Source organism: Kitasatospora sp. NPDC053308 (assembly GCF_055585785.1).
On record NZ_JBVJJY010000002.1, the window covers coordinates 573,149 to 628,487 of the forward strand.

A 55,339-nucleotide genomic window follows, 5' to 3' on the forward strand; every position below is an offset into this window, starting at 1 on the left:
ACGAGAGCACGGGCTGGATGCTTCTGGAGGTCGCACACCGCCCTCCGGGCAACGTGAGCGGAATCGTGCGCGGAAGGTCCCCCCCCCCCCCCTCCCCCCCCCCCCGCGCCTTGTAATGGGGCGCGCTGGAGTGGCGCGCACCTCGTCAGGGCGCCGCGCCCCGGACACCGGGGGCCGTCCGGTCGTGGGGCTCGCTGCCGACCGCCGTCGAGAGGGACCGATGCACGAGATGTCGATCGCCGCAGCCGTCGTCGAGCAGGTGGACGCGGCCGCGCGCGACCACGGGGCCCCCGGGGTGGTGCGGGTCCGGCTGCAGGTGGGCGAGTTGGCGGGCGTGGTGCCGCAGGCCCTCGACTTCTGCTTCGAACTCGCCTGCGCCGGAACGCTGGTGGAGGGCGCGGTGCTGCACACCGAGCCCGTCCCGGCACGGGCCCGCTGCGCGCCCTGTGCCACCGAGTGGGCCGTCGGGATGCCGCCGGACCTCGGCTGCCCGAGCTGCGCCGGCGGCAGCGGAGTCGAGCTGCTGTCCGGGCGCGAGCTCCGGATCCTCGACGTCGAGTGGGCCGAGCGCCCCGGCGTCCCGGTCGAACAGAAAGGCTGATGCCGATGTGCCGCACGGTCGACCTCCGGCAGGCGGTCCTCGCCCGCAACGACGACAGCGCCCGTGAGCTGCGGGCCGCGCTGGCCGCCCGCGGGACGGTCGCGGTGAACCTGCTCTCCAGCCCGGGCAGCGGCAAGACCGCCCTGCTGGAGGCCGAGCTGGGGCTGGCCCGGCGGCGCGGGGTACCGGTCGCCGCGCTCACCGCCGACCTCGCCACCGAGAACGACGCGCTGCGGCTGGCCCGTTCGGGCGCGCCGGTCAAGCAGGTGCTCACCGACGGGCTCTGCCACCTGGAGGCGCGGATGCTCGCCGGTCACCTGGACGGCTGGCTGCCGCAGGACTGCCGGCTGCTGTTCGTGGAGAACGTCGGCAACCTGGTCTGCCCGGCCTCGTACGACCTGGGGGAGTCGCTGCGTGTGGTGCTGGCCTCGGTGACCGAGGGCGAGGACAAGCCGCTCAAGTACCCGACCGCGTTCGGGCTGGCCAACCTGGTGCTGGTGACCAAGACGGACCTCGCCGGGGCCGCCGATTTCGACGAGGCGGCGTTCACGGCGAACGTCCGGCGGGTCAACCCCGGGGTGGAGGTGGTGCACACCTCGGCCCGTACCGGGGTCGGCATGGGCGCGCTGCTGGACCGGGCCACGGCCGTGCTGGACGGCGCGGAGCCGCACCGGCCGGTGATGACCGCGGTGCCGCACGGGCACGGGCACGCGGGTGGGCACGGGCACGGGCATCCGGACGGGCACGGGCACGCGGGTGGGCACGGGCACGGGCACGTGGCGGTCGGGGAGGCCCCGTGACGGCCGGTCATCCGGCGCTCGACCGCGCGCGGCGGCGGGTCGCCGTACGCGGGCTCGTCCAGGGGGTCGGCTTCCGGCCCTTCGTCTTCACCCTGGCCGGCGAACTGGGCCTGGCCGGCAGCGTCACCAACACCGGCGAGGGCGTCCTGGCCGAAGTGGAGGGCAGCCGCGCGGCGGTGGAGGCGTTCTGCCGCCGCGTCGCCAGCGACGCGCCGCCGCTGGCGCACGTCGCCTCCGTGGAACACGCGCCGCTCGCCGCCACCGGGGCCACCGGCTTCGCCATCACCCCCTCCCGGACCGACGGGCCCCGGGCCACCCTGATCCCGCCCGACGTCGCCGTCTGCGCCGACTGCCTCGCCGAACTCACCGACCCGGCCGACCGGCGTCACCGGCACCCCTTCATCAGCTGCACCAACTGCGGCCCCCGGCACACCATCGTCACCGGCCTGCCGTACGACCGTGCCAACACCACCATGGCCGGCTTCGCGATGTGCCCGGACTGCGCCCGGGAGTACGCCGACCCGGCCGACCGCCGCTTCCACGCGCAGCCCGTCGCCTGCCACGCCTGCGGGCCCCGGCTCGCGCTGACCGTGCCCGGCCGCGCCGACCGCGCCGGGGACGCGGCGCTCACCGGCGCGCGCCGACTGCTCGCCGCCGGTGCCGTCCTCGCCGTCAAGGGCATCGGCGGCTACCACCTGGCCTGCGACGCGCGGAACGCCGGGGCCGTCGCCCTGCTGCGCCGGCGCAAGCGGCGCGGGGACAAGCCCTTCGCGCTGATGGCCCGCGACCTCGCCACGGTGGAGGGCCTGCTGCCGCTCGGCCCGGTGGAACGGGAACTGCTCACCGGGCCGGTACGGCCGATCGTCCTGCTGCGCCGCACCGGCGCGCCGGCCGCCGGGCTCGACGCGGTGGCGCCGCGCAGCCCCGACCTCGGCGTGATGCTTCCGTACACCCCGCTGCACCACCTGCTGCTCGCCGCGCCGGGGCCGGACCTGCTGGTGATGACCAGCGCCAACCTCTCCGGCGAACCGATCGTCACCGACGACCGGGAGGCGCGGGAACGGCTCGCCCCGCTGGTCGACGGCTGGCTCACCCACGACCGGCCGATCCACGTGCCGTGCGAGGACTCGGTCGTGCGGGTGGTGGACGGCGAACAGCTGCCGCTGCGCCGCTCGCGCGGGTACGCGCCGCTGCCGCTTCCGCTGCCCGTGCCGGTGCGCCCGGTGCTGGCCGTCGGGGGCGACCTGAAGAACGCCTTCGCGCTGGCCCGGGACGGCTACGCCTGGCTGTCCGGCCACATCGGGGACATGGACGACCTGGCCACGCTGCGCGCCTTCGACCGCGCGGTCGACCAGCTCGGGATGGTCAGCGGGGTGCGTCCTGAGCTGCTGGTGGCCGACCGGCACCCGGGCTACCGCTCGGTCCGGCACGCCGAGCGGACCGCCGCCGGCCGGCCGGTGCGCCGGGTGCAGCACCACCACGCGCACCTCGCCGCCGTGATGGCCGAGCACGGCCTGGACGGCAGTCGGCCGGTGCTCGGCCTGGCCTTCGACGGGACCGGCTACGGCGAGGACGGCGCGGTCTGGGGCGGTGAGGTGCTGCTGGCCGACTACGACGGGTTCCGGCGCCTCGCCCACCTCGGGTACGTGCCGTTGCCCGGCGGGGACGCGGCCGTCGAGCGGCCGTACCGGACGGCGCTGGCGCACCTGCGCGCCGCCGGACTGCCCTGGACCGCCGGACTGCCTCCGGTCGAGGCCTGCCCGGACGAGGAACTCCGGCTACTCGAAAAGCAGTTGGAGCTCGGGCTGAACTGCGTGCCGACCTCCAGCATGGGCCGGCTCTTCGACGCGGTGTCCTCGCTCGCCGGGATCTGCCAGCGGGCCGGGTACGAGGCCCAGGCGGCGATCGAACTGGAGGCGGCGGCCGCCGAGTTCGGCCCGGCGGACGGGTACCGGTTCGGGCTGTCGGCGGCGGCGGACGGCTGGATCGCCGCACCCGGGCCGGTGCTGGCCGCGGCGATGGCCGACGTGGCGGCGGGTGCGCCCGCCGGGCTGGTCGCCGCGCGCTTCCACGCCGCGGTGGCCGAGCTGGTCCGGCGGGTGTGCGCGGTCGTCCGGGAGCGCCACGGCACGACCACGGTGGCGCTCAGCGGCGGCGTCTTCGCCAACGCGCTGCTCTCCTCGGCCTGCGCGCGCGGCCTCGGGGAGGACGGCTTCACCGTGCTGCGGCACCGCCGGGTGCCGCCCAACGACGGAGGGCTGGCGCTCGGCCAGCTGATGGTGGCCGCCCGCTCGGCGGCCGCCCGGGAGGAGTGACATCGGATGTGCCTGGCGGTGCCCGGCAGGGTGACGGAGATCGAGGAGCGGGACGGGACCCGGATGGCGGTGATGGACTTCGGCGGAGTGGTCAAGGACGTCTGCCTGGAGTACCTGCCCGATCTGGCGGTGGGCGACTACGCGATCGTGCACGTCGGCTTCGCGCTGCAGCGGCTGGACGAGGAGTCGGCCCGGCGCACCCTCGCGCTGTTCGAGGAACTCGGGCTGCTGCAGGAGGAGTTCGGCGACCCGTGGGAGGCCGCCCGGGCGGCCGGAGCGCTCGGCGCGGACGCGGTGGTGGAGCACGGGGCTGAGGAGGCCGGACGGTGAAGTACCTGGAGGAGTTCCGGAACCCGGAGCTGGCGGAGGGCCTGCTGGCCGACATCAGGGCGACGGTCACCCGGCCGTGGGCGCTGATGGAGGTCTGCGGCGGCCAGACGCACAGCATCATCCGGCACGCCATCGACCAACTCCTGCCGGATGAGGTCGAGTTGATCCACGGACCGGGGTGCCCGGTGTGCGTCACCCCGCTGGAGGTGATCGACCGCGCGCTGGCCATCGCCGCCCGGCCCGGAGTGATCTTCTGCTCCTTCGGGGACATGCTGCGGGTGCCCGGCACCGACCGCGACCTGTTCCGCGTGCGCGGCGAGGGCGGCGACGTCCGGGTGGTCTACTCGCCGCTCGACGCGGTGAGGACCGCCCGGGAGAACCCCGACCGGGAGGTGGTGTTCTTCGGCATCGGCTTCGAGACCACCGCGCCGCCCAACGCGATGGCCGTCCACCTGGCCCGGAAGGAGGGCCTGCGGAACTTCAGCATGCTGGTCTCGCACGTCCGCGTCCCTCCGGCGATCGACGCGATCATGGCCTCGCCGGACTGCCGGGTCCAGGGCTTCCTCGCCGCCGGACACGTCTGCAGCGTGATGGGGACCGACGAGTACCCGGAACTCGCCGAGCGCCACCGGGTGCCGATCGTGGTCACCGGCTTCGAGCCGCTGGACATCCTGGAGGGGATCCGGCGCACCGTACGGCAGTTGGAGCGCGGCGAGCACACCGTGGACAACGCCTACCCGCGGGCCGTGCGGCCGGAGGGCAACCCGGCGGCGCGGGCCATGCTGGAGGACGTCTTCGAGGTCGCCGACCGCGCCTGGCGGGGCATCGGCGTCATCCCACAGAGCGGCTGGCGACTCTCGCCGCGCTACCGGGACCACGACGCCGAGCACCGCTTCGACGTCGCCGGGATCACCACCCGCGAACCCGCCGCCTGCCGCAGCGGAGAGGTGCTGCAGGGACTGCTGAAGCCCCACCAGTGCGAGGCCTTCGGCACCGTCTGCACCCCGCGCACCCCGCTCGGCGCGACCATGGTCTCCAGCGAGGGCGCCTGCGCGGCGTACTACCTCTACCGGCGACTGAGCGTGCCGGTCACCGCCGCGGAGGTGAGCCCCGTTGGCTGACACCGGGATCCTCACGACCGGGGCGCCCGACGCCCCGCCCGCGCCGGACTTCTCCGGCTGGAGCTGCCCCCTGCCGCTGCGCGACCACCCCCGGGTGGTGATGGGGCACGGCGGCGGCGGAGCGATGTCCGCCGAACTCGTGGAGAACCTCTTCGCGCCGGCCTTCGGCGGACCGGCGCTCGCCGGGCTCGGCGACTCCGCCGTCCTGGAACTCGGCGGCGCCCGGCTCGCCTTCTCCACCGACTCCTACGTGGTGCGGCCGCTGTTCTTCCCCGGCGGCAGCATCGGCGACCTCGCTGTCAACGGGACCGTCAACGACCTCGCGATGAGCGGGGCCCGGCCGGCCTACCTGTCCTGCGGGTTCATCCTGGAGGAGGGCGTGGAGATGGCCGTGGTCGACCGGGTGGCCAAGGCGCTCGGCGCCGCCGCCCGGACCGCCGGGGTCGAGGTGGTCACCGGGGATACCAAGGTGGTGGAGGCCGGGCGCGGCGACGGCGTCTACCTGAACACCGCCGGCATCGGGCTGGTGCCCGCCGGGGTGGACATCCGGCCGCAGCGGGCCCGCCCCGGCGACGTGGTGATCGTCAGCGGCCCGATCGGGCTGCACGGCGTCGCCATCATGAGCGTCCGGGAGGGCCTGGAGTTCGGGGTCGAGGTGCGCAGCGACTGCGCCGCGCTCGGCGGCCTGGTCGAGGCCATGCTGGCCGTCACCCCCGAGCTGCACGTGCTGCGCGACCCCACCCGGGGCGGGCTGGCGGCGGCGCTCAACGAGATCGCGGCGGCGGCCGGGGTCGGCGTGACGCTGAGCGAGCGGGACGTGCCCGTCCCGGACGCGGTGGCCAACGCCTGCGCCCTGCTGGGGCTCGACCCGATGTACGTCGCCAACGAGGGCAAGCTGGTGGCCTTCGTGCCGCGCCGGGAGGCGGACGCGGTGCTCGCCGCGATGCGGGCCCACCCGCTCGGGGCGGAGGCCGTGGTGATCGGCGAGTGCGTCGAGGACCACCCCGGCATGGTCGTGGCCCGGACCGGCTTCGGCGGCACCCGGGTGGTGGACCTGCCGATGGGGGAGCAGCTGCCCCGGATCTGCTGAGCCCGGCTCGGCCGGTGCTCCACCCGGCAGGCCCGGTCCCGCGGGCCGGGAGATCGCGAAGGGGCCCGCGGCCGTGCGGGCCCCTTCTCCTGGGGCCGGATACGCTGGGCGGAGGGGCCGGTACGGAGGTGCGTGGTGCCGAACAGCAGCAGGCCGCGGTCCGGACGGCGCGGCGCGTGCGCGCCGCGCGACCACTGACGGGGCGCCGCGACCGTGCGCTCCGCCGCCGAGGACGTCGAGGTCGTCGTCACCCTGCCCAACCACGGCATCGGCCTGTGGATGGTCGGCGCGTTCGTCCTCACCTTCGTCGGCACCCGGACGATCACCCGGCTGATCCGGGCCGGGCGCGGGCCCTTCCGCAACGTCGAGGTCGGCGGCACCCACGTCCACCACCAGGTGTACGGCATCCTCGCGATGCTGGTGGCGGGCGCGATGGAGTTCTCCTACCGCCCGGACACCCCCGGGGTGCAGATCCTCGCCGCGCTGTTCGGCGCCGGGGCCGCGCTCACCCTCGACGAGTACGCGCTGTGGCTGCACCTGGAGGACGTCTACTGGACGCGCGAGGGCCGCAAGTCCGTGGACGCGACCTTCCTGGCCGTGGCCGTCGGCCTGCTGCTGGTCGCCGGGTTCAACCCGTTCTCCGACGCCGGCCACGGCCCCACCGCCCACCTGACCTTCGCCGTGCTGCTGCTGGTCAACCTGGTGTTCGCGGTGGGGGCCATCCTCAAGGGCAAGACGGCGACCGGCGTGATCGGGCTGCTGGTGCCCCTGGTCGCGCTGATCGCCTGCCTGCGGCTGGCCAGGCCCGACTCCCCGTGGGCCCGCTGGCGCTACCGGCCCGGCTCGCGCCGCGCCGAGCGGGCGCTGCACCGCTACCCGCCTGGGCGGCGGACCCGGATGGACGCCCTCAAGGACTTCGTCGGGGGCGTCCCGCGGCAGTGAGTCCGGCGGGAGCCCGACTCAGTCCTGGAAGGTCCGTTCGTCCAGCACGTCCAGGTTGCGGAAGGTCGGCTGGCCGTCGCACAGTCCGGCCACCTGGGAGGCGAACTCCGCGGTCTCCGGGCGTTCGGAGTTCTGCATCGCCTCCTCGTAGGAGGGGAACTCGACGATGTTCAGATAGACGTTCTCGCTGTCCCGGTCGCGGGTCTGCAGGGCCCGCGACACCAGACTGTGCCCCGCGTTCTTCTCGACCCAGCGTTCGAGCAGGGCGTTGAACTCGTCGATGCGACTCGTCCGGTACTCGATGATCTGGATGAACCTCACGGGTCCGACCTCCTCGCTCCCCGGCGGCGTCCGCCGGCGGCCGACTGCTCCCTCCAGGGTCCCGCCGACGCCCAGGGGGTGCCACCTCGGCCGCCGGGGTGCGGCGCGGATGCGGGCCGGGCCGCGGGAGTGCAGGGTGGACGGGTACGCTCCGGCCGCCGGCGGACGCCGCCGGGGAGCCGAGAACGATCGAAGGAGGCCGCCATGCCGACCTGGAAGCTCCTCGGCCGGGCCCTCGCCCTCGCCGCCCTCGCCGCTCTGCCGGCCACCGCGCTCACCGTGCCGGCGCCGGCGGTCGCCGCCGTGGCCTCCGCCCCGGAGGCGGCGGCCGCCACCGCGCCGACCTCCTTCGTCGAGCTGCCCGGCCGCCCGCTGCCCGCCGACCACGCGGCGCACCGGATCGTCGTCACCTACCGCAACGGGACGGGGGCGGACCAGACCATCGCCCCGCAGATCCTGATCGAGTCGCCGGACGCCGGGCCGTTCCTCGCGCCGGGGGACGTCAAGCTGGAGGCGCTCACCGGCGGCCACTGGAGGACCGTGCCGCTGGCGAGCCAGACCGGGACGCTGTACAGCAGCCTGACGTCGGCGAAGCTCGTGCTGCACAGCCACCACACGCTCACGCAGTACTACCGGCTGACGGTGGTCAAGGCGTCGCCGGGGACGGTGGTGCCGCGGGTCGCGGTGTTCGGGTGAGGGTGGAGGGCGGCCCCCGGTGGGTCACCAGGGGCGGCGGTCGGCGGGGGTGCCGTGGCCGGTGCGGAGGTGGCGGACGAGGGTGCGGCGCAGGTCGCGGTCGTGGTCGGTCTCGACGGGGAGGTCGAGCTGGACGATGTCCACGCCCGCGGAGCGGAGGAGTCCGATGCGGGCGGCGACGGTGGCGGGGGAGCCGGTGTAGGCGGCGGTCAGGGAGCGGCGGATGTAGGCGGCGACCTGCTCGTCACCGTGGGCCGGGTCGGACTGGCCGCGCTCGCGGTCGCGGTCGAGCTGGACCGCCTCGCGCCAGCGGCCGGTCGCGCCCGCGGAGGTGAGGCGCAGGGCGTCGCGGCGCAGCCGGCGGACCCGGTCGCGGGCCTCCTCGTCGGTGTCGGCGAGGACGACGGTGAGGTGGCGCCAGATCCGCAGGGTCCGGCCGTGGGCGGCGGCCGCGGCGCGGGCCTGGGCGATCCGCCGCCGGGTGTCGGGCAGCGGCAGCGGGCTGACGGCGTACACCTCGGCGTAGCGGGCCGCGAGGTCGAGGCCCTGGGGCGAGGAGCCGCCGAAGGAGATCAGTTCGCCGCCCGGTCTCGGGTGCAGGCCCGGGCGGGCGTCGGTGACGGTGTAGAACTCCCCCTTGTGGTCGATGTCCTGATCGGCCGTCAGGTAGTGGGTGAACAGGTCGAGGTACTCCTCGGCCCGGCGGTAGCGCTCGGCCTTGTCGAGGAGGTCGCCGTCGCGGGCGGTGTCGCGGTCGCTGGAGCCGATGATCATGTGCGCCGCGGCCCGTCCGCCGGAGAGGCGGTCCAGGGTGGCCAGGGTGCGGGCGGCCACGGTCGGGGCGGTGGTGCCGATCCGGTGGGCCACGGCGACGCGCAGCCGGTTGGTGGCGGCCAGCGCCCAGGAGGCGATCAGCCAGGGGTCGGGCCAGGAGCTGGACTGCACCACCAGGGCGCTGTCCAGCCCGTCCTCCTCGTTCTCGCGGGCGGTGCGCGCGACGTGCGCGGGGTCGGCGGTGCGGTCGCGGCCGTCGGGGGCCCAGCGCAGGGCCTGCCGCTCCTGCGGGGTGTCGCCGGGGACGGGGGCGGCGCGGACCCCGCCGCGGATCTCCAGGGGCACGGGAACTCCTCGGGGTGTCGGTCGGGCGGCTGGCGGTCGGGTCGGACGCGCTGGTCAGGTGGGTCCTGGCGGGTCCTGGCGGGTCAGCGGGCGGCCGGGCCGAGGCGGGCCAGGGTGTCGAGCAGCCTGGCCCGGCTGACGAACACCTCGGGCGGCAGCGACACGTACAGCTGGATGGTGGTGACGCCGGGGCGGTGGTAGGCGAGGATGCGCTCGCGGCACTCCTCGGGGGAGCCGCTGACGAACAGTCCGTCCACCACCTCGTCCGGCAGGGCCTTCTGGGCGCCCTCGGGATCGCCCTCGGCCCAGCGGCGGTGCGTCTCGGCGAGCAACTCGCCGTGGCCCAGCCACTCGTGGAACTTCCGGTACGGCTCGCGGTTGAGGATCCAGGCCAGGAAGGGCCGGGTGGCGCGGTGGGCGTAGTCGGTGTCCTCGGTCGGGCAGACGAAGACCTTGACCACCAGCTCCTTACCGGGCGGCTGCGGGCCCACGGTCTCCAGGATCTTGGGCACGTCGTGCGGGAACAGCAGGTTGGTGATGGCGCCGTCCCCCTCGGTGAAGCCGAGCCGGAGCATGTTGGGCCGCAGCGCGCCCAGGATCACCTTGACCGGGTCGGCCGGCGGGTGCGGCAGCCGGTAGCCGGTGATGTCGAAGGTGTCGAAGCCGCCGGTGACGTACTCGCCGCGCAGGGCGCGGGTGACGAAGCGCAGGACGTCCCTGGTCCGCTTGAACGGCTCGTCGAAGGGGATGCCGTTGATGTCGGTGACGTGCGCGGGGACGGAGGCGCCGATGCCCAGCAGCACGCGCCCGGGAGCGAGTTGGGCGAGGGTCGCGGCGGTCTGGGCGAGCACCGCGGGGCCGCGGGTGTGCACCGGCACGATCCCGGTGGCGATCCGCAGCGACGGGGACCAGGCCGCGGTGGCGGCCAGCGGGGTGAAGGCGTCGGTGCCGCCGCCCTCGGCGCTCCAGACGTCGGTGTAGCCGAGGTCGGGCAGCCGCTCGACCAGGAAGCGGTGCCGGTCGATGGTCAGGCCGGGCAGCGGCAGGGTGATGCCCCACTTGGGCGGCTCGGTCTCGGGGCGGTGGTGCGGCGGGTGCGGGGTGGTCATCGGGCGGGTGTCCGTTCTGTCGTGTCGGTCGTGCCGGGGGCCGGTCAGCCGACCCAGACGGTGGTCAGGTCGAGGAACCAGGACTGCGGCTGGACGAGCCCGTGGACCTTGGGCGAAAGGGCCCGCGGATTGCGGTCGTTGACGACGAACAGCCAGGGCGCGTCCTGGGTGACGAGGGCGAGGGCCTTGCGGTACCCGGCCTGGCGGGCGCCCTGGTCGGGCTCGGCGGCCGAGGCCGTGATCAGCTCGTCGACCTGCGGGTTCGCGTAGTGGCCGGTCCAGAACGGACTCTTGGAGCCGATGAACAGCGGCAGCAGCGCCTCGGACTGGAACAGCGTGGTGGACTGGGCGACGGCGTCGGAGCCGAGCGCGACCTGACCCTTGGCCTCGGCGCCGATCAGGGTGGTCCAGTCGGTGGTGCGCAGCTCGACCTTGATGCCGACGGCGGCGAGGTCGCGCTGGAGGGCCTCGGCGATCGGCACCGGCAGCAGGTTGCCGCTGCCGCCGGTGGGCACCGTGACGGAGGTCGAGAAGCCGTTCGGGAGGCCGGCCTCGGCGAGCAACTGCCGGGCCTTGGCCGGGTCGTGGGAATAGGCGTCACCCGCCGGGTCGTAGGCGGCGGTGGCGCGCGGCGCGGCCTGGTAGGCGGGGTCGGCGGTGCCGTGCAGCAGGGTGTCGGCGATGGCCTTGCGGTCGATCGCGTAGTTGGCGGCCCGGCGCACCAGAGGGTTGTCCCAAGGGGCCTTGGAGGTGTCCAGGATCCAGTACCAGAGGTGGTCGTAGCTGTTGGTGGCGACGGTGACGCCGTCGGCCTTGAGGCTGTCGATGTCGTCCGGGTTGGGATACTCGATCCAGTTGGCGCCGCCGGAGCGCAGGGCCGCGGTACGGGCGGCGGCGTCCGGCAGGGCCTTGATCACGAGCCGGTCGAGCTTGGGGGCGCCGCGCCAGTAGTCCTTGTTGGCCGCGAGCTCGATCTGCTGGCCCTCGGTCTGCGAGACGAAGGCGAACGGGCCGGTGCCGACCGGGTGTTGGGCGAAGTTCGCGGTACCGGACTTTCGGACGGCGGTGGGGCTGGCGATCAGGACGTGGGCGAGGTCCTCCGGGAAGTGGCCGTTGGGCTCCTTGGTGACCAGTTCGACGTGGTCCGCGTCGGTCTTGCGGTAGGAGGCGATGTCGCCCGCGTACTCCGCGGCGGCGGCGCCGAGGGCGTCGGTGTACTCGGGGCTGCCCTTGTCGAGGTAGCGCGCCAGGTTGAAGACCACGGCGTCGGCGTCGAAGGGGGTGCCGTCCTGGAACTTCACGCCCTTGCGCAGGGTGAAGGTCCAGGTCTTGCGGTCGGCCGCGACCTGCCAGTCGGTGGCGAGGGCGCCGGTGACGGCCGGCGGCTTGTCGGTGCCCTGAAGCAACTCGTAACGGGTGAGGCCCTCGTAGAGCTGGAAGGAGACCAGCCGCTTGCCCTCGAAGCCCGCACCGCCGATCACGGTGTCGGTGTTGGGCAGCTTGCCGGTGGCGCCGATGACCAAGGTCCCGCCGCGGCCCGCGCCGCCGCCCGCCGCGCTGGTGCCGCCGTCGGATCCGGCGCAGCCGGTGGCCGCGGTGAGCAGGGCGACGGCGGCCGGCAGGGCGACGGCTCTGGAGCGGGTACGGACGGTGCGGGTCATGGTGATTCCTCGTCGGTTCGGTGGTGCGGGAGTTCGGTGGGGCGTCGGCCCGGGGCCGGGAGGGTGCCGGTGGCGGCCTCCAGCAGGGCGCGGGTGTACGGGTGCTCGGGGGAGTCCCAGAGGCGGTCGGCCGGGCCCTCCTCGACCACCCGGCCGTGCCGCAGCACCAGCACCCGCTGGGCGAGCCGGCGGACCACGGCGAGGTCGTGGGAGATGAACAGGTAGGCCAGGCCGGTGCGTTCGCGCAGCTCGGTGAGCAGGTCGAGCAGCCGGGCCTGCACGCCGCGGTCCAGGGCGGAGGTCGGTTCGTCGCAGACCAGCAGCTCGGGCCCGGGGGCCAGGGCCCGGGCGACGGCCACCCGTTGCAGCTGCCCGCCGGACAGCTCGCGCGGGTAGCGGGCGGCCAGCGCGGGCTCCAGGCCGACCTGCGCGAACAGCCGGGCCACGGCCTCGGGGCGCTCGGCGCGCGGGGTGCCGTGCAGGCGGAGGGCGAAGGCGACCGCCTCGCCGGCCCGCAGGCTCGGGTTGAGCGAGCCGCGCGGGTGCTGCGGGACGAACTGCAGCCGGCCCCGCAGGGCGCGGTCGGCCCGCCCGCGCAGCCGGTACGGGTCCCGGCCGGCGAAGCGGACGCTGCCGGCGTCGGGGGCGAGCAGGCCGAGGGCGAGGCGGGCCAGGGTGGACTTGCCGGAGCCGGACTCGCCGACCAGGCCGACGGTCTCGCCGGGGGCGAGGGTGAGGCTGACGCCGTCCAGGGCGGTGCGGTCGCCGTAGCGCTTGCCGACGGCGTCCAGGGTGAGCAGCGGCGTCGGGGTGTCCTGCCGGGGGCTCGTCGGCCGGTCCAGAGGCGGGTCCAGTGGCGGGTTCGGCGGCGCGGTCATCGGCGGGCTCCCGGTTCGGCGGCCACCAGGGCGGCGGTGAAGGCGTGGTCGGGATCGCCCAGCACCCGGTCGGCCGGTCCCCGTTCGACGACCCGGCCGGCCCGCATCACGGCCACCGTGCCGCCGATCCTGCGGGCCACCGCGAGGTCGTGGGTGACCAGCAGCAGCGCGATGCCGCAGTCGGCGCGCAGGGCGGTGAACAGGTCCAGGATCCGGCCGCGGACCAGGGCGTCCAGCGCGGTGGTCGGCTCGTCGGCGATCAGCAGTTCCGGGCCGCAGCAGATCGCGAGGGCGATCGCGGCGCGCTGGCGCAGGCCGCCGGAGAGTTCGTGCGGGTACGCCCGGGCGACCCGCTCCGGATCCGGGACGCCGGCGGTGGCGAGCAGACCCGGCACGGCGGCGCGGGCCGCCCGGCGGCCGCCGGCGACCCGGTGCCGGCGCAGCACCTCCGCGAGCTGCGGGCCGATCCGGCGCAGGGGGTCCAGCGAGGCGCTCGGGTCCTGCGGCACGTAGCCGATGCGCCGTCCGCGGACGTCCGAGAGCGCCCGCTCGTCCAGCGCCAGCAGGTCCGTCCCGGCCAACCGGATGCCTCCGGTGACGGCGGCTCCGCGGCCGGGCAGGCCGAGCACCGTCCGGGCGACGGTGGTCTTGCCGCTGCCGGACTCGCCGAGCAGCACCAGGGCGCCGCCGGGCCGCAAGGTGAGGGAGACGCCGTCGACGGCCCGGACGCCTCCGGGGTACTCGACGGACAGGCCGTCGATCTCCAGCAGCGCGCTCATCGGCCCACCTGCTCCGCGGCTGTGCGCGGCGCGGCCGCCGTGGGCGTCGGCGCGGCCGGCAACGACCGTCGTGCGGCCGCGGTGGACCGCGGCAGGTGGGCTGCGGTGTCCCCGATGCGGGTGCGCAGCGCCTCGCCGAGGGTGTTGAACACGACCGAGACGGCCAGGATGACCAGCCCCGGCAGCACCGCCACCCAGGGGTGGGTGAGCAGCGCGGGCCGGAGCTCGTCCAGCATCGCGCCCCACTCGGCGGTGGGCGGGGCGACGCCGAGCCCGAGGAAGGACAGCCCGGCGGCGTACACGACGGCGAGCCCGACCAGCGAGGAGGCGTACACCAGTACCACCGGCGCCACCACGGGGGCGACCTGGCGGAGCACCAGGGCGCCCCAGCCGGCGCCGCTGACCCGCGCGGCCTCCAGGTACTCGGCGGAGCGGATCCGCCGGGTCTCGGTGGACGCGACCCGGGCGACCGCGGGCGTGAGCACGACGGACAGCGCGAGCACGGTCGCGCCCAGGCCGGGGGTGAGCAGGGAGGCGATCGCGATCGCCAGCAGCACGCCGGGGAAGGCGTAGAGGACGTCCAGGGTGCGCAGCAGGGCCTGTTCGGTGAACCGGCCGCCGAGTCCGGCCGCGACGCCGAGCAGCGCCCCGGCGACGGTGGCGACGCCGACCGGGACGAGGCCTCCGGTGAGCGAGGCGCGCCCGGCCCAGATCAGCCGGCTCAGCAGGTCGCGGCCCTGCCCGTCGGTGCCGAGCGGGTGGCCGGGGCTGCCGGGGTCGAGCAGCCGGTCGGTGAGCGTGCCGGCGGCCGGGTCGTACGGGGCGACCAGCGGCGCGGCGAGGGCGAGCAGGACGAGCAGCACGGCGAGGGCGGCGGGGACGAGCAGGCCGAGGGTCCGTCGGACGGGGCGGCCGAGGGGCAGGCCGGGGGTCCGTCGGGCGGGGCGGCCGGGGCGCGGTTCGGCGGGCGGAGCGGGGAGCGGGGCGGTGCGCGGGACGGCGGGGAGGCCGGGGCGCGGTCCGGCGGGTCCGGCGGGCGGGTGGGCGGCCATGTCAGAGCCTCACCCTCGGGTCGATCGCCGCGTGCGCCGCGTCGACCAGGAGGTTGACGCCGACGAACGCGACCGCCACCACCAGCACCCCGCCCTGCACCAGCGGCAGGTCGCGGGCGGTGAGCGCGTCGTACAGCAGCCGGCCGATGCCGGGCCAGGCGAACAGGGTCTCCACGAAGACCACCCCCTCCAGCAGGTAGGCGAGTTGCAGGCCGCCGATGGTCAGCAGCGCGGGCGAGGCGTTGTGCGCGCAGTGCCGCAGCACGGCGGCCGGGCGCAGGCCGCGGGCGCGCAGCGAGTCGGCCAGCTCACCGGCCAGCACGGTGCCCAGCGCCGCCCGGAACACCCGCGCGGTGAGCCCGAGCGGTACCAGCGCGGCGGCGACCGCCGGGAGGACCAGGTGGCGGAGCAGGTCGACCGGGCCGCCGGAGCCGAACGGGTCGTGCGTGCCGCCGGCCGGGAGCCAGCGCAGGCCGACCGCGAAGACGGCGATCAGCAGCAGGGCCACCGAGTACTGCGGGGCGGACACCGCGAGCGTGGACAGCGCGCCGGAGATCCGGCCGCCGGGGCCGCGCGGGCGCAGCGCCCCCAGGGCGCCCAGCGCCACCCCGCCGGCCAGCACCAGGGCGAAGGCGGCCGCGGTGAGGGCGAGGGTCTGGCCGAGCGCGGGGAGCAGCAGGTCGGCGACCGGACGCTGTCCGGAGACGGAGGTGCCGAGGTCGCCGGTGAGCGCGTGGCCGAGCCAGTCGGCGTAGCGGACGGGCAGGGGCTGGTCCAGGCCGAGCCGTTCGGCGAGCTCCCGACGGGCCTCGGGCGGTGCGCCCGGACCGAGGAAGGCGGTGACCGGGTCCCCGGGGACGAGCGCGACGGTCGCGAAGACGACGACGGTGACGCCCAGCAGCGTGGGGACGGCCAGCAGGAGCCGGCGCAGCAGGAACCCGGTCACCCGTCGGTCCTCCGGGGCGGGGCACCGGACGGGCCGGCGTCGGGCCGGTGGGGCGGGGCGGGCATGGCGCTGCTGCTCCTTCAGGAGGGTGCGTGAGAGGACGGACCGTCAGACCGGCAGGCATCGACGGCAGGTGGGGCACGGCTGAAGGGGCCGCCCCCGCAGGAGTCAGGGCGGCGGCGGGACGGCCGGCGTCGTTGGGAGGAGCGTTGCGGACGTCCGTCCCGGACAGCCAGTCAGCTCCTGATGCTGTTACTCCCACTCACAGCATCCCTGGCCGCCGGAGTGCCGCTGCCCGGGCCGCCGAAGCCCGGTCCCGTCCTTGACCTGCACAAGGAACCGGACCTAGGGTTTCCGGCATGGCTATTCGGCGGACCGACTTCACCCTGGTCGGGATCGGCGGCTCGTGGCACCGCAGGTGCTTCGACGAGCTGTGTCGACCGCGCGCAGCGCGCTGACCGCCCCGGTCCACACCCGCCGCGGTCGGCGCCCCCACCCCACCACCCGGATCCGCACCCGTACGCGGCCGACTCCCGCCTGCGACCCACCCGTTCGCGAGCTGCCCGTTCGCACCCGACGCCGCTGCGCGTCGGCGGGGGGCCCGGTGGCCGGCGCGGGCCGCGACCACCGGGACGACCAGCCACCAGCTAGGGGGACCGAAAGCCATGCCCAACGACAGACGCCCCGCCTCCGCCGCCGGAGGTGCGCGATGGCAGCGGTGAGCGCCTTCGCCGCCCCGGCGGGCCCGCGCGGCCGCCGCCACACCGCGCGCCGCTCCGGCTGCGGTGGCCCCGGCCCGGGGGACACCCCGGCCGCCGGCCCGGCCCGGCTGCAGGCCGAGATCGACAACCCGCTCGACCTGATCGCCGGTCACCAGCTGCTGGCCGAACCGGCCGCGCCCGACGCGAGCCCCACCGTCGCGGCATGCGGGTGCGGCCACCCGATGTGCGTGGACCGGGAGCGCGAGCGCAGCGCGCTCGCCCGGGTGTTCCTGGTCGAGCGGAACTCGGTGACCAGCGCCGGACTGCGCAGCGTCCTGGCCACCGCGCCCGGACTGACCGTGGTCGGCTCCACCGGCGACCCGCTGCGCGCCGTCGCGGCCGTGCACCGGACCGTCCCCGACGTCGTGCTGCTCGGGCGCGGCGCGAGCCTGGAGGAGGACCTCGCCACGGTGGTGGCGCTGCGCGGGTCGGACGGGGCACCCGACGCCCGGGTCCTGCTGCTGCGCCGGGCCGAGTCGACCGCCGAGGCGAGCCGGATGCTGCTGGCCGGGGCCAGCGGGTGCTTCCCGCTCGACCTGGCCGGGGACCGGATCATCGGCGCGGTCCAACTCGCGGCGGCCGGAGGGTCGGTGTTCCTGCCGGCCCCGCCGCCGGCCCGGATCCACGCGGCGGCGCCCGCCCGCCACCTCGGCGAACCGCAGCCCCAGCAGGCCGGGCTGACCGAGCGCGAGCGGGAGGTGCTGGTCAAGCTCGGGCAAGGGCTGAGCAACGCCGAGATCGGGCGCGAACTCGCCCTGGCCGAGGCGACGGTGAAGAAGCACCTGACCCAGGCGATGCGCAAGATCGGGCAGCCGGACCGACTGCGCGCCGCGCTCTACGCGCACCGGCACGGGCTCGCCGGGTAGGCCCGTCGCCGTCTTCCTCTCGCACCACCGACCGCCGGAGGGCGGGTCCCGCTCGTTCGCGGGGCCTGCCCTCCGGCGTGTCCGGACTCGGTGGTGCCCGGACTCGGTGGTGCCCGGGCTTGGTGGTGTCCGCCCCCGGTCGTGGGCCGCCCCGGTCGTGTCCGGCCGTCGGGGTGTCCGGCTGTCGGGTGTCCGGGGGGCCCCGGGAGGGGGGGCGACCTTCGGAGCATCCGCCCGGCGACGAACGGCGCCCTGACCGGCGCCGTTCGGGGCTACCGGCGCCGGTGGACCGCTTCGTAGCGTGGCGGGAACGACGACGACACGACGACGCGACGGCCCGAAAGGCCGTTCAGCCGAAGGGAGATGGCCCGATGGGGGGTGTGTCCGAAGGGGGCGGCGCTCCGACCGGCCCCGGCCCCGCCGCTGCGGTGGGTCGGGACGTCGGCCCGCGTACTGCGGTGCTGGCCGCCGCCACGAGCCCGCGCCCCGGCGCGGAGCAGCCGCGGTCCCCGTACCGCGCGATGGGGGACGCCGAGCGGTCCGCGCTCTGGCGCCAGCGGCTGCACGAGGCCGAGGCCGGGCTGACCCGGTACCTGGTGTCCCGCGGGGACGAACTGCACCTCACCGACTGGTTCGTCCTGCAGTCGGAGCTGTTCGCCGACCTGCCGGCACCGGACGCCCCGGCCGTCGAGTGGCAGCGGGTGTTCTTCCGCGACCAGGCGCTGATGGAGCGCTTCCTCGTCCTGCGCTACGGCGAGGAGGTCCTCGGCCACTGGGCCCGGTCCAACGCCGAGGTGCACCGCGAGGTCGAGCCCGACCACGGCCGGGGCGCCGCCGATCCCATCCACCGGATCGCCCGGCAGGCCGAACTGTACGGCTCCGACTACGAGTTCGACGACGACGCGCCGCCCGGCCCGGAGCACGCGGCGCTCACCATCACGCACTGCGCGATCTGGGACTACCGCGAGAAGGCCCGGCGCTCGGGCGTCCGGCTGACCCTCGCCTCGCCCTGCACCTACTGCACCGAGGCGCTGTCCGCCAACATCCGCGCCAAGGGCTACCGGCCCGCGCACCGGCTGACCCACGGCCCGACCGGCCACGGCTGCCGCTGGGAGTGCACGGCGGGGAGCGGGACCACCGCGCCCGCCTCGCCGGCCGGTGGAGCTTCGCCCGCACCGGCCGGTGCCGATTCGCCGACCGGTGTCGCTTCGCCGGCCGGCACCGCCTCGCCCGTCCTGCCCGCCGCCACCGACGAACCCGGGGAGTCCTGAGATGTGCGGAATCACCGGCTGGATCGACTGGGACGCCGACCTGCTCCAGCAGGCCCGGGCCGTCCGGGAGATGACCGCCACCCTGGCGTGCCGCGGCCCGGACGCCGACGGCCTCTGGCTGTCCCGGCACGCCGCCCTCGGCCACCGCCGGCTGTCCGTGATCGACCCGGACGGCGGCGCCCAGCCGCTCGCCGACCGGCCCGGCCCGGACCCGGCGGCCGTGCTCAGCTACAACGGCGAGCTGTACAACCACCGCGAGCTGCGCACCGAACTGGAGGCGCTCGGGCACGCCTTCCGGACCCGCTCGGACACCGAGGTCGTCCTGCGCGCCCACCTCCAGTGGGGCCGGGAGGCGCCGACCAGGTTCAACGGCATCTTCGCCTACGCCCTGTGGGACGCCCGGCGGGAGGAGCTGCTGCTGGTCCGCGACCACCTCGGCATCAAGCCGCTCCACTGGCACGCCCACCGCAGCGGCGTGCTGTTCGGCTCCGAGCCGAAGGCCGTCCTCGCCAACCCGCTGTTCCGCGCCGAACTGGACGCCGAGGGCATCGCCGAGCTGTTCGCGCTGCCCGCCGCGCCGAGCGCCGGCCACGGGATCTTCCGCGGTCTGCACGAGGTCCGGCCGGGCCACCTGGTGGTGGTGAGGCGCTCCGTCACGCGTGAAGTCCGGTACTGGCGGCTGGAGTCCGCCGAGCACCGGGACGACGCCGCGACCACCCGGCGCACCGTGCGCGAGCTGCTCGCCGACGCCGTCGAGCGGCAGCTGATCAGCGACGTGCCGCTGTGCACCCTGCTCTCGGGCGGCGTCGACTCCAGCGCCGTCACCGCGCTGGCGGCCGCCGCCCGCGAACGGGCCGGGCACGGCAAGATCACCAGCTTCTCGGTCGACTTCCCCGGCAGCGCCGACCGCACCCCCGACGCCTGGCGGACCACGCGCGACGCCCCCTACGTGGAGGCCGCCGCCGAGCACATCGGCACCCTGCACACCACCGTGCTGGTCCCCGACGACGACCTGCTGGACGCCCGCGACGCCGTCCTGCGAGCCCGCGACCGCCCCGGCTGGGGCGAGATGGACGCCTCGCTGCACCTGCTCTTCCGCGAGGTGCGACGGCGCTCCACCGTCGCCCTCTCCGGCGAGGCCGCGGACGAGATCTTCGGCGGCTACCCGTACTTCCACGACGCCGACGCGCTCGCCGCCCCGACCTTCCCCTGGCTGCACGGCAGGGCCACCCCGGCGGACCTGCTGCGCCCGGACGTCCGGGCCCAGGTGCGCCCCGAGGAGTACACCGCGGCCGCCTATCGGCGCTCGCTCGGCGAAGTGCCGCGCCTGCGCGGCGAGTCGGCCGGCGACGCGCGCGTCCGCGAGGTCTTCCACCTCGCGCTCACCCGCTGGCTGCCCCCGCTGCTGGACCGGGTGGACCGGGTGTCGATGTCGGTCGGCCTGGAGGTCCGGGTGCCGTTCTGCGACCACCGCCTGGTGGAGTACCTGTGGAACGTCCCCTGGGCGCTCAAGGCGCCGGACGGCCGGTCCAAGGGCCTGCTCCGCGACGCCGTACGGGACCTGCTGCCACCGCAGGTCACCGACCGGCCCAAGAGCGGCTACCCCTCCACCCCCGCCGTCCGCTACACCGAGGTGCTCACCGCCCGCGCGCGGGAGCTGCTGGCCGACCCGAACGCGCCGGTGTTCGAGCTGGTCGACCGCGGGACGGTCCGCCGGCTGCTCGCCGAGGGCCGTCCGCTGCCCAGTCCGCGCACCGCGCCGAACCCGGTCGGCGGCCTCGACCACCTGGTCCAGGTCGACGAGTGGCTGCGCGCCTACCGGGTGGGGCTGCGATGAGCGGGGCCGCACCGGCCGCACGGGACGTGCGGGTGGCGGAAGGTCTCGCCGGGCAGGCCACCGAAGAGGACTTCCGGGCCGCCTCCCGGGGCTGGACCAGCGGGGTCGCCGTGGTCACCACCCGGGCGGGCGAGGAGGTCTTCGCCAAGACGGTCTCCTCCTTCAGCACCCTCTCCCTCGACCCGCTGCTGGTCACCGTCGCGGTCGGCCGGCACAGCCCCCTGGTGACCGCCGTCAGGGCCGCCGGACGGTTCGGCCTGTCGGTCCTGACGGACCGTCAGGAAAGCGTCGCGCGGCGGTTCGCCGCCCCCGGCGCCGGGCGGGCGCTCGGCGCCTTCACGGCCGTACCGATGGGGACGGCCGCCACCGGGGCGCCGCTCGTCGAGTCCGCCCTGGCCTGGTTCGACTGCCGGCTGCACGCCGCCCTGCCGGGCGGCGACCACACCCTGCTGGTCGGCCGGGTCGCCGCCGCGGCCCGCGGCGACGGCGCACCCCTCCTCTACCACGACGGCCGGTACCGCGTACTGGCCCCGAACCCCCTCACCACCACCGGAGTTGGCGCATGACACTGCTGGACACCGCCACCGGTCGCGGCGCGCCCGCCACCGCCCGAGGCCTGCTCACCGGCGACCGCTACCGGGCCGAACTCGACGACGGCCGCGAGCTCTACCTCGACGGCCGACGGATCACCGACCCCGCCGAGCACCCCGCCTTCCGGCCGGCCGTCGACGAACTGGCCCGGCTGCTCGACCTCCAGCACCACCCCGAGCACCGCGACCTGCTCACCTGGAAGGACCCGGACAGCGGACTGCGACTGGCCCGCGCCTACCAGCCCCCGCGCACCCTGGACGACCTCCGGCTCCAGCGCCGCAGCGCGGAGTTCTGGCACGCCGAGGCCCTCGGGCAGCAGGGCCGCTCGCCCGCCTTCATGGCCTCCATCGCCGTCGGCGTGTACGACTTCCGGCACCGCCTGGCCGAGGCCGACCCGCGCTTCGGCGCCAACGCCGAAGCCTGGTACCGCCACTGCGCGACCAACGACCTGGTCCTCTCGCACGCCCTCGGCGACCCGCAGATCGACCGCTCCGCGAACCCGCTCGACGACCCGGACCTCGCCCTGCGGGTCGTCGAGGAGAACGACCGGGGCATCGTGGTGCGCGGCGCCAAACAGCTCACCACCCTCGCGCCGCTCGCCCACGAGGTGCTGGTCTACCTCTCGGCCTCCTTCACCGAGGGCCGCGGCGAGCAGTTCGTGACCTGGTTCGCCCTGCCGCTCAACACCCCCGGCCTGGTCACGCTCGCCCGCGAACCGCTCGGCAGCGCTCCCTGGGGCCACGCCCACCCGCTCGGCGCGCGGTACGACGAGCAGGACGCGATGCTCTTCTTCGACGACGTCCTGGTGCCCTGGGAGCGCGTCTTCCTGCTGCGCGACGCCGGCCTCGCCCGGCTCGGCCTCGGCCGGATCAACGCCTGGAGCGCCTACGTCGGCCACATCCGCTACCGCGAGCGGCTGCGCACCCTGCTCGCCACCGCCACCCTCGTGGCGGAGTCGATCGGGGTGGACGGCTTCCGCAACATCCAGGAGGACCTCGGCCGCCTGGCCGGCTTCGCCGAGCTCACCGAGTACTTCCTGGACGCCGCCGAGGCCCGCGGCGGGCTCACCGACGGCGGCCTGTTCGCGCCCGGCGACACCGCCGCCTCCCGGGTCTGGTCGGCCGAGGTGGCCGGCAGCGCCGTGGAGATCGTCCGCCGGATCGGAGCCTCGGGACTGCTGATCCAGCCCACCGCCGCCGACCTCGACAACCCCCGGCTGCGCCCGCACCTGGACCGCTACATGCGCGGACGCGGCATCGACGCCGAACGCAAGTCCCGGCTGTTCCGCATCGCCTGGGAGCTCACCGGCGACGGCTTCGGCCAGCGCCAGGACCTCTACGAGTACGTCCACCGCGGCGACCTGACCCGCAACCGGATCAACATCTTCAAGCGGTACGACCAGAGCGAGGCCCGCGCACGCCTGCTGCACCTGGTCGACGACCGGCCCGCCGCCGTCGAGGAGGAGCAGGAATGAGCACGTCCGCCGTCGAGGAGGAGCAGCAGTGAGCACGTCCGCCGTCGAGATCCAGGCCCGCACCCTCGCCGGGTACGCCGACGCCAGCCGGCTGCGCCAGGTCCAGGACCGGGACTGGGTGCTCGACCAGGTCACCGGCGCCCCCGAGACCCTGATCGACCTGGGCAGCGGCATCGGCCAACTGCTGCAGGAGGCACTGGAACGCTTCCCCGGCCTGCGCCGAGCGGTCGGCCTGGAGCGCTCCGAGCACCGGATCGCCGAGGCCGCCGCCCGGCTGCGGCCGTACGGGGAGCGGGTCGCCCTGCACCCGGCGGACCTCACCGCGCCCGAGCCGCTGCCGTACCGCGCCGAGGTGATCACCCAGACCTCGGTGCTGCACTGGCTGTACCCGGACGAGGAGCGGATCTTCGCCTGGGCCGCCGCCCACCTCGCCCCCGGCGGCCGCTTCCTGCTCACCACCTACCACCCCGCCCGGGACGCGCACGGCCTCGGCGGAGAGGACGAGCTGGTCCGCGACGCCCTGGTGGCCCTCGGCACCCCGCAGGAGGAGGTGCCGGCCCTGTTCGCGCGCGGCGGGGTGCTGCCGATCGCGACCCGCACCAGGACCGTCGAGGACCTCACGGCGCTCCTCGGGCCGCACCTGGCGGTGGCCGGTCACCGGGAGCGCGACGCCGTCGTCACCGTGGACAGCGCCGCGCAGTACGAGCACTTCCACGCCGCCACCTTCGGCGACTACTACAGCCGCCTGGTGCCGGAGGAGCAGCGGGCCGCGTTCTTCCACGCCGTCGGCGAGAGCGCCTGGCAGCGGCAGCGGGAGCGCGGGCACGTCAGCCACATGCCGGTCCGGCTCTGGACGCTGGTCGCCCGATAGGGTTCTTCTCCCCTCAGGGGCGGCCTCCCGTTAACAGTGTGTGTAGCCCGCCGCTCATCCCTGGGACGAGCGGCGGGCCACGCCTACGCTGGGGCCTGTCCCAGAAACCGCAGCACCGACCACGGCCGAGGAGCCACCGTGTCAACTCCCCCCGCCGGACGGGAACTCGGCGCCTTCCTGCGCGCCCACCGCGAACTCCTCAAGCCCGCCGACGTGGGCCTCACCGCCACCACCCGCCGCCGTACCCCCGGCCTGCGCCGGGAGGAGGTCGCCTCGCTCTCCGGCGTCGGACTGGCCTGGTACACCTGGGTCGAGCAGGGGAGGGTCGCCGCCTCCCGGCAGGTGCTGGAGGCGATCGCCCGGGTGCTCAAGCTGGACGACGCCGGCCTGCGGCACGCCCTGCGCCTGGCCGGCTTCCACGAGCCGGCACCGGTCGGCGGCTCGGACGGCGAGGACCGCGTCGTCCGAGCCATCCAGCCCGTCCTCGACTCCTGGCCCGTCAGCCCGGCCGTCCTGCTGGACCGCCACTTCGACCTGCGCGGCTGGAACGCGGCGTGGGCGGCGCTCTGGGGCTCGCCCGAGTTCGTGCCCGCGGACCGCCGCAACCTGATGTGGGTGATGGCCGCCGACCGGCGGGTGCGCGCGGTGCTGCGGGACTGGGAGCCGCTCGCGATGAACGTCTTCCAGCACTTCCGCGCCCAGGCCGGCCCCGCCCTGGCCGAGCCGCGCACCGGCGAGGTCTACCGCCGCCTGGACGAGGACGCGCCGGAGCTCCGCCACTGGTGGGGCTGCCACTCGGTGGCGGAGCTGACCGTCCGTACCGTCACCGTGGAGCCGGCCGGCCTCGGCCCCGTCCGGCTGACCCTGTCCTCCTTCCACCCGGTGGACGATCCCTCGGCGACCGTCCTGCTGTTCACGCCGACCGACGCCGCCGACCGGGCGCGGATGTCCGAACTGGTCGAGAACCCGCTGCGCGCGGTCGGCGGCGTGGAGGGGGAGCGGAGGGTCGGTTGAGCGGGGCGTCGGCCGGGCCAGGTGTCGGCCGGGCGGGTCGTCGGTTGGGCCAGGTGTCGGCCGAGCGGCCCTCAGGCGTCGGTCGCGGGCGTCGTCGCGCCGGCCCTGCGCAGTCCCACGCTCACCGCCAGGCCGCCCAGCGCCGCCACCAGCGCCAGCCCGGCGCCGATCAGCAGCGTGCCGTCCGCGACGTCGCCGAAGGCGCCCACCGCCCAGGCGCCGACCCCGGTGCCCGCGTACATGGTCGAGGTCAGCCACGCGCTGGAGGTCGCCCGCAGCTCCGGCGCGATGGTGCCCGCCAGGGTCTGCTGGTCCGTCACGAAGCCGCCCGAGGCGACGAACCAGAGCGTCACCCCGGCCAGCGCGAGCACCAGGCCCGGCCCGGTGGCCGCCACCGCGACGCCCACCGCCAGCAGCAGGCCCCACAGCGGCAGCAGCGGAAGGTCCGAGCGCCCCGCCGTCCTGGCCCGGTCACCGAGCCGCCCGCCCAGCAGCGAGCCGGTCATGCTGCCCGCACCGACCAGCACGCCGACCAGTCCGAGTGCCTGCACGGACAGGTCGAAGCGCTGCACCAGCAGTGCGCCGAGGAAGGTGTAGGCGCCCAGATTGGCCGTGTGGAAGACGGTGTTGACCAGCAGCGCCCGGCGCAGCGTCGGATCGGCCCAGCCCGCCAGGATCGCCCGGACGGCCCCCACCCGCGCCGCCGGAGCCGGCGCCGTACTCCGCCCGACCTGACGCAGCAGCAGCGGCACGGCCGCGGCCGTCCCGATCGCCAGCGCCCAGAACGCCGAACGCCACCCCGCCAGCCCGGCCAGGAAGCCGCCCAGCGGCACCCCGATCACCTGGCCGAGCGAGAACAGCGCCATGCCGAGTCCGAGCGCCCGCCCGCGCACCGCCTCCGGAGCGGTCTCCGCGATGTGCGCCCAGATCGCCGGCCCGGCGGCGGCCGCCGCCAGCCCGGCCACCGCCCGGGAGACCACCAGCAGCGTCAGCCCGGTGGACAGCGCCGCCGCCGCGTTCGACACCACGAACAGCAACGTGCCCGCCAGCAGGGTGCGGCGGCGGCCCAGCCGATCGCTCAGCAACCCGAGGAACGGCGCCGCGACGGCGTACACCAGCACGTAGGCCGTGACGCTGGACGCGGCGGCCGCCTCACTGGTGTGGACCGAGTCCGCGATGGTCGGCAGCAGCGGCGAGACCAGGAAGGTCTCGGTGCCGAACAGGAACAGCAGGAGGAACACCCCGGCGTACCGCCACCGGTCGAAACCCCCGGCCGGCGCGGGCAGTTCGGGAACGTCCTCGGCCCGGTCGGAGGGCCGGGGCGGATCGGAGATGCTGCTCACGGCGAAGTACCACCTTCACGTACGGGGACGCGGCCGGGCCCTCGGACGGCAGGCGCAGGCGGCCGCGACGGCTGACGGGACGTCCGATGCGGCCATCCTGCGGACCGGCGCGGCGGGCAACCAGACAGGCGGTGATCCTGTGAGTCCGGGTCACAGGCTGAGCGGGCCGGCCCCTCCCCGGGGTGGCTGCCTCCCGGGTGGCCTCCTCCCGGGAGGGGCGGCGGCGACGCGGACCGGCTGCGCCTACCCGGCCACCGGCTGCGTGTCTACCGTCCCGCTTCGCCGCCGTCCGTCCGGCGGGCCAGCAGCGCGCGGAGGGCGTCGGCGACGAGGCCCGGCTCCTCCTCGGCCATGAAGTGGCCGCACCGCACGGTGCGGTGGACCAGGTCCGGGGCCCAGGCGCGCCAGCGGGCGGCGGCGTCGAAGCCGAGGGCGGCGCCCCAGTCCTGCTGGAGGACGGTGACGGGCATCCGCAGCCGGTTGCCGCGGGTGAGGTCGGCGGTGTCGTGGGTGACGTCGATGCCGGCCGTGGCGCGGAAGTCGGCCACGATGGACGGAACGGCCGCGCGGCAGGCGGCCAGGTAGTGGGCTCGCACGTCGGCGGGGATCGCGGCGGGGTCGGCGGACCAGAGGTCGAGGAAGTACCCGAAGAAGTCGTCGGCGACCGCCCCGATCATCCGCTCCGGGAGCCCCGGCGGCTGGGCCATCAGGTAGAGGTGGAAGCCGACGGCGGCCGAGGCGCCCCGCATCACCTCCCAGGTGTCGAGGGTCGGCAGCACGTCCAGCGAGGCCAGGTGGGTGACCCGCCCGGGGTGGTCCAGGGCCGCGCGGAAGGCGACCAGCGCGCCCCGGTCGTGCCCGGCCAGCGCGAAGCGGTCGTGGCCGAGCGCGGCGGCCAGGGCGACGATGTCGGCGGCCATGGTGCGCTTGGCGTAGGCGAGGCCGTCGGCGGTCTCGGCGGGCTTGTCGCTGGCGCCGTAGCCGCGCAGGTCGGGGCAGATCACGGTGTGGTCGGCGGCGAGGTCGGCGGCGACGTGCCGCCACATCAGGTGGGTCTGCGGGAAGCCGTGCAGCAGGACGACCGGGCTGCCCTGGCCGCCGACCGCCGTGTGCAGGACGACCCCGTCGGCGACGGGCACGCGTCGCTGCTCGAAGCCCGGAATGGTGACGGAGGCGCCGGGCACGGCGACGGCAGGGTCGGGCGCTGCGCCGGCAGGGCCGGGAGCTGCCGTGGTAGGGCCGGGAACGGCGGCGGCAGGGCCGGGAACGGTGGGGTGCATGGCGGAGCCTCTCGCTCGGGGAACGACACCACGAGCCTGCCCGGCGCGGATCAGCAATCGATCAGCGCGATAGCCTGACCAGCGCGAACGCTGAACACGTCGCGGAACACGTCGCGGAACACGTCGACCGGAGGCAGGGGCACGATGGCGCAGGTCACCTTCGGCGTGCTCGGCCCGCTGACCGCCGAGCGGGACGGCACCGCCCTCGCCCTGAAGGGCCCCCGGCACCGCTCCGTGCTGGCCCGGCTGATCGTCGCCCGCCGCCGCGTCGTCCCCGTCGCCCGTTTCGTCGACGACCTGTGGAGCGATCCGCCGCCCGCCGCCGTCGGCGCGCTGCGCACCTTCGTGGCCGACCTGCGCCGCGTGCTCGAACCCGAGCGGCCGCCCCGCGCCCCCGCCCGCCTGCTGGCCACCGAGGGGCCCGGCTACGTCCTGCGCCCGGAGCCGCGGGCCGTGGACGCCTGGCGGTTCGAGACGGCCGTCACGGAGGCGGTGGGCCTGCCCGCCGAACGGGTGCTGCCCCTCCTCGACCGGGCCCTCGCACTGTGGCGCGGCCCCGCCTACGCCGACCACACCGAGGCGGACTGGGCCCGCGCCGAACGGACCCGGCTCACCGAACTGCGCCTGCGGGCGGTCGAGCAGCGGGCCGCGGCACTGCTCGCGCTCGGCCGCGCCGAGCAGGCCGTCCCGGACCTGCGCGCCCACCTCGCCGACCACCCCTGGCGCGAGGAGGCCTGGCGGCTGCTGGCCCTCGCCCAGTACCGGACGGGCCGCCAGGGCGAGGCCCTGGCCGCACTGCGCGAGGCCCGGGCGGCCCTCGCGGACGGCCTCGGCCTCGACCCCGGCCGGGCGCTGCGCCGACTGGAGGCGGACATCCTCGCCCAGGCCCCGGAACTCGACCCGCCCGCCGACGCACCCGCGGCCCGGCTGTGGCACCAGGCGGCGACGGCGTACGACCGGACGGTGGCGCTCGGCGCGCGGGCGCGCCTGGAGACCACGGTGGGCCTGATCCGCAGCCTCGCCGTGACCGGCGGCGACGGCCTGCACGCGGCCCGCGACCAGCGGCTGGCGGTCATCGCCGGTGCCGAGGAGTACGGGGATCCGGAGCTCACCGCCCGGGTGATCGGCGCGTTCGACGTCCCCGCGATCTGGACCCGCAGCGACGATCCCGACCAGGCGGCCCGGGTGGTCGCCGCCGCCGAGCGCACCCTGGCCGCACTGCCCGCCGGCGACGAAGCCGCCCGCTGCCGCCTGCTCGCGGTGATCGCTCTGGAGTCGCGCGGCACCCGCGCACCGCGGGCCCCGCGCGCGGCGCGCGAGGCGGAGGGGATCGCCCGCCGGCTGGGCGATCCGGCGCTGCTCGCCTTCGCGCTGAACGGGCGCTTCATGCAGTCCTGCACCCGGGCCGGAATGGCGGCCGAACGCGCCGCGATCGGAACCGAGTTGGTGGATCTGGCGGCCCGGCACGGCCTGACCGTCCACGAGGTGCTCGGACACCTGATCCGGCTCCAGTCCAGCTGCGCGCCGGCCGACTTCGCGGCCGCCGACCGGCACGCTGCCGCCGCCGACGAACTGTCGGACCGTCACGAACTGCCCCTGGTCGGGGTGTTCACCGACTGGTACCGGGCCCTGCGCTCGGCGGTCCAGGGGCGCACCGCCGAAGCCGAGGCGGCCTACCGTGCGGCGGCCGCGGGCCTCGTCGGAGCGGGCATGCCGGGCCTGGAGACCGGCCTGCTGCCGCTCGCCCTGCTCGCGCTGCGCATCGCCGGGGGAAGCCGACGGCCTCCGGTGGACCTGGAGCAGGACTGGGGTCCGTACCGGCCCTGGGCCGCCCCCTTCGCCCTCCTGGCGGCCGGGGACCGCGCCGGGGCACGGGACGCCCTGCGGGCGCTTCCGGAACCGCCCGCCGACCTGCTGTACGAGGCGTGCTGCTGCCTGGAGGCCGTGCTCGCCGTCGAGCTCTCCGACCGCGCATCGATGGTCCGCGCGCGCGAACGGCTGCTGCCCGCGGCCGGTGAACTGGCGGGCGCGGGGAGTGGGCTGCTGACCCTGGGCCCGGTCGACCACCACCTCGCGGCCCTCACCACGGCCCTGCGGGAACACTCGCTCCCGGACCTCGGTCGTTTCTGACGATCCCGTCGCGGTGGGGCTCGTCGTCCGGGGTCAGGCCGGGACGCGGGAGTGCCAGTAGGTGAACTGCTGCAGCGGGTCGCCGAGGAGGTTCCACGGCCAGGCGGTGACGGTGCCGTCGATCCGGCGGAACACCTCGGCGGTCTCGCCCGGGCGGCCGGCCTGGATCAGGGCGAAGGCCAGCAGGTTGAGGTCGGCCGGGGCCGCCGCGTGTTCCAGTCCGCCGGGCCGGGACCACTCGCGCAGGGCGGTGTCGAGCGCGGTGACCGCGCGGGCGTGCGTCCACTGGCGGCGGACCAGCAGCGCCTCGACGCCGCCGCCCGCGGTGGTACGGGCGTGCTCGTCCACCAGGGCGGTGAGCTCCACCACGGCCGCCGGAGCGGTCGGGGGAGTCGAGGAGCGGACGGTGTCCACGAAGTTGAGCTGGGCGCTGCGGGAGCCGCACTCCTCGGGCGAGAGGTAGCGCAGCATCTGCAGGTGGGCCTCGCGGTTCCACGGGTCGCGTGCGGTGATCTCGTTCCAGACGGCGAGGGCGTCGCGCGATTCGGCGCGGATCAGGCGCAGGATTCCGAGCAGCACGACCCAGGGCGTCGGATCCTCGGGCGCGAGCTCGGCCGCGCGGTAGCAGTGGTCGGCCGCCGAACGGGGGTCTTCCATCCGCCCCGCGTGCCGGCCGCGGAACAGTTCGACCCACGCCTCGAATATCTGCGCGTCCGGATTCTGCGGGCGCCGCAGACGCCAGCTGCGCGCGAGCGACGAAGGCGCGGCCGCCTCGGCGAGGACGGCGAAACGGTGCCCGCGTCGGTCCCAGTCCGCGCCGGTCTCCCGCAGCAGCCGTTCGACCTGGTCGACCTGGATGGAATTCTGACCAGGCAGGCCCGGCGACTTGAGCTGTCGCCGGACGCGGCCGAGGTCGACGTCGTCGAGCTCGGGGCGCAGGCTGGGGCCGGAGGAGCGGATTCTTCGGAAGAGCGACACGGGCGCAGCTTAGGGCCCGGGGTGAATTTCGGACAGACCCCGGAATGGAATATTCAGGTTGCCGGGAATGCGGTGAACCTACCGCTCCGTACGGCGATCGAGCGCGGGGGCCCGGTCGGGGTGGTGCCCGCCCTCTGACCTCCGGAGGGAGGGGGGTGAATCCCGGAGTCCGCCATTCCCGCCCTCGGTTCCCGAGGGCGGGGGCGCGGCGGAGATTCCGGGTGGGGGTGGCCGGATGCGGGTGGTAGAGCGGTGGCTGGAATCAGGCTGCGGCGAGGCGATCCGCCCGCCCAGGTAGCGCTGGGTAGAGATGACATGTACTCTGCGTGTCGCTGGTTGAACAAAGGATACGGGCCCGGCCGCTGCTCCGTGGGGGGAGTCGCGGTCAGGCCCGGTGGCCGGCTGGGGCCCGGTGGGACTCGTGGGGGAGTCGCCGCCGGGCCCGTCGCCGAATACCGTTGGTATGCCCGCCCGGCCGGCGGCCCAGACCTGACAATCGTCCAGTGGGAGGACCGTTTCGGGGACATCCGTCCAGCGTCGGACGAACAGCCGTGTGGCGAGGAGGGTGTGATGCTACGTCAGCGCATCGGGCGGCAGAGCAGGGCGTCCGGGACGCCGTAGTGCAGCCACTTCCAGGTGTAGGCGACGCCCGCCAGGTACTCGTCGTCGGCGCACTGGCCCTTGTAGGAGCCGGGCGCCCAGTCGCTGCCCGTCGAGCCGCCGCCGGCGGGCCGGTTGTCGCCGTGGTCGAACCACACGCCGCGACCGCCGGTCGGCAGCGCCGCGGCCGCCGGTGCGCAGAGCAGGGCGGACATCGCGTTGCCGTGCACGCTGTAGCCGACCGCGAACTGGCCGTCCGGGCACTGGAGTTTGTTGTAGCCGGAGGCCCAGTCGCCGCCGGTGACGTAGCGCTCGTCGGTGACGGTCGTCCAGCCGGCGCCGCCGGTCGCGGGCTCGCCGGAGTCCGTGCACAGGCCCCGGCTGCTGCCGCGGCCGAGGCCGGTCAGGCGCTGGCCGTCCGGGCAGTTGCCCTTCCGGTTGCCGCTGCTCCAGTCCGGCAGGGCGAGCATGCGCCGGGAGGCGTTCTGGTCGGCGTGGTCGAGGTCGAGCAGGTTCCAGTGGTCCACCGGGGCGACGGCCCCGGTGCGGGAGGGGGCGGTGACCAACCGGTTCCAGTACGGAGCGCGCCAGTCACCCGGATCCTCCAGGCTCAGTGACCGGCCGGCCGAGTCGTACGAGAGCAGCGCCCAACTGTCTTTCGGGACACCGGCGTTCTGCCAGCCGACCAGGGGCCACACGGCGAAGTCGGTGTCGTTCGCGGCCAGGATCGCGGTGAAGGCGTCGAACCACGCGTGTGCCTTGGCGTCGGTGTCGCCGCGGCCGCCGGCGCCGAACTCGCTGATCCACACCGGGGCGGTGAAGTGCTGCCCGGACCGGGTGACGAACAGGGCCTCGTCGTCGACCACCTGCGCCAACTGGTCGGGGGTGAAGTCCTGGTAGCGCGGGTCGCTGGTGGCACCGGGCCCGCCGGCCGCACCGGTGTTGGCCGGGCCGGTGTAGGCGTAGAAGTGCGCCGAGTAGACCAGCTTGCCGGAGTCGAGCAGGGTGTGCGAGAGGGTGCGGACCGGCGTGAGCATGGGGCGGCCGTGGCTGAACGGCGCGGCCGGGATGCCGTACCAGTTGATGCCCTCCATGATGATCAGCAGGTCGGGGTCGGCCTGGAGGATGCGGTTGCCGGCCTCCTCGAAGGCGGCGTACTCGTCGTGGCCGTCGCCCATGCCCCAGTTGGGGTCGTCCCAGGTGTCGCGGCGGACCTCGTTGCGCAGGTCGGCGCCGACCACCCGCTTGTTCGCCTTGTAGCGGCTCACCAGGAAGACCCAGTCGTCCTCCCACTGCTGGGTGGACTGACCGCTGTTCCAGCGCTCGTTGCCGTCCAGGCCGCAGCAGAACCGGTAGCTGGTGGTGTGGTTGTTCAGGATGACCGCGAAGCCGTCGTCGGTCAGCGCGGACACCACGGCGTCGTACACCTGCAGCGGGGTCCGGCCCCGCAACTGCGGGTTGGCGGCGACGGCGACGTCCGGGACGGGGGCGGTGTCGTGGATCATCGCGTTGGCGAAGGGCAACCGGATGCTGTTGACGCCGAGGCGGTGGAAACCGGCCAGGATGTCGGGGATCGGGGCGCGGTCCAGACCGAGCGGCAGGTTGTACGAGACCTGGCCGGCCTGGTTGTTCGCCGGGTCGGTGGTGGAGCCGCTGCCCTCCCACGTGCCCTGCGCCCCGGCCCAGTTGCCGGACCGCAGTTTGAACCGGTCGCCGGTGGCGTCGACGACGTACCGCCCCCGGGTGCTGAGCGGACCGGTCCAGGAGGCCGCCAGCTGGGGCCCGGTGAGCGCGACGGGGGCGGGCGCGGACGGAGCGGCGCCGGAGGGAGCGGCGGCGCCGGTCCCCGTCGTCATGGCGACGCACGCCAGCAGGGCTGCCCCCGCTGCCAGTGCGCGACGCACGAGCGTGTTCATGGTCGTCCCGAGTGAGTGAGGGAATGGATGACCATCATTCATTCCCCACGCGGCCGAGGGGAACTCCGCGTCGACGGCCCGGAGACGGGAGGAGTGCTTCCGGGAGGGGGAGGCCATCGAGGTGGTCGCGGGCCCCTCAGCGCCTCGCGGGCCGAGGAGGAGGACCCAGCGGCGGCGCGCCGACCGGACGCGCGACGGCCGGGCGACGACGGGGGGACCGACTGTGCCGCCCGTCGGCGGCCGGAGCGGCGCCGGTGCGTTCGGGCTCCCCGGTCGGGTGCGTCGCGGTACCGCCTGCCGGGGACGTCGACCGGGGCCTGGCGGGCGCCTCTGGACCGCGGCCGCGGTCTGCCGGGAATTCGCCCCGGACGACCGGTTTGTGATCACGGTTCGGTGACCTTCCGGTCCTCGGGGGGCCGTTGGTCCGTTCCCGGTGTTCGAAGGGCGGTAGATTTCCCCGGCACACTTTCTTGATCACCACGGGGGATTCACCATTTCCACTCACTCTGCCGAGCTGCCCGGCACCACCGCGCCCGCGGAGACCGCGTCCACCGCCCCGCTCCAGGGGGCGCCCGGGTACGGGGAGGGGCAGCTCACCTGCGCCGTCTGCGGCTCCGTCCCGGCGGTGAACGCCACCATTCGCGGGCACCAGGGCTTCGTCGTCGTGTTGCGCTACCTCAAGCGCCGGGGCCCGTTCTGCCGCAGCTGCGGCATCGCCACCCACCGGGAGATGACCTCCGACAGCCTCTGGCAGGGCTGGTGGGGCATCCCGTCGATGATCATCAACCCGATCGTCATGCTGGTCAACGTCCCGCAGCGGTTGAAGATCAACAAGCTGTCCGAGCCGGTCCCCGGTGCCCCCGGCACGCCGATGGACACCGGCAAGCCGGTCTACCTGCGGCCCACGATCGTCGGCCTGGTGATCCCGGCGGTCCTCGTCACACTGCTCTTCGTCATGCTGAAGGACGACCCCGAGTTCGCCAAGGCGGGCGACTGCATCCACAACAGCAGCCCGCTCGCCCTGTCCGGCTTCGACGACGACCACCCGAGCGTCACGGTGGTCCGCTGCTCCGACCCGCAGGCGGACGCCCGTGTCGTCGGCCGGGCCGACGACACGACCGACGGTGAGGCGGAGTGCCGCAAGTACCCCGACGCCGACAGCTACTTCACGTACAAGCGGGGGAGCGACAAGTACCTGCTGTGCCTGACGAGCCTCAAGCCGCGTCCGAAACTGACCCTCACTCCGGCGGGCTGAGCGGGCCGACCGGGCCGGCGGCGCTGACCGGGCGGCGCGGGTGTTCGGGCGTCCGGGACGCCCGGACACCCGAACGCGGACTCAGGAGAGCAGCCCGATCCGGTACTGCATGATCCGGTAGTTCGTCGGGTCGTACCACTGGCTGACGACGATGTGGAAGTCACCGAAGGTCGAGCCGGGCACGACGAAGCCGCCGTACGGGCTGGCCACCAGGTTGCCGACCTCCTGGCCGGGGGCGCCGGGGAGGATCATGGCCTGCTCCAACGTCCTGGTCAGATCGGAGGTCGGGAGCGGGAAGACCATCGCCCGGATCGACAGCGGGTCCATGTTCAGCCACGTGAGGACGTACTTGCCGTCCATGGCGCGGAAGCAGAGCTCGCCCCACTTGCGGGTGCCGAAGACGGTGGTCGGGGCGGGGGCGTTCCAGCGCCAGCCGCCGTCGGCGTAGCCCCACGGCTCGTAGGCGGCCGGGTCGCCGAGGCTCTCCTTCCGGACCCGGTGGAGCAGCATGCCCGATTCCACCTCGCGGTTGAAGACGGTGGACAGGACGTAGCAGTACCCGTCGTCGGCGACGGCGTAGGTCTTCTGCTGGAACTGCCCGCCGTGCAGGTCGCCGGGCCACTGGCACAGGTATTCCCAGGACTGCCCGTTGTCCGTGGAGCGCCAGAAGTCGGTGTGGTGGGTGTCGTAGATGACGCCGCGCATCAGGTGCAGGTACATCACGCCGTCGACGACGAAGGCGTCGGACGGGATCGCCGTCGTGAAGCCCTCGCCGACCGGGGTGTGCGGCTCCTCGACGAGGCTGATGCCGTGGTCACCGCGGACGATGCCGTCGATGCGCAGGTTGTGGAGGTCCGCGCTGCCGGAGCGCAGGCCGACCGGGGCGTTCCACTGGCCGGTGCCGACCCGGTCGCCGTCGAAGGTGTCGCCGCAGACGAAGAGCATGCTGCCGTCGGGGCACCGGACGGGGATGCCGAGGTCGGTCCACGGCGCACCGAGCGGACCGGTCTCGACCGGCCCGCTGAGGTTCTTCAGCTTGACCGCGATCGTCGGACTGGTCGGGTCGTACGGCCCGTTGGCGACCGCGGCCGGAGTGCGGGCGCCGATGGCTCCCGCCCCGAGGGCGACCCCGAGGCCGAGCTTGAGGAGCCCGCGGCGGGACGGCCCGCCGGTCGTCGCGTCGTTCCCGCCCGTTGCGTGGGTCATGTCGTCGACGGCCTTTCCGGATCGGGGAGTTCCGGCAGCTTCCTGCGGCTGCGGACGGATCGCCACCGAGGGTACGGCGGCCCGCCGCCGTTCCCGCGCTCGGTGGACGAACTTTCACTCAAACGGCGCATGTACGGGCGGAGTTGACGGGAAGTCGGGCCCGCGGTCGGCCCGGTCGGCCCGGTCGGCCCGGTCGGCCCGGTCAGGCCTCCGGGCAGCCGTGCAGCAGCTCGGCGAAGGCCTCGGCGACGGAGTCGAAGGCGAAGATCCGCTGCGCCGAGGCGCGCTCCGGCGTGCTGATCACGTAGTGCTCGGCGCGGAAGGAGAGGTCGTCCCAGGGCTCCCAGGTGTGGGCGCGCAGCAGGATCCGGCCGCAGCGGGTGCAACCGATCCACGGCACCAGCACCAGCTTCGCCAGCTCGGGCTCCGGCCAGTCCGTCACCACCTCGACCTCGTCGCCGTCGTCGAGCAGCTGCAGCGGGGCGGGACCGCCGTCGCCCAGGCAGCGCACGAGGCCCGGGGTGAGCTGTTCGCGGACGCCCCACTGCTCGGCGAGCACGGCGATCCGCGCCCGGTCCGCCGCGGCGACCGGGATCTGGCGGGCGAGCAGGCCCTCGACCAGCATCCCGAGCCCGCTCTCCTGCTCCCCGATGTCCCAGCAGTCCTTGACGTCCTGGGCGGCGGGGGCCGGGAGGAGCTCGGCGAGGCGGTACCAGCGGGCGGTGTCGTCGTCCATGGACAAGGACCCTAACCCCCGCCGCCGACACCCCCGCGACCGGCCGGGGTGTCAGGGGCGGGCCGGTGGCCGTGGGGGCTTGCCGCAGCCGACGAAGGAGTCCGGCCGGGGGAGGGCGAGGTGGCCGGGACGGGAGCGCGAGGGCCGGGTCGGGCCTCACCGCCCCTGGCGCTCGCGCCGGTCGAGCTGTTCCCGCAGGTGCGTGGCGCGGTTGGCGGCGTAGACGCTGCCCTCGCCCGCGGCGCGCCGGTACCAGTCGAGGGCCTCCGTGAGCCGGCCGGTCTCGTGCAGCAGGTCGGCCGTCTCCCGGACCGCCCTGCGGTCCCCGGCGAGGACGCGCCGGTCCAGCCAGGCGAAGGCGTCGTCCAGGCGGCCGGCGTCCCAGAGCATCCAGACGGCTTCGCGGTGGGCGTCGCGCTGGCGGCAGTCGGCCGCCTTGGTGTACCAGGCGAGGGCGGTGTCGGTGTCCCGGGCGCGCTGGTGGATCGCGGCGATCTGCATGAAGGCCGACTCGTCGCCGAGGGCGGCCGCCTTCTTGTACCAGATCACGGCCATTTCCGGGCGGCGGGTGAGCTGGTACAGGGACGCGGCGTGGCGCATGGCGACCATGTCGTTCAGCCGGTCCGCGGCCAGCTGGTAGTAGTGCAGGGCCTCCTCGTCGTGCCCCTCCGCGCGGAGGAGGTTGGCCAGCGGACGCAGACCGCCGTCGTTGCCCGCCTCGACCGCGAGCCGGTACCAGCGCATCGCCTGTGCCGTCTCGTCGGCGGTGTGCAGGTACTCGCCCGCCTCCAGCAGCGCGGTGGTCTCGCCCGCCTCCGCGGCCTTCCGGTAGCAGCGCAGGGCGGCGTCCCGGTCGCCGGTGTTCCAGAGCAGGCTGGCCTGCTCCATCAGGGCGCTGGTGTCGCCCTGCTCGGCGCGTTCGCGCAGCCAGGCGAGGGCCTCCTCGGTGCGGCCGTTGCGGCGCAGGAGGGAGGCCGCGGACCGGATGGCCTGCCCCTGTCCCTGCCCCTGTCCCTCGCTCCGGGCGGCCCGCTGGTAGAGGGTGATGGCCTCCTCGTCCCTGCCCTTCTGCCGCAGCCAGTGGCCGGCCTCCAGGGCGGCGTTGGCGTCGTCCGTCCCGGCCTGTTCGCGGAGCCAGGAGATCGCCTCCGACAGGGAGCCGTTCTCGCTCAGCAGGGTCGCGGCGGGTTGGAACGCCTGGGTGTCGCCGGCCTCGGCCGCGGCCTGGTACCAGGTGGCGGCCTCGGTGGTCCGGCCGCTGGCTTCGAGGACCGCGGCGCCGACCACGAGGGTGTCGGTGTCGGCCTCGGCGACGGCGGTGCGGAAGGTGCTGGTCTTCCGGGGGACCGGGGCGGCCCGGTTGTTCGTCAGGTACTGCGCGACCGCGCCCCGGGCTTCGGCCTGGGCCATGGCCAACCGCAGGTCGTGGCCGGCGAGTTCCTGCAGGGCGCGGCGCTCGTCGGCGGTGAAGGTGGCCGGGACCTCGAAGGAGGCCTGGTCGAGCATCCTGCGGGCGGAGGCGAGGGCGTCGCGCACCCCGCGGTCCGGGCGCTGGAGTACGTCGGCCGTGCTCGCGACGGTGCCGATCACCAGGACCGGGGCCCGCCGGCGGTCGGACAGGACCGACCGGATCGCGTCCTGGAACTCCTGGGCGAGCTCCTCCTGCGCGGGGTCGAGGTAGCGGTCGATCCGGTCCAGCCAGACCGCGGTGGCGGGGCCCGCGGACGCCAGCGCGTGGAGCACGCCCCGGGCGTCCGAGGGATCCGCGGGGTACCACAGGCGCCAGCCCTCGGGCAGGGTCCGGACGGCCTCCCAGCAGCTGCGGGTCTTGCCGGTCTCCGCGTCGCCGCGGGCGACGACGATCCCGCTGGTGCCGTCGACCGCGCTCCGCACGGCGGCGGTGAGGAAGCGGTCGTGCCCGCGTTCGATGTACGGGGCGATCTCCGGCAGGGCGCCGGGCTCGTCCGGGACGTCGAACGTCGGGTGGACGCCGAGGGCCAGCGGGTCGGTCAGGTCGCCGATGGCGTGGCCGAACGGCGGCTCCGCCGCGGCCTGCGCCCACAGCGCGCGCACCCGCGTCGCGGCCGCCCGGGTGTCGGAACCGGCCAGGTAGGCGAGGGCGACCGCCACCGCCACCGGGTGGTCGGGATCGGTGGGCAGCCGGCCGGAGCGCAGCACCCGGTGGACGGTGTCCCGTTGGGGGAGCGCGCTGAGCGAGTCGTCCCAGCTGATGGCGGTGACGATCTCGGTCAACGAGGGGGCGCCGGCTGCCTGGTAGGAGGCGTGCAGCGTCTCCATCAGCACCCGGAGCGGGCCGGGCGGCGTCCAGGGGGCCTTCACCACGCGTTGCTTGCGGCGTCTGCGGACGGCGCCGCCGTGCTCGGGCAGGCCCGGGGCGGCGGCCGCGCCCGGGGACGGCACGGGCCGGAACGGCGGCCTCGGCGGGTGCGCGGCCGGTTGGGCGGCGGGGTCGGCCTGCTCGGGGCGGTGGGCCCGCTCGGCGCGGTCGGCCCGGTCGACGGGTTCGGCTCGCTCGATCCGCTCGGTGCGCTCGATCCGCTCGGTGCGGTCGACCCGTTCGGTCCGCTCAGACCGCTCAGACCGCTCGGGCCGTTCGAGGCGTGCGGCACGTTCGGCCCTGGCCTGGACGCGCTGCCAGGCCTGCGCCCAGAGGGCGTTCTCACGGGCCGTCGCCGGTGCGTTCGGGTACCTGGCGATCACCCGCATGAAGTCGCAGAACACCCGAAGTCCCGGCACCTTGCCGGGGCGCATCGCGTCGTTCATCGTGCTGCGGAAGAGCGGCACGCCGGCCTCCTCGGCCCGCTGCGCGAGCTCGCGGAAGGTGGGATTGCCGCACGCGGCGCGGGCGGCCCGCATGGCCTCGCCGAGGTGGTGCGGTGCGCTCAGGTCACGGGGATCCCGCCATCGGTCGACGGTTCCGTCGCGGCCCGGTTCCTCCGCGGGGCGGGCCACCGACTTCTCCCACAGCTCGCGGGCCCTGCGCCGCTTGGCGGCACCGGCTCCGCAGGCCCGGACGTAGGCCTCGACCGCCCACCACTTCTGGAGCCGCCCCGTGTCGGTGCGGGAGAGGGTCGACTCCGACGGGCCCCCGGCCTCCCGCATCTGGGTGTACGTCCTGCCGCTGTGCTCGCGGAGCTCCCGCAGGTAGTGGGCGAGCTCCGCGCCCGGTGCGCCCGGCTGCACCGCCTTCTTGGGCCGTCCGACCATCCGGGACGCTCACTCGCGCCGACGCCCGGCGTTGACGGCCTTGAGCAGCCGTCTGACCAGCTCGGAGGCGGCTCCCACGGCCAGGCCGGAGATGGTGATGATCATCTCCGTGGACAAACCGGCCAACGCCAGGATGACGATCGAAGCCAGCACGGCCAGGACCAGGACCACGACCGACGCGGGGATCACCGCACCGGCGCTCGCCTGATCACGCCGCCTGCGCGGCATGGTCATATGAATTTTCCTCTTTGTCGTTCAGCGCACAGAATTCCGGCCACCCGGGCCTCCGGCCGAGCGGGAGATTGCAGCTCCCGGGTCGGCACGGAGCCAGTGTTCAGCACGCGAAGCCGGGCCGGTGCCAGATCTGAGGGACCGCCACCAAGGAGTGAAAGAACCGCAGGTGATGGACGGGCGTTCTGCCTGGTCACGGCCGCGGGATCGATCCGAACGCCCCGGCCTCCCGGCGCTGTCCGGGTTTTCCGCCTCCTGGCCGGCGTGAACGCCTTTCTTGCAGTCCTGTCCGGCTTGCCTGAAACAATGCGGGCCGCTGGTCAGGGCGGAGGGCGAGGTCACCCGGTGTGCGACCGGCGGTCGACCCGGCACCCGCACGGCCGCTGTCCGGTGCCGCGGCATCGCACAGGGGTGGCGGGCCCGCCGCGGGTCGCAGATTGGTGGGGTCGTCCCGATCGCACAGAAGCACCCAGGGACCGCGGCCGGCTCCGATGCAGCGGACCGGCCGGCCTTCGGGGGCGCCCCGGCGCCCCCGAAGGTCCAACCCCCGCCCGTCGTCGGCGCGCGAACTCGCCTTTTTGGGGCTTGAGTTCACCCGTGGGCCGACTGGGGCCGGATCGGTGCGCCTTCCGGCGCCCCGCCCCTAGGCGTCGCTCCTCGGATGTGCTGACATATCCATGCCAAGCGAGGGCCGACGGGTACCGCACCCGCACCCGCGCCGCGCCCCGATTCCGTGCACGACCGAAGGGGAATCCCATGCTGCTCCGTGTGCTGGCCGCCGCGACCGCCGTCGGCGCCTCGCTGTCCGGCCCGTCGGCCTTCGGTGTCGACTCGCTGCCGACCCCGCCGGACCGGATCGTCATCGACGTCGCGACGGTCAACGGCTCCGGGTGTCCGGCCGGGACGGCCGCCGTGGCGGTCTCCCCGGACAACACCGCCTTCACGGTCACCTACAGCGACTACCTCGCGCAGGTCGGGGTCGGGTCCAAGCCGACCGACTTCCGGAAGAACTGCCAGCTCGACCTGCGGGTGCACGTCCCCCAGGGCTTCACCTACGCGATCGCCTCCGCCGACTACCGCGGCTTCGCCCACCTGGAGAAGGGCGCGACCGGCACCGAGCGGGCCAACTACTACTTCCAGGGCCAGGCCCAGACCGCCTACTCCTCCCACCGCTTCAACGGCCCTCAGGACGACAGCTGGCAGGCGACCGACACCGTCGACGTCGCCGCGCTGGTCTGGGCCCCCTGCGGCGAGGAGCGCAACTTCAACATCAACACCGAACTGCGGGTCACGGCCGGCACCTCGGACCCGAATCGCACCACCAGCTTCATGACCATGGACTCGACGGACGGCAACATCAACACCGTCTACCACCTCGCCTGGAAGCAATGCCCCTGACCCCTGGCCCCTGGCCCCTGACCCCTGGCCCCTGGCCCCTGACGCCCGACCCCTGACCCCTCATCCCTGGTCACCGGGCCCCGGACCGGCACGCCAAGCGCTCGCTGCTGGTCCTCACCTTCGATAGGGCCGCCGTGAAGGCCTTCGGTCCGGGCTACCCCAACCACATCCCGACCATCCTGATCGGCTCGCAGGACACCGTGAAGACCGGCTTCCAGAGCAGCGGCCGGGTCGACCACTACGGGATCCTGCACACCATCGACCGGGCCCTCGGCCGCAAGCCCTTGGCCGACAACGACCGTTACGCCGCTCCCGTGAACGACGCCTGCCGGTAACCCCCGCCGCGCGGCACCCCGTCCCGGCCCGGTGGCGCACCCCGCCGCGGGGCCGGGCGGGTGCTCGGCCGCCGGGGTGATGATTGACAAACTCAACCTTTCACCCTTAGCGTCGGATCATTGCTTCACATGGTGAAACGTCCATGTGGGCAAACGGAAACCACGCCTCAGAGACCGCGAGCTCCCCATGCACGACAGCATCCCCACAGTGGTCGCCCGGCTGCGGGCCGCATTCGACTCCGGCCGGACCAGGCCGCTCGCCTGGCGCCTGGACAAGCTGGCCGCCCTGCGCACCCTGCTCACCGAGCAGGCCGAGCTGTTCCAGCAGGCCCTGCACGCCGACCTCGGAAAGAGCGCCGCCGAGGCGGACCGCACCGAGATCGGCTTCACGATCAACGAACTCGACCACACCGTCGAGCACCTCGCGCAGTGGCTGGAGCCGAGGCCGGCCGCCGTGCCGGAGTTCTTCCGGCCCGCCGCGGCCCGGGTGGTCCGCGACCCGCTGGGCGTGGTGCTGATCATCGCTCCCTGGAACTACCCGCTCCAGCTCGCCCTGGCCCCGCTGGTCGGTGCGCTGGCCGCCGGGAACACCGCCCTCGTCAAGCCCAGCGAGCTCGCCCCCGCGACCTCCGCCGCCATCGCCGACCTGCTGCCGCGGTACCTGGGCGAGGATACCGTCGCGGTCGTCGAGGGCGCCGTCCCGGAGACCACTGAACTGCTGGAGCAGCGCTTCGACCACATCTTCTACACCGGCAACGGCGCGGTGGGGCGGATCGTCATGACCGCCGCCGCCAAGCACCTGACGCCGGTCACCCTGGAACTCGGCGGCAAGAGCCCCGTCGTGGTCGATCCCGGCGCCGACCTCGCCGTCACCGCCCGGCGGATCGCCCGCGGCAAGTTCCTCAACGCCGGCCAGACCTGCGTCGCCCCCGACTACGTCCTCGCCATCGGCGGCACCGTCGCCGCCCTGGAGTCGGAACTGGCGGAAGCCGTACGGGAGTTGTTCGGCGAGAAGCCGGCCGAGAGCGGCGACTACGGGCGGATCGTCAACGAGCGGCACTTCGACCGGCTCACCGCGCTGCTCGACAGCGGCCGCACCGTCATCGGCGGCGACCACGACCGCGGGGCGCGCTACCTCGCCCCGACCGTCCTCGCCGACGTCCCCGCGAGCGCGCCCGTGATGCAGAGCGAGATCTTCGGCCCGATCCTGCCCGTCCTCACCGTCCCCGACCTCGACGCGGCGATCGCGTTCATCAACGAGCGCGACAAGCCGCTCGCCCTGTACGCCTTCACCGAGTCCGCGGACACCAAGCGGCGCCTGACCGAGGAGACCTCCTCCGGCGCGCTCAGCTTCGGCCTGCCGGTCTCCCACCTGGCCATGCCCGAGCTGCCCTTCGGCGGCGTCGGCGAGAGCGGCATGGGCCGCTACCACGGCGAGTACTCGATCGACACCTTCAGCCACACCAAGGCCGTGGTCGACAAGCCGCTCGACTGATCCGACGCCGCGGATCCCCTCGGATCTCCTTGGGTGCCCTCGGATCCCTCTGGTTCCTCCCCACCGGTGCCGTACGGTGCCGTCCGGGTCCGTTCCGTCCGGACCCGTTCGGCGCCGTTCGGCGCCGTCCGGTCCCGTCCCGATCCTCCTGAACTCCTCCTGAACTCCTCCCGAACCCCTTCTGGAGCACGCGCCCATGACCCCGAACGAGCACGTCGCCGCGGTGTCCGCCGAAACGGACCGGTTCGTCGCCGCCGTCCGGTCCGCCGACCCGGCCACCCCGGTCCCCACCTGCCCCGGCTGGACCCTCGCCGACCTCGTCCGCCACGCGGGCAGCGTCCAGCGCTGGTTCACCGTCCTGCTGCGCCAGCGGATCCAGGAGCGGCCCACCAGCCGGGAGGTCGACCTCAAGCTCCCCGAGCGGGCCGAGGACTACCCGGCCTGGCTCTCCGAGGCCGCCGCCGAGGCCGCCGCGACCTTCGCGGACGGCGACCTCGACGACCCGATGTGGGCCTGGGGCGCCGACCAGCACGCCCGGTTCTGGGTGCGCCGGATGCTCTTCGAGACCCTCGTCCACCGCGTCGACGCCGAACTCGCACTGGGCCACGCGGCCGCGATCGACCCGGCGCTCGCGGCGGACGGCGTCGCCGAGTTCCTCACCAACCTCCCGTACGCGGCCGCCTTCGCGCCGCGGACGGCCGAACTGCGCGGCGAGCAGCGCACGATCCGCTTCACCCGCACCGACGGTGGCGGCGGCGCGGACGACAGCTGGCTGGTGCGGCTGCGCCCCGACGGCTTCGGCCTGGAGCCCGGCGACGCGCCCGCCGACGCCACCGTCACCGCCACGGCCGCCGACCTGCTGCTCCTCCTCTACGGCCGGATCGACCGCACCGCCACCGGGATCAGCACGGCCGGGGACCGGGAACTGCTGGACCACTGGTTCGCCAATTCGGCGTTCTAGGAACCGTCGTCGAGCCCCCGCCCCCGGCAGGGGGGGGCGGCGGCCGGCGGGGCCCCTCCTCCGCGCTACCCGTCACCAGGCCCGCACGGCTCCGCCCAGGGCCAGGCACCATGCGGTGCCGAACGGGAGCAGATGGCGGACCAGGACGGGGCCCCGACTCCCCGGGCCGCTCGGCGCCTCGCGCGCCCGGCGGCGTCGCTCGACTCCCCGCCCGGTCCGGTCGGCGCAGCCGCCACCGCGCCCGCCCCAGCGCGGGGAGATGGTGAGCGGCCCGGTGAGCCAGGCCTTCCGTGGGCACCGCCGGACGGGGTGGGGGCGGGGGCGGTCGTGGCGGGCGGGCACGGCTTCGGGCCGACGGCGCGCCGCGCCGTCGGACGGGCCGGGTCAGTCAGGAGTCGGGCGCGGCGGCGCTGATGTCGGCGAGGGCGGAGCCCGGGTCCCGTTCCATCGCGAGGTCGCCGAGCGAGACCACACCCACCGCGCGGCCGTCGTCGAGGACGGGCAGGCGGCGCAGGGCGTGCCGACGCATCAGGTCGACGGCGTCCCCGATGTCGTCGTCCGGGGCGACGCTGACCAGCTCGGTGCTGCAGATGTCACCGACGCGGGTGCTGTCCGGGTCCCTGCCGTCGGCCAGCACCCGGACCACCAGGTCGCGGTCGGTCACCAGCCCGTACACCCGGTCGTCCTCGCCCGCCACCAGGACGTCCCCGACGGCGGCGTCGCGCATCCAGCGGGCGGTGTCCCGCACCGAGGCCAGCCGGGGAACGGTCACCGGGCCGGGGGTCATGATGGCCCTGATCTTCTGGGTCATGGTGTCGCCTCCAGGACGGTCGCACCGGACGGGCGACGCCGCGCCCCGCGGCCCGCCGATTCCGCGCGGCTACGCCGGTCCCCGCCCGTGACACCCGATGACCGTGGTGGCCCGCGGCCGCCCGGCACGTCGCCATCGGTCCCGGCCTGTGCACCGACGCCCACGACAGGCACCTCGACAACGACGTGCTCACCCGGAGCACCGGTCGGGGTGACGGATCTCCTCCGTGGACGGAGGCGACCACGAGGCGGCCTTGGTCGAGCCGCGGTCGAGCCGCCGCCGGCCGGGTGGCCTTCGGCGCGGTCTGGCGCGGAGGGCGTGGGCCGACCGGCAGGGCCCGGTGGAAGTGGCTAGCGTCAGGGCAGGCCGCCCGAGAGGCGGGCGGCCGCATCGGACGGATCGGAGCCACCGTGGTCCCCATGACCCTGCACGAGATCGCCGCGGCTGTCGGGGGAGACCTGCACGACGTGCCCGATCCGGCGGCCGTGGTCGAGCGGCCGGGGGTCATCGACTCGCGGCTGGTGGAGCCGGGGTCGCTGTTCATCGCCCTGCCCGGCGAGCACACCGACGGCCACCGGTTCGCCGAAGCCGCCGTCGCGGCCGGCGCCACCGCCGTGCTGGCCGCCCGTCCGGTCGGGGTGCCGGCCGTCGTGGTGGCCGACGTGCAGGACGCCATGGGCGCCCTGGCCCGGGCGGTGCTCGCCCGGCTGAACGCGCCGACGGTCATCGGGCTCACCGGCTCGGCCGGCAAGACCAGCACCAAGGACCTGCTGGCCCAGGTGCTCGGCACCATGGACACCACCGTGGCCACCCCGCTGTCCTTCAACGGCGAGATCGGCCTGCCGCTGACGGTCTTCCGGGCGGACGAGACCACCCGGCTGCTGGTGTTGGAGATGGGCGCCCGCGGCAAGGGCCACATCCGGTACCTGACGAGCCTGGTGCCGCCGCGGATCGGTCTCGTGCTCAACGTCGGCACCGCGCACGTCGGCGAGTTCGGCGGCGGCAAGCAGTCCATCGCCGAGGCCAAGGGCGAACTGGTCGAGGCGCTGCCGGCCGACGGCCTGGCCGTGCTGAACGCCGACGACCCGTACGTCATGTCGATGGCCCCGCGCACCAGCGCGCCCGTCCTGACCTTCGGCGTGGAATCCGGCGACGTGCGGGCCACCGGCGTCGCACTCGACGCGGCGGGCCGTCCGTCGTTCACCCTGACCCACCGGGGCGCATCGGCTCCGGTCAAGCTCGCACTGCACGGCGCCCACCACGTCGCCAACGCGACGGCCGCCGCCGCGGTGGCGCTCGGGCTGGGGGCGACCGTGGCGCAGGCCGCCGAGGCACTGACCGCCGCCCGCGCGCTGACGCCCGGCCGCATGGACGTGACCGAGCGGGCGGACGGCGTCACCGTCATCAACGACGCCTTCAACGCGAACCCCGAGTCGATGGCCGCGGCCCTGGCGGCACTCGTCGCCATGGCGGGCGGCGGACGCCGCACGGTCGCGGTGCTGGGCGAGATGCGCGAACTGGGCGACGAGTCGACGGCCCACCACACCGACCTCGGCCGGCTCGTCGCCCGCCAGGGCATCACCGACCTCATCGCCGTCGGCGGCCGGGAAGCCGAGCTGGTCCATGCCGCGGCCGCCGAGGGCGGCGTCACCAGCACCCTGGTGCCGGACCGCGACGCCGCCCTCGACCTGCTGCTGACCTACCTCGCGCCCGGCGACGTGGTGCTGGTCAAGGGCTCCCACAGCGTCGGCCTGGAGGACACCGCGCTGCGCCTGACCAAGCCCGAAGCCAGGAGCTGACCTCCGCGCGACCGACACGGCCACCGTGGCTCCGCCCGGCACCGGCACAGCGGGACGGCCTGGCCGCCACGCCCGGCCGTCCCCGTGTGCCCGCGTGACGACGTGGTCGCCGGGCTCGACCGGCTCGGCGGCCACGGGACCCACCGGACCTACTGGACATACTGACAGCGCCTTGGAACTGGCCTCGGCGCAGCCCGGGGTGATCGTCGCCCCGCAGCGGCAGACCATCACCCGGCCGTCGCCGGTAGGCTGACCGTCCTCAGCGAGGAGGACCAGTGCACGACGAAGAGCCACTGGAACAGTGGGCGCGGCGCAGGGAACAGCGCCTTCGGCCGGTCGGCCGGCTCAAGGCCGTCATCATCGGCCACGAGGACGCAGCGGCGCATCTGCATCCGCACCTTCCCCGCCTGGTCTCCCGCTGGGACGGCTACCAGTGGATTCCGGAGACCATCGCCGACGACTACGCCGCGGCGCAGCGCATCCTCCACGGCATCGAAGGGGACGGCGTGATCCGCCCTGTTCCCCCTCCGCCCCGGAAGACCCGCGCCGGAAAGCACCGAAAGCCCTGATCCGAGCCCGGCCAACGAACCTGCGCCGGCCCGGGGACCTGCGCGCCCGCTGCCCCGGCCAGGAACCTGGGCATGACCACCCGGGAGGACCCGTGACGGCACGTACCGTCCGTCGGATATCGAAGCGCGGAGGAGGAAGCCGCTTGACCGCCGCGGCCGCTGTAGGGGAAGCGGTCCCACCAGCGCTGAGACCGAACTGCTCAGGGCACGAACGCCAGGTGAGGTGACCGCCCCGGAGGTCCGCAGCTTGATCCGCGCTCCGAGCTCCGTGGCCCCGGGCTGCGCGGGTACTACGCTGCCGCCTGCCGATCGTGAACGTCCGGTGGGCGACGGCGGAGGGTGATGCGGCAGAGGGCGGGGCCGGTCACTCGGTCGCTCCGTCGCCGTCGTGGTTGAGGACCGGGGTGCCGGACGAGCGGGGCCCGGCCAGGGGTCGGCGGTGGGTGTTCGCGGGGGTGGTGATGGCACGCCCGAAGGGGCGGCGGGTGGTCGGGAGCGGTTCCCCGGCGGGACCGGCGGGTCCCGTGCCCCGGGCGGAGGTCGGTCGGCCGATGGGGCGGACGACCTGCCGGGGAACCGCTCATGGATGTCCTCGGCCTCAGCCGACGGTCAGCCGGAAGGGCCCGGCGAGGACCGAGTAGCCGTCGTTGGCGAGGTAGTACGCGTCGTAGCCGCCCGGGCCGTTGAGCTTGCCGGTGGAGAGGGTGACGGTGCCGCTCTGGTTGGGGGTGTAGGCCCAGGTCAGCGCGGAGCGGGAGCCGGGGGTGACCCCTGCCGGGTAGACGCCGACCCAGTTCTTGGCGCTGACCTGGGCGGTGTTCGGCAGGGCGTAGCGCAGGGTGAGGTTGCCGCCGTCGGCCACCGCGTTCAGGTCGCCGGTCAGGGTCGGTCCGGTCGCGGTGGACGGGGCGAAGGCGGCGTTGAGGGGTGTCGCGTAGGTGTCGTTGCCGGTCAGCCCGGGCAGGCCGAGGGCGGCGTCGATGGTGCGGCCGACGCTGTAGTGGTCGTAGTGCAGCGGGCTGCTGGTGCCGGCCGGCACGGTGCCCTGCGAGCCGACGACGACGGTGGCGAGGTGGTTGTAGCTCTCGCTGTTGCTCTCGTCCCAGGTGAGCAGGAGCAGCGAGCGCTGCTGGGTCCACGCGGGGGAGGAGAGCACGGGAGTGAGGGTCTGCTTCAGCCAGCCGTCCTGCACCTTGAGGCTGGTGGCGTTGCCGTTGCCGGAGGCCTCGCCGTCGTAGTAGTCGTCGGCGGCGATCCAGGAGAAGTTCGGGGTGGTGGCGGCCGACTGGAGGTCGGTGGTGAGCTGGGTGGTGTCGAAGAGGTGCGCCGCGCAGCGGGCCGGGTTGCCGCTGATGTCGGTGTAGTTCATGAACGGTGCGTCGTCGGGCTCGTAGTAGCTGTCGTTGTTGTTCTTGGTGTTGCAGGGGGTGCCCATGCCCTGCTCGTAGGCCTTCCAGCTCTTGCCGGCCGCCTCGATGGTGTCGCCGAGGTTGCGCTGCGGGGAGTTGATGTCGGGGAAGTAGGTGGCGCCCTTGGCGTAGGTGTCGCCGCCCGCGATGGCGAGGTAGTTCTCGTCGCTGGGGTGGTAGACGCCGTGGGAGTCGGTGAGGGTGGCGCCCTGGCTCATCAGGCTGTGGATGAACGGGGTGTCCGCCGGGTCGTTCATGATCTGGGAGTAGTCGGTGTTCTCCATCATGACGACGAAGACGTGGTCGTAGCCGGGCACGGCCGAGGCGGGCGGGGTGAGCGGCGCGGGCGCGGCGACCGGGGTGTCGAGGGTGAGCGAGAGGTTGTCCAGGTAGCCGGTCTCGTGTGCGGTGGAGAGGAACTGGACCTCGACCTGGATGGACCGGGTGCCGGCCGGGACGGCACCGGTGGCGCTGCGGGCGAGGAACTGGGTGCCCAGGCCGCGGTCGGTGGCGGAGACGGTCGGCAGCTTCGCGGTCGCGCCGAGCGGACGGCCGCCGGCGTCCTGGAAGTGCAGGCTGACGGCGACGTAGCCGCTGTAGGCGGCCCAACCGCCCAGCCAGCCGGAGAGGTTGTAGTGCACCCCGCCGCCGTCGATGGCGGTGGCGGCCGAGGAGACGTCGACGGTCTGGGCCATCGAGCCGTCGCCGAAGTTGCCCGGCCCGAAGAAGGCCTTGCCGGGCGTGCGGCCGTCGTTCGGCAGGCCGAAGGAGTTCACCGCGTGGCACATGGTGTCGATGCCGCCGGCCTGGACGGTCCAGCCGGGGACGGTCGAGGCGGCGCTCCAGTCGGTGGTGCAGTAGCCGCCGGCCTCCGCGTCGCCGTTGACGATCAGGTTGGCGCTGCCGCCCGCCGCCTGGGCGGCGGTGGGGGCGGCGACGGTCAGCGCGCCGACCAGGGGGAGGGTGGCGAGCAGCCCGCCGACGGTGCTCCAGCGCAGTCGCATGGGGGTACCTCGTGGTGTGGTGAGGGTGGGTGCCATGGCGGTGCGCCATGGGCGGGTCATAGCTATCGGGCGGCGCTGTACGGCGGGAGAATGAAGGCCGAACTTGGTCAGACAAGTTCGGGCAGGCGGCGTGTCCCGGCGAGGGCGGACGGCGGCCGGGCAGGGGCCGCGACGCGGTCGCGCATGTATCGCCGTGGGGGTCGCAGTGGGGTCGCAGTGGGCCGAAAACCCTTGACCGGCAGGGTCGTTGGTGTGCGCTCAGGCCAGGGCCCGCCGGCCCGGCGGGTGGTGGCTCGGGCCGGTGACGCCGCCGACCAGTGCGGTGACGACGGTGTCACGGCCGAGGGCGTGCAGCACCCGGGAGACGGTCACGCCCCTGCCGCCGACGCGTCGGGCCACTGGCGGGACCCGGTTGCCGCGGTGCGGGTCCCGCCGGTCCAGGTGGGGGTGGGGTCGAGAGCGGCGTCGAGGGTGACGGTGAGGATCACGGCAGGCTTCCGGTGCTCACGGCCGGGGCAGCACGATGGAGCGGGTGAGGTGGCGCGGTCGGTCCGGGTCCAGGCCGCGGGCGGTGGCCAGGGCGACGGCGAGGCGCTGGGCGCGGACCAGGTCGGCCAGCGGGTCCAGGGTGCTCACCGACAGCACGGCTCCGGTCGGCCGGACCTGCTCCACCAGGCCGGTCGGCGGCTCGCCGAAGAACCACACGACGCTGTCGGAGCCGGTGACGCTGATCGGTCCGTGCCGGTACTCCATGGCCGGGTACGACTCCGTCCACGACCCGGAGGCTTCACGGAGTTTGAGCGCTGCCTCGTGGGCGAGGCCGACCGTCCAGCCGGTCCCGAGGAAGGTGAACTGGCGCGCCGTGTCGGCCCGTTCGGGCAGCGGGGCGAGCAGGGCGCGTTCGGCCTGCACGACCAGGTCGGCGGGGGCGAGGCCGAGGTGGCGGCGCAGCAGTGCCAGGGCGGTGGTGGCGAAGCGGGTCTGCACCACCGAGCGCTCGTCGGCGAACTCCAGATCGACGACGGTGTCGGCGGCCGTGCCGATCGGGGTGGCGAGGTCGCCGGTGAGGGCCGTCGTCGGGGTGTCGGCGGCCCGCAGGAGCGCGGCCAGCACCTCGGTCGTGGTGCCGGAGCGGCTGATGGCGACGACCCGGTCGTAGTCCCGGGCGGCCGGGAACTCGGAGGCCGGGAAGGCGTCGGTCTCGCCGGCGCCGGCCCCCTCGCGCAGCGCCGCGTAGGCCTGTGCGATGTACAGCGAGGTGCCGCAGCCGAGCACGGCGACCCGCTCGCCGTGCTCGGGCAGCCCGGCGGGCTCCAGCTCCAGTGCCTTGCGCCAGCACTCCGGCTGGCTGGCGATCTCCTGCTCGACATGGCTCATCGGGCTCATCGGGTTCTCCTCGACGGGGCTGACGGTGGCAGGCGGCGCAGGGGTGGAGTGGCCCATACTGAGAAAAACGGGTGCACGAAACTGAGCTATTGATAGCCCAACGAATCATGCCTGAGCAAGAGGGGGCGGTCGCCCGAGCACTGCCGCCGACGGCGACTGAAGGCGACTGAAGGCGGCTGAGGGCCGACCGAGGGCGGACTGAAGACGGGTCAAGGCGGACCGAAGGCTCACTGACGAAGGCTGAGGGGTCGTCAATCATCCACGTGGTCCCGGCAGCCCACTGCAACGCTTCGATAACGCGGCTGGCCCGCCGTGACAGCGAGGATGCACACTCTGGGGGCAAAGTTGCTCAGTATTGAGCAGATTCCCGCAGAGTGACGCACCTCCGTGCAAACACGCACGCCCCCACCCGGGCCGTCGCGGCCGGCCCTCGCAGCAAAGGCGGTATCAGAGATGAAGCGGCGTCTTCTCGCCCTGTTGGCGGCCACCCTGGCCGGAACGCTCGCGCTGTCGGGGTGCGGCAAGGGCTCGAACTCCGGCGGGACCTCCGCCGACGGCGTCACGACGATCAGGTTCGTCGCCGCGGACTACGGCTCGAACGGGCAGAACCCGAGCCAGGCGTACTGGCAGGGGGTGATCTCCGCCTTCGAGCAGCAGAACCCGACGATCAAGGTCGACCTCCAGGTCATCAACTGGAACGACATCGACACCCAGGTCAAGACCATGGTGCAGAACGGCCGGCAGCCGGACATCCTGCAGACCGGCGGCTACGCCGACTTCGCCAAGAACGGCCAGCTCTACCCGGCCCGGGACGTCCTCTCCGACGCCACCCTGAGCGACCTCATCCCCGCCATCGCTCACGCCGGCGAGCAGGACGGCACCCCGTACGGCATCCCGTTCATCTCCAGCGCCCGGATGTTCCTGATCAACAACGTCCTGTTCAGGAAGGCCGGCCTGGATCCGGCCGCTCCGCCCAGGACCTGGGCGGACGTCACGGCCGCCGCCACTGCGCTGAAGAACGCCGGGGTGGAGATCCCGCTCGGCGTCCCGCTGGGCAAGGAGGAGGCCCAGGGCGAGTCCTTCATCTGGATGCTGGAGAACCACGGCGGCTACCAGGACGCCAAGGGCGCGTACGCCATCAACTCGCAGGCCAACGTCGAGACCTTCACCCAGCTGAAGAGCTGGGTGGACGCCGGGCTCACCGAGCAGAGCCCGGCCGCCGTCAACCGCACCGAGCTGGCCAAGGACTTCGCCTCCGGCAAGGTCGGCATGCTCAACGGCATCCCCACCCAGCTGAACGACGTCAAGAGCATGGACGTCACCTGGACCGCGATGCCCAGCAAGGACGGTGCCACCAAGGCCACCCTCGGCGTCGCCGACTGGATGATGGCGTTCAAGAAGGGCGGTCACAAGGAGCAGATCAAGGCCTTCCTGGACTTCGCGTACCGCAAGGAGAACACGGTGGCCTTCGACAAGGAGTACAGCCTGCTCCCGGTCACCCAGTCCGCGCTCACCGCACTCCAGGCCGACCCGGACGAGAAGGCCCTGGCACCGTTCCTGGCGGCGCTGCCCAGCGCGACCTTCTACCCGCTCAGCGACCCGACCTGGCCGGCCGTCTCCGCCCAGGTCAAGACCCAGATCGGCACCGCCGTCAGCGACCCGGGGAAGGCCCTCGACGCCCTGCAGCAGGCCGCCCGGCAGGCCGCCGAGTGACCCGGGCCCGCCCCCGGTGGCAACGGCTCGGCCCGCTGCCCTGGATCGCGCCCGCCGTCCTGCTGATCCTGGGCGTGGTGGTGTGGCCGGTGATCGAGATGGTCGGCACCTCGCTGCGCCGGATCGACACCACCGGCACCGACCACGGTCCGGCCGGACTGGTCAAGTACCACAAGCTGTTCAGCGACCCCAGGCTGCCCGCGGTGCTCGGCTGGACCGTCGTCTGGACGCTCGCCGTGGTCGGGCTGACCATGCTGGTCTCGCTGGCGCTGGCCCAGCTGTTCCACCAGAACTTCCCGGGACGCAGGATCACCCGCTGGGCACTGATCGCACCCTGGGCCGCGTCCGTGCTGATGACGGCGATCGGCTTCCGCTGGATGCTCGACCAGGTCGCCGGCGTGCTCAACCGGCTGCTGCTCGACCTCGGCCTGATCGACCACGCCCGGGCCTGGCTCGGCGACGCCGGCCACGCCAGGCCCTGGCTGGTCCTCGTCGCGGTGTTCGTCTCACTGCCGTTCACCACCTACACCCTGCTCGCCGGCCTGCAGACCGTCCCCGCCGAGGTCTACGAGGCCGCCCGGGTCGACGGCGCGTCCCCCTGGCAGACCTACCGCAAGGTCACCCTGCCGCTGCTGCGCCCGGCGTTCCTGGTGGCCCTGGTGGTCAACCTGATCAACGTCTTCAACTCCTTCCCGGTGATCTGGGGCATGACCCAGGGCGGCCCCAACGCCGACACCGCCACCACCACCGTGTTCATGTACATGCTGCGCGGCTACGACGTCGCCGAGTCCGCCGCCATGTCCGTCGTCAACTTCGCCGTCGTCATCGTCATGGTGCTGCTCTTCCTCAAGGTCAGCCGCTGGAACGAGGAGGAGAACAGATGACCGCCCAGCACCGGACGCCGATGCCCCGTCGGCCGCGCGGACGGACCGTCCTGGTCACCGCCACCGCCTGGGGGCTCGCCGCGCTCTTCCTGCTCCCGTACCTGGAGATGCTGATCACCGCCGGACGCCCGGCGGACCAGCTGCGCGACTCCTCCTACCTGCCGACGCGCTTCGACTGGTCCTCCTTCACCACGGTGTGGACCGACACCACCCTCGGGCAGAACCTCCAGGTCACCCTGCTCGTCGCGGCCGGCTCCACCCTGCTGGTCCTGCTGGTCGCGCTGCCCGCCGCGTACCACACCGCGCGGGTGCGCTTCCGCGGCCGCAAGGCCTTCCTGCTGCTGGTGCTCGTCACCCAGATGTTCCAGCCCACCGCCCTCCAGGTCGGCCTCTACCGCGAGTTCTCCACACTCGACCTGCTGGACACGGTCCTCGTCCTGGTGCTCGCCAACGCCGCGTTCAACCTGGCCTTCGCGATCTGGATCCTCAGCGCCTACATCGGCTCCATCCCGGTCGAGTTGGAGGAGGCCGCGCAGATCGACGGCACCGGCCGGATCGGCGCGCTGTTCCGCGTCACCCTGCCGCTCGCCCTGCCGGGCGTGGTCACCGCGGTGATCTTCACCTTCATCGCCGCCTGGAACGAGTTCATCATGGGCCTGACCCTGACGGACTCCCCCGACCGTCAGCCGTTGACCGTCGGCATCAACAACATGATCGGCGCCTACAACGTCCAGTGGAACCACGTCTTCGCGGCCTCGCTGGTGGCGATCGTGCCGGTCGTGGTCCTCTTCGCGCTGATCGAACGGCACGTGGTCTCCGGGCTCACCGCCGGGTCGGTCAAGTAGGGCGGGGCTCCGCGCAGTTCTCGACCCAGCCGCAGCCCTGCCCGGCCCTGCCCGGCTCCGGCCGGGTCAGGCCCGCAGGACGTTCACTCCGGCGGCGGCGATGTCCTGTTCCTGAGCCTCCGTCAACTCGCTGTCGGTGACCAGGTCGTGGATGTCCGTGAGCGGACAGATCCGGGCGAAGGTGACCCGGCCGACCTTGGTGCTGTCCGCGAGCACCACGGCGCGCGCGGTGCTGCGGAGGAAGGCCTTGTCGGTGCTGGCCTCCATCTCGTCGTGCGTGGTGCAGCCCTCGCTCGCGGTCAGGCCGTCCACGCCGATGAAGGCGATGTCCAGGTGGTACTGCGAGAGCATCCGCTCCGCCGCCGGGCCGACCAGTTCGTAGCTCGTGGTCCGGGCGATGCCGCCGATCACGACCAGCCGGACGTCCGGGCGGACGATCAGGTCGGCCGCGATGTTGACGGCGTTGGTCACGATGGTGATCCCGCTGCGCTCGGCCAGCAGCCGTGCCAACTCACTGGTCGTCGTGCCGCCGGTGAGGCCCACCACGGCGCCGTCCGGCACCAACCGGTCGGCGGCGAGGGCGATCCGCCGCTTCTCGGCCTGCCGCTTCCCGTGCTTGTGCCGCAGCGGCAGTTCGAGGTTGACGGCTCCGGTGACGGCGCCGCCGCGGGTGCGGAGCAGCAGCCCTTGGTCGTTGAGTTCCTGCAGGTCGCGCCGGACGGTGGCCGAGGACACCTGCAGCAGTTCGACGAGCTCGTGCACATCGGCGCTGCCCGACTCGGTGACGTGCGCCAGGATCCGGGCGGCGCGATCAGCTTTGAGCATGACCGCAGTGTAGCCGTCGACGGCTCGACGATGGTCATCACCAGCCTGGGGATTCCCCGGAGGCCCGACCTGGCCGAGAATCAAGCCTGCGCGAAACTGATTCGAGAGTCATGTACCGATCAACTGTGAGCAGGTGGTGGCATGTCCTTCTCCCGTGTCGTCCTGGCCGGGGCCCGGTTGGTGGTGCCCGGCGGGGTGCTGGAGACCGGCCGGATCGTGGTCGAGGGCGACCGCATCGCGGCCGTCGCGAGCGGGGCGGCCGAGCCCGGCGACCTCGACCTCACCGGCCACACCGTCGTCCCCGGCTTCGTGGACCTGCACGTCCACGGCGGCGGCGGCGCCTCCTACGCCTCCGGCATCGCCGAGGAGGCCCTGCTGGCCGCCCGCACCCACCTCGAACACGGCACCACCACCACCGTCGCCTCCACCGTCACCGGCGAGATCGACGACCTCACCCGCCAGGCCGCCGTCCTGTCCGAACTCGTCGAGGACGGCGTGCTGGCCGGCATCCACTTCGAGGGCCCGTTCATCTCCCCGGGCCGCTGCGGCGCCCACCG

Annotated in this window: 48 protein-coding genes; 27 read left to right on the plus strand and 21 right to left on the minus strand. The window is 74.4% G+C overall.

What is annotated here, in order from left to right:
- The first annotated feature begins 220 nt into the window (after positions 1-220).
- The 7 genes from hypA to ACZ6Y7_RS07885 all read left to right on the plus strand — a co-directional run bounded on the left by hypA (position 221) and on the right by ACZ6Y7_RS07885 (position 7,199).
- Positions 221-601 carry a hydrogenase maturation nickel metallochaperone HypA gene (gene hypA / locus ACZ6Y7_RS07855; protein WP_465756952.1) on the plus strand — a complete coding sequence of 127 codons (381 nt, stop codon included), beginning with the start codon at positions 221-223 and terminating at the stop codon, positions 599-601.
- Between the two features lie 5 nt (positions 602-606).
- A complete protein-coding gene (hypB, locus tag ACZ6Y7_RS07860) occupies positions 607-1,401 on the plus strand; it encodes a hydrogenase nickel incorporation protein HypB (RefSeq protein WP_465756953.1) in 795 nt (264 codons plus the stop codon).
- A complete protein-coding gene (hypF, locus tag ACZ6Y7_RS07865) occupies positions 1,398-3,716 on the plus strand; it encodes a carbamoyltransferase HypF (RefSeq protein WP_465756954.1) in 2,319 nt (772 codons plus the stop codon). The genes hypB and hypF overlap by 4 nt, the downstream gene beginning before the upstream one ends.
- Positions 3,717-3,722: 6 nt before the next feature.
- Positions 3,723-4,046 carry a HypC/HybG/HupF family hydrogenase formation chaperone gene (locus ACZ6Y7_RS07870; protein WP_465756955.1) on the plus strand — a complete coding sequence of 108 codons (324 nt, stop codon included), beginning with the start codon at positions 3,723-3,725 and terminating at the stop codon, positions 4,044-4,046.
- Complete coding sequence (gene hypD / locus ACZ6Y7_RS07875) at positions 4,043-5,167, plus strand: hydrogenase formation protein HypD (RefSeq protein WP_465756956.1); 1,125 nt, start codon at positions 4,043-4,045, stop codon at positions 5,165-5,167. The genes ACZ6Y7_RS07870 and hypD overlap by 4 nt, the downstream gene beginning before the upstream one ends.
- 100 nt (positions 5,168-5,267) lie before the next feature.
- Entirely contained in the window at positions 5,268-6,257 is a 990-nt protein-coding gene (gene hypE / locus ACZ6Y7_RS07880) for a hydrogenase expression/formation protein HypE (protein ID WP_465757015.1), read from the plus strand.
- A gap of 213 nt (positions 6,258-6,470) precedes the next feature.
- A complete protein-coding gene (locus tag ACZ6Y7_RS07885) occupies positions 6,471-7,199 on the plus strand; it encodes a hypothetical protein (protein ID WP_465756957.1) in 729 nt (242 codons plus the stop codon).
- Positions 7,200-7,217: 18 nt separating this feature from the next.
- On the opposite strand, the gene ACZ6Y7_RS07890 is transcribed toward ACZ6Y7_RS07885, so the two are convergent.
- Complete coding sequence (locus ACZ6Y7_RS07890) at positions 7,218-7,520, minus strand: hypothetical protein (RefSeq protein ID WP_465756958.1); 303 nt, start codon at positions 7,518-7,520, stop codon at positions 7,218-7,220.
- 204 nt (positions 7,521-7,724) lie between these two features.
- Between ACZ6Y7_RS07890 and ACZ6Y7_RS07895 the strand changes: the two genes are divergently transcribed.
- Positions 7,725-8,216, plus strand: a complete 492-nt coding sequence (locus tag ACZ6Y7_RS07895; protein ID WP_465756959.1) for a signal peptide protein — start codon at positions 7,725-7,727, stop codon at positions 8,214-8,216.
- 24 nt (positions 8,217-8,240) lie between these two features.
- Here ACZ6Y7_RS07895 and ACZ6Y7_RS07900 read toward each other — a convergent pair whose 3' ends face one another.
- From ACZ6Y7_RS07900 to ACZ6Y7_RS07930, 7 genes are all read right to left on the minus strand, one after another.
- Positions 8,241-9,335, minus strand: coding sequence for an LLM class flavin-dependent oxidoreductase (locus ACZ6Y7_RS07900; RefSeq protein ID WP_465756960.1), 1,095 nt, complete (start codon positions 9,333-9,335; stop codon positions 8,241-8,243).
- A gap of 83 nt (positions 9,336-9,418) precedes the next feature.
- Positions 9,419-10,444, minus strand: coding sequence for an LLM class F420-dependent oxidoreductase (locus ACZ6Y7_RS07905; protein ID WP_465756961.1), 1,026 nt, complete (start codon positions 10,442-10,444; stop codon positions 9,419-9,421).
- Between the two features lie 44 nt (positions 10,445-10,488).
- Positions 10,489-12,105, minus strand: coding sequence for an ABC transporter substrate-binding protein (locus tag ACZ6Y7_RS07910; RefSeq protein ID WP_465756962.1), 1,617 nt, complete (start codon positions 12,103-12,105; stop codon positions 10,489-10,491).
- The gene (locus tag ACZ6Y7_RS07915; RefSeq protein ID WP_465756963.1) at positions 12,102-12,983 is read right to left on the minus strand and encodes an ABC transporter ATP-binding protein; all 882 of its coding nucleotides are present in this window, start codon (positions 12,981-12,983) and stop codon (positions 12,102-12,104) included. The genes ACZ6Y7_RS07910 and ACZ6Y7_RS07915 overlap by 4 nt, the downstream gene beginning before the upstream one ends.
- A complete protein-coding gene (locus tag ACZ6Y7_RS07920) occupies positions 12,980-13,762 on the minus strand; it encodes an ABC transporter ATP-binding protein (RefSeq protein WP_465756964.1) in 783 nt (260 codons plus the stop codon). Before ACZ6Y7_RS07920 ends, ACZ6Y7_RS07915 begins: the two co-directional genes overlap by 4 nt.
- The gene (locus ACZ6Y7_RS07925) at positions 13,759-14,814 is read right to left on the minus strand and encodes an ABC transporter permease (RefSeq protein WP_465756965.1); all 1,056 of its coding nucleotides are present in this window, start codon (positions 14,812-14,814) and stop codon (positions 13,759-13,761) included. The genes ACZ6Y7_RS07920 and ACZ6Y7_RS07925 overlap by 4 nt, the downstream gene beginning before the upstream one ends.
- Position 14,815: 1 nt before the next feature.
- Positions 14,816-15,760: an ABC transporter permease gene (locus ACZ6Y7_RS07930; protein ID WP_465756966.1), complete on the minus strand. Its 945-nt coding sequence runs from the start codon at positions 15,758-15,760 to the stop codon at positions 14,816-14,818.
- A 709-nt stretch (positions 15,761-16,469) separates the two neighbouring features.
- Between ACZ6Y7_RS07930 and ACZ6Y7_RS07935 the strand changes: the two genes are divergently transcribed.
- The 7 genes from ACZ6Y7_RS07935 (at position 16,470) to ACZ6Y7_RS07965 (ending at position 24,445) form a co-directional block, all read left to right on the plus strand.
- Positions 16,470-17,387, plus strand: coding sequence for a LuxR C-terminal-related transcriptional regulator (locus tag ACZ6Y7_RS07935; protein WP_465756967.1), 918 nt, complete (start codon positions 16,470-16,472; stop codon positions 17,385-17,387).
- Positions 17,388-17,758: 371 nt separating this feature from the next.
- Positions 17,759-18,658 (plus strand): hypothetical protein, encoded by a 900-nt coding sequence (locus tag ACZ6Y7_RS07940; protein ID WP_465756968.1) that lies wholly within the window; start codon positions 17,759-17,761, stop codon positions 18,656-18,658.
- A gap of 1 nt (position 18,659) precedes the next feature.
- Entirely contained in the window at positions 18,660-20,495 is a 1,836-nt protein-coding gene (gene asnB, locus ACZ6Y7_RS07945) for an asparagine synthase (glutamine-hydrolyzing) (RefSeq protein WP_465756969.1), read from the plus strand.
- 32 nt (positions 20,496-20,527) lie between these two features.
- Positions 20,528-21,061: a flavin reductase family protein gene (locus ACZ6Y7_RS07950; protein ID WP_465756970.1), complete on the plus strand. Its 534-nt coding sequence runs from the start codon at positions 20,528-20,530 to the stop codon at positions 21,059-21,061.
- The gene (locus tag ACZ6Y7_RS07955; RefSeq protein WP_465756971.1) at positions 21,058-22,560 is read left to right on the plus strand and encodes a 4-hydroxyphenylacetate 3-hydroxylase family protein; all 1,503 of its coding nucleotides are present in this window, start codon (positions 21,058-21,060) and stop codon (positions 22,558-22,560) included. The genes ACZ6Y7_RS07950 and ACZ6Y7_RS07955 overlap by 4 nt, the downstream gene beginning before the upstream one ends.
- Before the next feature lie 28 nt (positions 22,561-22,588).
- Positions 22,589-23,431, plus strand: coding sequence for a class I SAM-dependent methyltransferase (locus tag ACZ6Y7_RS07960; RefSeq protein WP_465756972.1), 843 nt, complete (start codon positions 22,589-22,591; stop codon positions 23,429-23,431).
- A 138-nt stretch (positions 23,432-23,569) separates the two neighbouring features.
- Positions 23,570-24,445, plus strand: coding sequence for a helix-turn-helix transcriptional regulator (locus ACZ6Y7_RS07965; RefSeq protein WP_465756973.1), 876 nt, complete (start codon positions 23,570-23,572; stop codon positions 24,443-24,445).
- Positions 24,446-24,516: 71 nt separating this feature from the next.
- On the opposite strand, the gene ACZ6Y7_RS07970 is transcribed toward ACZ6Y7_RS07965, so the two are convergent.
- Both ACZ6Y7_RS07970 and ACZ6Y7_RS07975 read right to left on the minus strand, forming a co-directional pair.
- Entirely contained in the window at positions 24,517-25,788 is a 1,272-nt protein-coding gene (locus ACZ6Y7_RS07970) for an MFS transporter (protein WP_465756974.1), read from the minus strand.
- A gap of 266 nt (positions 25,789-26,054) precedes the next feature.
- Positions 26,055-27,068 carry an alpha/beta fold hydrolase gene (locus ACZ6Y7_RS07975; RefSeq protein WP_465756975.1) on the minus strand — a complete coding sequence of 338 codons (1,014 nt, stop codon included), beginning with the start codon at positions 27,066-27,068 and terminating at the stop codon, positions 26,055-26,057.
- Between the two features lie 144 nt (positions 27,069-27,212).
- Here ACZ6Y7_RS07975 and ACZ6Y7_RS07980 point away from each other — a divergent pair, with 144 nt between their 5' ends.
- Positions 27,213-29,198, plus strand: coding sequence for an AfsR/SARP family transcriptional regulator (locus ACZ6Y7_RS07980; RefSeq protein WP_465756976.1), 1,986 nt, complete (start codon positions 27,213-27,215; stop codon positions 29,196-29,198).
- A gap of 33 nt (positions 29,199-29,231) precedes the next feature.
- Here ACZ6Y7_RS07980 and ACZ6Y7_RS07985 read toward each other — a convergent pair whose 3' ends face one another.
- The 3 genes from ACZ6Y7_RS07985 to ACZ6Y7_RS07995 all read right to left on the minus strand — a co-directional run bounded on the left by ACZ6Y7_RS07985 (position 29,232) and on the right by ACZ6Y7_RS07995 (position 33,331).
- The gene (locus tag ACZ6Y7_RS07985) at positions 29,232-30,176 is read right to left on the minus strand and encodes a tetratricopeptide repeat protein (protein WP_465756977.1); all 945 of its coding nucleotides are present in this window, start codon (positions 30,174-30,176) and stop codon (positions 29,232-29,234) included.
- Between the two features lie 578 nt (positions 30,177-30,754).
- Complete coding sequence (locus tag ACZ6Y7_RS07990; RefSeq protein ID WP_465756978.1) at positions 30,755-32,692, minus strand: glycoside hydrolase family 5 protein; 1,938 nt, start codon at positions 32,690-32,692, stop codon at positions 30,755-30,757.
- A gap of 501 nt (positions 32,693-33,193) precedes the next feature.
- The gene (locus ACZ6Y7_RS07995; RefSeq protein WP_465756979.1) at positions 33,194-33,331 is read right to left on the minus strand and encodes a hypothetical protein; all 138 of its coding nucleotides are present in this window, start codon (positions 33,329-33,331) and stop codon (positions 33,194-33,196) included.
- Between ACZ6Y7_RS07995 and ACZ6Y7_RS08000 the strand changes: the two genes are divergently transcribed.
- Positions 33,318-33,947 (plus strand): LppU/SCO3897 family protein, encoded by a 630-nt coding sequence (locus tag ACZ6Y7_RS08000; RefSeq protein WP_465756980.1) that lies wholly within the window; start codon positions 33,318-33,320, stop codon positions 33,945-33,947. The two genes, ACZ6Y7_RS07995 and ACZ6Y7_RS08000, sit on opposite strands and share 14 nt — an antisense overlap.
- An 81-nt stretch (positions 33,948-34,028) precedes the next feature.
- Here ACZ6Y7_RS08000 and ACZ6Y7_RS08005 read toward each other — a convergent pair whose 3' ends face one another.
- From ACZ6Y7_RS08005 to ACZ6Y7_RS08020, 4 genes are all read right to left on the minus strand, one after another.
- Positions 34,029-35,153, minus strand: coding sequence for a DUF4185 domain-containing protein (locus ACZ6Y7_RS08005; protein ID WP_465756981.1), 1,125 nt, complete (start codon positions 35,151-35,153; stop codon positions 34,029-34,031).
- A 202-nt stretch (positions 35,154-35,355) separates the two neighbouring features.
- Positions 35,356-35,889, minus strand: coding sequence for a hypothetical protein (locus ACZ6Y7_RS08010; RefSeq protein ID WP_465756982.1), 534 nt, complete (start codon positions 35,887-35,889; stop codon positions 35,356-35,358).
- A 156-nt stretch (positions 35,890-36,045) separates the two neighbouring features.
- Entirely contained in the window at positions 36,046-39,117 is a 3,072-nt protein-coding gene (locus ACZ6Y7_RS08015; protein ID WP_465756983.1) for a helix-turn-helix domain-containing protein, read from the minus strand.
- A 9-nt stretch (positions 39,118-39,126) separates the two neighbouring features.
- Positions 39,127-39,351, minus strand: a complete 225-nt coding sequence (locus tag ACZ6Y7_RS08020) for a hypothetical protein (protein ID WP_465756984.1) — start codon at positions 39,349-39,351, stop codon at positions 39,127-39,129.
- Between the two features lie 753 nt (positions 39,352-40,104).
- Here ACZ6Y7_RS08020 and ACZ6Y7_RS08025 point away from each other — a divergent pair.
- The 4 genes from ACZ6Y7_RS08025 (at position 40,105) to ACZ6Y7_RS08040 (ending at position 43,537) form a co-directional block, all read left to right on the plus strand.
- Positions 40,105-40,746, plus strand: a complete 642-nt coding sequence (locus ACZ6Y7_RS08025; protein WP_465756985.1) for a DUF4360 domain-containing protein — start codon at positions 40,105-40,107, stop codon at positions 40,744-40,746.
- A 134-nt stretch (positions 40,747-40,880) separates the two neighbouring features.
- On the plus strand, positions 40,881-41,081 hold the full coding sequence (locus tag ACZ6Y7_RS08030; protein ID WP_465756986.1) for a hypothetical protein: 201 nt from the start codon (positions 40,881-40,883) through the stop codon (positions 41,079-41,081).
- A gap of 187 nt (positions 41,082-41,268) precedes the next feature.
- The gene (locus ACZ6Y7_RS08035) at positions 41,269-42,576 is read left to right on the plus strand and encodes an aldehyde dehydrogenase family protein (protein ID WP_465756987.1); all 1,308 of its coding nucleotides are present in this window, start codon (positions 41,269-41,271) and stop codon (positions 42,574-42,576) included.
- Between the two features lie 196 nt (positions 42,577-42,772).
- On the plus strand, positions 42,773-43,537 hold the full coding sequence (locus ACZ6Y7_RS08040) for a maleylpyruvate isomerase family mycothiol-dependent enzyme (RefSeq protein ID WP_465756988.1): 765 nt from the start codon (positions 42,773-42,775) through the stop codon (positions 43,535-43,537).
- Positions 43,538-43,925: 388 nt separating this feature from the next.
- On the opposite strand, the gene ACZ6Y7_RS08045 is transcribed toward ACZ6Y7_RS08040, so the two are convergent.
- The gene (locus tag ACZ6Y7_RS08045) at positions 43,926-44,348 is read right to left on the minus strand and encodes a CBS domain-containing protein (RefSeq protein ID WP_465756989.1); all 423 of its coding nucleotides are present in this window, start codon (positions 44,346-44,348) and stop codon (positions 43,926-43,928) included.
- 410 nt (positions 44,349-44,758) lie between these two features.
- Here ACZ6Y7_RS08045 and ACZ6Y7_RS08050 point away from each other — a divergent pair, with 410 nt between their 5' ends.
- Together ACZ6Y7_RS08050 and ACZ6Y7_RS08055 are read left to right on the plus strand one after the other, a co-directional pair.
- On the plus strand, positions 44,759-46,147 hold the full coding sequence (locus ACZ6Y7_RS08050; protein ID WP_465756990.1) for a UDP-N-acetylmuramoyl-tripeptide--D-alanyl-D-alanine ligase: 1,389 nt from the start codon (positions 44,759-44,761) through the stop codon (positions 46,145-46,147).
- 275 nt (positions 46,148-46,422) lie between these two features.
- On the plus strand, positions 46,423-46,716 hold the full coding sequence (locus ACZ6Y7_RS08055) for a DUF6087 family protein (RefSeq protein ID WP_465756991.1): 294 nt from the start codon (positions 46,423-46,425) through the stop codon (positions 46,714-46,716).
- A gap of 598 nt (positions 46,717-47,314) precedes the next feature.
- Here ACZ6Y7_RS08055 and ACZ6Y7_RS08060 read toward each other — a convergent pair.
- Both ACZ6Y7_RS08060 and ACZ6Y7_RS08065 read right to left on the minus strand, forming a co-directional pair.
- The gene (locus tag ACZ6Y7_RS08060; protein ID WP_465756992.1) at positions 47,315-49,129 is read right to left on the minus strand and encodes an alkaline phosphatase family protein; all 1,815 of its coding nucleotides are present in this window, start codon (positions 49,127-49,129) and stop codon (positions 47,315-47,317) included.
- Between the two features lie 504 nt (positions 49,130-49,633).
- A complete protein-coding gene (locus tag ACZ6Y7_RS08065) occupies positions 49,634-50,506 on the minus strand; it encodes an SIS domain-containing protein (protein WP_465757016.1) in 873 nt (290 codons plus the stop codon).
- Between the two features lie 462 nt (positions 50,507-50,968).
- On the opposite strand from ACZ6Y7_RS08065, the gene ACZ6Y7_RS08070 reads away from it, so the two are divergent.
- Genes ACZ6Y7_RS08070 through ACZ6Y7_RS08080 form a run of 3 tightly spaced genes read left to right on the plus strand, consistent with a single transcriptional unit; the run spans position 50,969 to position 53,957 of the window.
- Entirely contained in the window at positions 50,969-52,228 is a 1,260-nt protein-coding gene (locus tag ACZ6Y7_RS08070; RefSeq protein ID WP_465756993.1) for an extracellular solute-binding protein, read from the plus strand.
- Positions 52,225-53,112, plus strand: coding sequence for a carbohydrate ABC transporter permease (locus ACZ6Y7_RS08075; protein WP_465756994.1), 888 nt, complete (start codon positions 52,225-52,227; stop codon positions 53,110-53,112). Before ACZ6Y7_RS08070 ends, ACZ6Y7_RS08075 begins: the two co-directional genes overlap by 4 nt.
- Complete coding sequence (locus ACZ6Y7_RS08080; protein ID WP_465756995.1) at positions 53,109-53,957, plus strand: carbohydrate ABC transporter permease; 849 nt, start codon at positions 53,109-53,111, stop codon at positions 53,955-53,957. Before ACZ6Y7_RS08075 ends, ACZ6Y7_RS08080 begins: the two co-directional genes overlap by 4 nt.
- Before the next feature lie 66 nt (positions 53,958-54,023).
- Here ACZ6Y7_RS08080 and ACZ6Y7_RS08085 read toward each other — a convergent pair whose 3' ends face one another.
- Complete coding sequence (locus tag ACZ6Y7_RS08085; protein ID WP_465756996.1) at positions 54,024-54,782, minus strand: DeoR/GlpR family DNA-binding transcription regulator; 759 nt, start codon at positions 54,780-54,782, stop codon at positions 54,024-54,026.
- 141 nt (positions 54,783-54,923) lie between these two features.
- Here ACZ6Y7_RS08085 and ACZ6Y7_RS08090 point away from each other — a divergent pair.
- Positions 54,924-55,339 (plus strand): amidohydrolase family protein (locus tag ACZ6Y7_RS08090; protein WP_465756997.1); only part of this gene is annotated, 416 nt, incomplete at its 3' end.

What these genes read in the sequence shown, in the direction of transcription:
- ACZ6Y7_RS08070 (WP_465756993.1), top strand. Translation starts at nt 50,969, where the DNA reads ATGAAGCGGCGTCTTCTCGCCCTGTTGGCGGCCACCCTGGCCGGAACG.
- ACZ6Y7_RS07955 (WP_465756971.1), top strand. Translation starts at nt 21,058, where the DNA reads ATGACACTGCTGGACACCGCCACCGGTCGCGGCGCGCCCGCCACCGCC.
- ACZ6Y7_RS07910 (WP_465756962.1), bottom strand. Translation starts at nt 12,105, where the DNA reads ATGACCCGCACCGTCCGTACCCGCTCCAGAGCCGTCGCCCTGCCGGCC.
- ACZ6Y7_RS08010 (WP_465756982.1), bottom strand. Translation starts at nt 35,889, where the DNA reads ATGGACGACGACACCGCCCGCTGGTACCGCCTCGCCGAGCTCCTCCCG.
- ACZ6Y7_RS08045 (WP_465756989.1), bottom strand. Translation starts at nt 44,348, where the DNA reads ATGACCCAGAAGATCAGGGCCATCATGACCCCCGGCCCGGTGACCGTT.
- ACZ6Y7_RS07990 (WP_465756978.1), bottom strand. Translation starts at nt 32,692, where the DNA reads ATGAACACGCTCGTGCGTCGCGCACTGGCAGCGGGGGCAGCCCTGCTG.
- hypE (WP_465757015.1), top strand. Translation starts at nt 5,268, where the DNA reads ATGGGGCACGGCGGCGGCGGAGCGATGTCCGCCGAACTCGTGGAGAAC.
- ACZ6Y7_RS07920 (WP_465756964.1), bottom strand. Translation starts at nt 13,762, where the DNA reads ATGAGCGCGCTGCTGGAGATCGACGGCCTGTCCGTCGAGTACCCCGGA.
- ACZ6Y7_RS08035 (WP_465756987.1), top strand. Translation starts at nt 41,269, where the DNA reads ATGCACGACAGCATCCCCACAGTGGTCGCCCGGCTGCGGGCCGCATTC.
- ACZ6Y7_RS08025 (WP_465756985.1), top strand. Translation starts at nt 40,105, where the DNA reads ATGCTGCTCCGTGTGCTGGCCGCCGCGACCGCCGTCGGCGCCTCGCTG.
- ACZ6Y7_RS07895 (WP_465756959.1), top strand. Translation starts at nt 7,725, where the DNA reads ATGCCGACCTGGAAGCTCCTCGGCCGGGCCCTCGCCCTCGCCGCCCTC.
- ACZ6Y7_RS08040 (WP_465756988.1), top strand. Translation starts at nt 42,773, where the DNA reads ATGACCCCGAACGAGCACGTCGCCGCGGTGTCCGCCGAAACGGACCGG.
- hypB (WP_465756953.1), top strand. Translation starts at nt 607, where the DNA reads ATGTGCCGCACGGTCGACCTCCGGCAGGCGGTCCTCGCCCGCAACGAC.
- ACZ6Y7_RS07905 (WP_465756961.1), bottom strand. Translation starts at nt 10,444, where the DNA reads ATGACCACCCCGCACCCGCCGCACCACCGCCCCGAGACCGAGCCGCCC.
- ACZ6Y7_RS07915 (WP_465756963.1), bottom strand. Translation starts at nt 12,983, where the DNA reads ATGACCGCGCCGCCGAACCCGCCACTGGACCCGCCTCTGGACCGGCCG.
- ACZ6Y7_RS07975 (WP_465756975.1), bottom strand. Translation starts at nt 27,068, where the DNA reads ATGCACCCCACCGTTCCCGGCCCTGCCGCCGCCGTTCCCGGCCCTACC.
- ACZ6Y7_RS07980 (WP_465756976.1), top strand. Translation starts at nt 27,213, where the DNA reads ATGGCGCAGGTCACCTTCGGCGTGCTCGGCCCGCTGACCGCCGAGCGG.
- ACZ6Y7_RS07925 (WP_465756965.1), bottom strand. Translation starts at nt 14,814, where the DNA reads ATGGCCGCCCACCCGCCCGCCGGACCCGCCGGACCGCGCCCCGGCCTC.
- ACZ6Y7_RS08080 (WP_465756995.1), top strand. Translation starts at nt 53,109, where the DNA reads ATGACCGCCCAGCACCGGACGCCGATGCCCCGTCGGCCGCGCGGACGG.
- ACZ6Y7_RS08085 (WP_465756996.1), bottom strand. Translation starts at nt 54,782, where the DNA reads ATGCTCAAAGCTGATCGCGCCGCCCGGATCCTGGCGCACGTCACCGAG.
- ACZ6Y7_RS07870 (WP_465756955.1), top strand. Translation starts at nt 3,723, where the DNA reads ATGTGCCTGGCGGTGCCCGGCAGGGTGACGGAGATCGAGGAGCGGGAC.
- ACZ6Y7_RS08060 (WP_465756992.1), bottom strand. Translation starts at nt 49,129, where the DNA reads ATGCGACTGCGCTGGAGCACCGTCGGCGGGCTGCTCGCCACCCTCCCC.
- ACZ6Y7_RS08065 (WP_465757016.1), bottom strand. Translation starts at nt 50,506, where the DNA reads ATGAGCCATGTCGAGCAGGAGATCGCCAGCCAGCCGGAGTGCTGGCGC.
- ACZ6Y7_RS07940 (WP_465756968.1), top strand. Translation starts at nt 17,759, where the DNA reads ATGGGGGGTGTGTCCGAAGGGGGCGGCGCTCCGACCGGCCCCGGCCCC.
- ACZ6Y7_RS07995 (WP_465756979.1), bottom strand. Translation starts at nt 33,331, where the DNA reads ATGGTGGCGTTCACCGCCGGGACGGAGCCGCAGACGGCGCAGGTGAGC.
- hypA (WP_465756952.1), top strand. Translation starts at nt 221, where the DNA reads ATGCACGAGATGTCGATCGCCGCAGCCGTCGTCGAGCAGGTGGACGCG.
- asnB (WP_465756969.1), top strand. Translation starts at nt 18,660, where the DNA reads ATGTGCGGAATCACCGGCTGGATCGACTGGGACGCCGACCTGCTCCAG.
- ACZ6Y7_RS08020 (WP_465756984.1), bottom strand. Translation starts at nt 39,351, where the DNA reads ATGACCATGCCGCGCAGGCGGCGTGATCAGGCGAGCGCCGGTGCGGTG.
- ACZ6Y7_RS08005 (WP_465756981.1), bottom strand. Translation starts at nt 35,153, where the DNA reads ATGACCCACGCAACGGGCGGGAACGACGCGACGACCGGCGGGCCGTCC.
- ACZ6Y7_RS08015 (WP_465756983.1), bottom strand. Translation starts at nt 39,117, where the DNA reads ATGGTCGGACGGCCCAAGAAGGCGGTGCAGCCGGGCGCACCGGGCGCG.
- ACZ6Y7_RS07935 (WP_465756967.1), top strand. Translation starts at nt 16,470, where the DNA reads ATGGCAGCGGTGAGCGCCTTCGCCGCCCCGGCGGGCCCGCGCGGCCGC.